This window comes from Bacillus sp. F9_6S_D1_P_5, from assembly GCF_054823925.1.
Genome location: NZ_JBTREW010000011.1, coordinates 57,672 through 115,342 on the forward strand (window position 1 = coordinate 57,672; position 57,671 = coordinate 115,342).

General features: G+C 35.6%; 49 protein-coding genes, 2 pseudogenes, 3 riboswitches and 1 other annotated feature (1 of these 55 only partly in view). Of the genes and pseudogenes, 12 read left to right on the forward strand and 39 right to left on the reverse strand.

All coding sequences use genetic code 11. From position 1 onward, the window contains the following. Positions 1-254, forward strand: partial view of an EamA family transporter gene (locus ACUXEY_RS15110; protein ID WP_461301007.1) — the 3' portion only. It extends 175 nt beyond the left edge of the window; only the last 254 of its 429 coding nucleotides appear in the window; its start codon lies off the left edge, out of view; its stop codon occupies positions 252-254. A gap of 11 nt (positions 255-265) precedes the next feature. On the opposite strand, the gene ACUXEY_RS15115 is transcribed toward ACUXEY_RS15110, so the two are convergent. Further along, entirely contained in the window at positions 266-859 is a 594-nt protein-coding gene (locus ACUXEY_RS15115; RefSeq protein ID WP_429602222.1) for a DedA family protein, read from the reverse strand. A gap of 464 nt (positions 860-1,323) precedes the next feature. On the opposite strand from ACUXEY_RS15115, the gene ACUXEY_RS15120 reads away from it, so the two are divergent. Further along, positions 1,324-4,086: a tetratricopeptide repeat protein gene (locus ACUXEY_RS15120; RefSeq protein WP_461301008.1), complete on the forward strand. Its 2,763-nt coding sequence runs from the start codon at positions 1,324-1,326 to the stop codon at positions 4,084-4,086. Between the two features lie 42 nt (positions 4,087-4,128). Here ACUXEY_RS15120 and lepB read toward each other — a convergent pair whose 3' ends face one another. The 3 genes from lepB to ACUXEY_RS15135 form a co-directional block, all read right to left on the reverse strand. Beyond that, positions 4,129-4,665: a signal peptidase I gene (gene lepB, locus ACUXEY_RS15125; protein ID WP_461301009.1), complete on the reverse strand. Its 537-nt coding sequence runs from the start codon at positions 4,663-4,665 to the stop codon at positions 4,129-4,131. Positions 4,666-5,073: 408 nt separating this feature from the next. Next, positions 5,074-5,754, reverse strand: coding sequence for a lysoplasmalogenase (locus ACUXEY_RS15130; RefSeq protein ID WP_461301010.1), 681 nt, complete (start codon positions 5,752-5,754; stop codon positions 5,074-5,076). Positions 5,755-5,876: 122 nt separating this feature from the next. Beyond that, entirely contained in the window at positions 5,877-6,827 is a 951-nt protein-coding gene (locus ACUXEY_RS15135; RefSeq protein WP_144615577.1) for a DMT family transporter, read from the reverse strand. A gap of 270 nt (positions 6,828-7,097) precedes the next feature. On the opposite strand from ACUXEY_RS15135, the gene ACUXEY_RS15140 reads away from it, so the two are divergent. Further along, positions 7,098-9,023, forward strand: coding sequence for a heavy metal translocating P-type ATPase (locus ACUXEY_RS15140; protein ID WP_166703535.1), 1,926 nt, complete (start codon positions 7,098-7,100; stop codon positions 9,021-9,023). A 186-nt stretch (positions 9,024-9,209) separates the two neighbouring features. Here the strand turns inward: ACUXEY_RS15140 and ACUXEY_RS15145 are convergent, their stop codons facing one another. Genes ACUXEY_RS15145 through ACUXEY_RS15155 form a run of 3 tightly spaced genes read right to left on the reverse strand, consistent with a single transcriptional unit; the run spans position 9,210 to position 11,119 of the window. After that, positions 9,210-10,079: a YihY/virulence factor BrkB family protein gene (locus ACUXEY_RS15145; protein WP_001226537.1), complete on the reverse strand. Its 870-nt coding sequence runs from the start codon at positions 10,077-10,079 to the stop codon at positions 9,210-9,212. Between the two features lie 6 nt (positions 10,080-10,085). Next, positions 10,086-10,601 (reverse strand): DUF4075 domain-containing protein, encoded by a 516-nt coding sequence (locus tag ACUXEY_RS15150; protein ID WP_001085398.1) that lies wholly within the window; start codon positions 10,599-10,601, stop codon positions 10,086-10,088. A 53-nt stretch (positions 10,602-10,654) separates the two neighbouring features. Further along, positions 10,655-11,119: a low molecular weight protein-tyrosine-phosphatase gene (locus tag ACUXEY_RS15155; protein ID WP_341518626.1), complete on the reverse strand. Its 465-nt coding sequence runs from the start codon at positions 11,117-11,119 to the stop codon at positions 10,655-10,657. Between the two features lie 173 nt (positions 11,120-11,292). Between ACUXEY_RS15155 and ACUXEY_RS15160 the strand changes: the two genes are divergently transcribed. Then, positions 11,293-11,517: a DUF1128 domain-containing protein gene (locus tag ACUXEY_RS15160; protein ID WP_000366196.1), complete on the forward strand. Its 225-nt coding sequence runs from the start codon at positions 11,293-11,295 to the stop codon at positions 11,515-11,517. Positions 11,518-11,706: 189 nt separating this feature from the next. After that, a complete protein-coding gene (locus tag ACUXEY_RS15165) occupies positions 11,707-14,373 on the forward strand; it encodes a cation-translocating P-type ATPase (protein WP_461301011.1) in 2,667 nt (888 codons plus the stop codon). Positions 14,374-14,408: 35 nt separating this feature from the next. On the opposite strand, the gene ACUXEY_RS15170 is transcribed toward ACUXEY_RS15165, so the two are convergent. The 7 genes from ACUXEY_RS15170 to ACUXEY_RS15200 form a co-directional block, all read right to left on the reverse strand. Continuing rightward, positions 14,409-15,491 (reverse strand): toxic anion resistance protein, encoded by a 1,083-nt coding sequence (locus ACUXEY_RS15170; RefSeq protein WP_001064413.1) that lies wholly within the window; start codon positions 15,489-15,491, stop codon positions 14,409-14,411. Positions 15,492-15,509: 18 nt separating this feature from the next. Further along, a complete protein-coding gene (locus ACUXEY_RS15175; RefSeq protein WP_166703537.1) occupies positions 15,510-17,141 on the reverse strand; it encodes a YceG family protein in 1,632 nt (543 codons plus the stop codon). 109 nt (positions 17,142-17,250) lie between these two features. Continuing rightward, the gene (locus tag ACUXEY_RS15180) at positions 17,251-18,042 is read right to left on the reverse strand and encodes a TerC family protein (protein WP_144615561.1); all 792 of its coding nucleotides are present in this window, start codon (positions 18,040-18,042) and stop codon (positions 17,251-17,253) included. Positions 18,043-18,114: 72 nt separating this feature from the next. Beyond that, entirely contained in the window at positions 18,115-18,693 is a 579-nt protein-coding gene (locus ACUXEY_RS15185) for a TerD family protein (RefSeq protein ID WP_000236649.1), read from the reverse strand. An 80-nt stretch (positions 18,694-18,773) separates the two neighbouring features. Continuing rightward, positions 18,774-19,358, reverse strand: coding sequence for a TerD family protein (locus ACUXEY_RS15190; RefSeq protein WP_000146729.1), 585 nt, complete (start codon positions 19,356-19,358; stop codon positions 18,774-18,776). A 23-nt stretch (positions 19,359-19,381) separates the two neighbouring features. After that, a complete protein-coding gene (locus ACUXEY_RS15195) occupies positions 19,382-19,978 on the reverse strand; it encodes a TerD family protein (RefSeq protein WP_001121592.1) in 597 nt (198 codons plus the stop codon). A 128-nt stretch (positions 19,979-20,106) separates the two neighbouring features. Continuing rightward, on the reverse strand, positions 20,107-20,985 hold the full coding sequence (locus ACUXEY_RS15200; protein WP_210625328.1) for an ROK family protein: 879 nt from the start codon (positions 20,983-20,985) through the stop codon (positions 20,107-20,109). A 203-nt stretch (positions 20,986-21,188) separates the two neighbouring features. Between ACUXEY_RS15200 and ACUXEY_RS15205 the strand changes: the two genes are divergently transcribed. After that, complete coding sequence (locus tag ACUXEY_RS15205) at positions 21,189-22,196, forward strand: LPXTG cell wall anchor domain-containing protein (RefSeq protein ID WP_461301012.1); 1,008 nt, start codon at positions 21,189-21,191, stop codon at positions 22,194-22,196. A gap of 114 nt (positions 22,197-22,310) precedes the next feature. Here the strand turns inward: ACUXEY_RS15205 and proS are convergent, their stop codons facing one another. Continuing rightward, complete coding sequence (proS, locus tag ACUXEY_RS15210; protein ID WP_461301013.1) at positions 22,311-23,741, reverse strand: proline--tRNA ligase; 1,431 nt, start codon at positions 23,739-23,741, stop codon at positions 22,311-22,313. A gap of 47 nt (positions 23,742-23,788) precedes the next feature. Next, positions 23,789-23,995, reverse strand: a binding site (T-box leader). Positions 23,996-24,088: 93 nt separating this feature from the next. Further along, the gene (locus ACUXEY_RS15215; protein WP_029437317.1) at positions 24,089-24,382 is read right to left on the reverse strand and encodes a YesK-like family protein; all 294 of its coding nucleotides are present in this window, start codon (positions 24,380-24,382) and stop codon (positions 24,089-24,091) included. 154 nt (positions 24,383-24,536) lie between these two features. On the opposite strand from ACUXEY_RS15215, the gene ACUXEY_RS15220 reads away from it, so the two are divergent. Next, on the forward strand, positions 24,537-25,850 hold the full coding sequence (locus ACUXEY_RS15220) for an alkaline phosphatase family protein (protein WP_166703541.1): 1,314 nt from the start codon (positions 24,537-24,539) through the stop codon (positions 25,848-25,850). 109 nt (positions 25,851-25,959) lie between these two features. Further along, the gene (locus tag ACUXEY_RS15225; protein WP_429601821.1) at positions 25,960-27,243 is read left to right on the forward strand and encodes an MFS transporter; all 1,284 of its coding nucleotides are present in this window, start codon (positions 25,960-25,962) and stop codon (positions 27,241-27,243) included. Between the two features lie 67 nt (positions 27,244-27,310). Here ACUXEY_RS15225 and ACUXEY_RS15230 read toward each other — a convergent pair whose 3' ends face one another. The 7 genes from ACUXEY_RS15230 to ACUXEY_RS15260 all read right to left on the reverse strand — a co-directional run bounded on the left by ACUXEY_RS15230 (position 27,311) and on the right by ACUXEY_RS15260 (position 30,810). Further along, entirely contained in the window at positions 27,311-27,562 is a 252-nt protein-coding gene (locus ACUXEY_RS15230; protein WP_002078892.1) for a helix-turn-helix transcriptional regulator, read from the reverse strand. Between the two features lie 56 nt (positions 27,563-27,618). After that, on the reverse strand, positions 27,619-28,851 hold the full coding sequence (locus ACUXEY_RS15235; protein WP_166703543.1) for an MFS transporter: 1,233 nt from the start codon (positions 28,849-28,851) through the stop codon (positions 27,619-27,621). Between the two features lie 66 nt (positions 28,852-28,917). Continuing rightward, complete coding sequence (locus ACUXEY_RS15240; protein ID WP_166703544.1) at positions 28,918-29,499, reverse strand: TetR/AcrR family transcriptional regulator; 582 nt, start codon at positions 29,497-29,499, stop codon at positions 28,918-28,920. An 80-nt stretch (positions 29,500-29,579) separates the two neighbouring features. After that, positions 29,580-29,723: a histidine kinase gene (locus tag ACUXEY_RS15245; RefSeq protein ID WP_461301014.1), complete on the reverse strand. Its 144-nt coding sequence runs from the start codon at positions 29,721-29,723 to the stop codon at positions 29,580-29,582. Positions 29,724-29,848: 125 nt separating this feature from the next. Continuing rightward, on the reverse strand, positions 29,849-30,100 hold the full coding sequence (locus ACUXEY_RS15250; RefSeq protein WP_166703545.1) for a hypothetical protein: 252 nt from the start codon (positions 30,098-30,100) through the stop codon (positions 29,849-29,851). 13 nt (positions 30,101-30,113) lie between these two features. Beyond that, the gene (locus tag ACUXEY_RS15255; protein ID WP_429601816.1) at positions 30,114-30,428 is read right to left on the reverse strand and encodes a thioredoxin family protein; all 315 of its coding nucleotides are present in this window, start codon (positions 30,426-30,428) and stop codon (positions 30,114-30,116) included. Positions 30,429-30,438: 10 nt separating this feature from the next. Continuing rightward, positions 30,439-30,810: a DnaJ family domain-containing protein gene (locus ACUXEY_RS15260; RefSeq protein ID WP_166703547.1), complete on the reverse strand. Its 372-nt coding sequence runs from the start codon at positions 30,808-30,810 to the stop codon at positions 30,439-30,441. Between the two features lie 445 nt (positions 30,811-31,255). On the opposite strand from ACUXEY_RS15260, the gene ACUXEY_RS15265 reads away from it, so the two are divergent. Then, positions 31,256-33,280: a glycosyl hydrolase family 18 protein gene (locus ACUXEY_RS15265; protein ID WP_461301015.1), complete on the forward strand. Its 2,025-nt coding sequence runs from the start codon at positions 31,256-31,258 to the stop codon at positions 33,278-33,280. A gap of 458 nt (positions 33,281-33,738) precedes the next feature. Here ACUXEY_RS15265 and ACUXEY_RS15270 read toward each other — a convergent pair whose 3' ends face one another. From ACUXEY_RS15270 to ACUXEY_RS15300, 7 genes are all read right to left on the reverse strand, one after another. Next, positions 33,739-35,283, reverse strand: a complete 1,545-nt coding sequence (locus ACUXEY_RS15270) for an ABC-F family ATP-binding cassette domain-containing protein (RefSeq protein ID WP_461301016.1) — start codon at positions 35,281-35,283, stop codon at positions 33,739-33,741. A gap of 304 nt (positions 35,284-35,587) precedes the next feature. Beyond that, the gene (locus ACUXEY_RS15275; protein ID WP_461301017.1) at positions 35,588-36,361 is read right to left on the reverse strand and encodes a hypothetical protein; all 774 of its coding nucleotides are present in this window, start codon (positions 36,359-36,361) and stop codon (positions 35,588-35,590) included. A 66-nt stretch (positions 36,362-36,427) separates the two neighbouring features. Further along, positions 36,428-37,177 carry an ABC transporter ATP-binding protein gene (locus ACUXEY_RS15280; protein ID WP_166703551.1) on the reverse strand — a complete coding sequence of 250 codons (750 nt, stop codon included), beginning with the start codon at positions 37,175-37,177 and terminating at the stop codon, positions 36,428-36,430. Next, on the reverse strand, positions 37,174-38,172 hold the full coding sequence (locus ACUXEY_RS15285; protein WP_461301018.1) for an ABC transporter substrate-binding protein: 999 nt from the start codon (positions 38,170-38,172) through the stop codon (positions 37,174-37,176). The genes ACUXEY_RS15280 and ACUXEY_RS15285 overlap by 4 nt, the downstream gene beginning before the upstream one ends. Then, entirely contained in the window at positions 38,169-38,942 is a 774-nt protein-coding gene (locus tag ACUXEY_RS15290) for an ABC transporter permease (protein WP_001057155.1), read from the reverse strand. The genes ACUXEY_RS15285 and ACUXEY_RS15290 overlap by 4 nt, the downstream gene beginning before the upstream one ends. Then, the gene (locus ACUXEY_RS15295) at positions 38,914-39,234 is read right to left on the reverse strand and encodes an MTH1187 family thiamine-binding protein (protein ID WP_000082898.1); all 321 of its coding nucleotides are present in this window, start codon (positions 39,232-39,234) and stop codon (positions 38,914-38,916) included. Before ACUXEY_RS15295 ends, ACUXEY_RS15290 begins: the two co-directional genes overlap by 29 nt. 100 nt (positions 39,235-39,334) lie before the next feature. Further along, positions 39,335-39,436, reverse strand: a riboswitch (TPP riboswitch). A gap of 61 nt (positions 39,437-39,497) precedes the next feature. Beyond that, complete coding sequence (locus ACUXEY_RS15300; protein WP_461301019.1) at positions 39,498-41,240, reverse strand: methyl-accepting chemotaxis protein; 1,743 nt, start codon at positions 41,238-41,240, stop codon at positions 39,498-39,500. Between the two features lie 143 nt (positions 41,241-41,383). Then, positions 41,384-41,468, reverse strand: a riboswitch (cyclic di-GMP riboswitch). A 283-nt stretch (positions 41,469-41,751) separates the two neighbouring features. On the opposite strand from ACUXEY_RS15300, the gene ACUXEY_RS15305 reads away from it, so the two are divergent. Further along, positions 41,752-43,065 carry an anaerobic C4-dicarboxylate transporter family protein gene (locus ACUXEY_RS15305; RefSeq protein WP_098347019.1) on the forward strand — a complete coding sequence of 438 codons (1,314 nt, stop codon included), beginning with the start codon at positions 41,752-41,754 and terminating at the stop codon, positions 43,063-43,065. Positions 43,066-43,123: 58 nt separating this feature from the next. On the opposite strand, the gene ACUXEY_RS15310 is transcribed toward ACUXEY_RS15305, so the two are convergent. From ACUXEY_RS15310 to thiM, 3 genes are all read right to left on the reverse strand, one after another. Continuing rightward, a complete protein-coding gene (locus tag ACUXEY_RS15310; protein ID WP_461301020.1) occupies positions 43,124-44,059 on the reverse strand; it encodes an alpha/beta hydrolase in 936 nt (311 codons plus the stop codon). Positions 44,060-44,130: 71 nt separating this feature from the next. After that, positions 44,131-44,790 carry a thiamine phosphate synthase gene (gene thiE, locus ACUXEY_RS15315; RefSeq protein WP_461301021.1) on the reverse strand — a complete coding sequence of 220 codons (660 nt, stop codon included), beginning with the start codon at positions 44,788-44,790 and terminating at the stop codon, positions 44,131-44,133. A gap of 16 nt (positions 44,791-44,806) precedes the next feature. Next, entirely contained in the window at positions 44,807-45,622 is an 816-nt protein-coding gene (gene thiM, locus ACUXEY_RS15320) for a hydroxyethylthiazole kinase (protein ID WP_461301022.1), read from the reverse strand. Between the two features lie 63 nt (positions 45,623-45,685). Then, positions 45,686-45,795, reverse strand: a riboswitch (TPP riboswitch). A 275-nt stretch (positions 45,796-46,070) separates the two neighbouring features. Between thiM and topB the strand changes: the two genes are divergently transcribed. Continuing rightward, positions 46,071-48,260, forward strand: coding sequence for a DNA topoisomerase III (topB, locus tag ACUXEY_RS15325; RefSeq protein ID WP_461301023.1), 2,190 nt, complete (start codon positions 46,071-46,073; stop codon positions 48,258-48,260). 40 nt (positions 48,261-48,300) lie between these two features. Here topB and ACUXEY_RS15330 read toward each other — a convergent pair whose 3' ends face one another. The 4 genes from ACUXEY_RS15330 to ACUXEY_RS15345 all read right to left on the reverse strand — a co-directional run bounded on the left by ACUXEY_RS15330 (position 48,301) and on the right by ACUXEY_RS15345 (position 55,775). Beyond that, complete coding sequence (locus tag ACUXEY_RS15330) at positions 48,301-51,162, reverse strand: YhgE/Pip family protein (RefSeq protein WP_461301024.1); 2,862 nt, start codon at positions 51,160-51,162, stop codon at positions 48,301-48,303. Between the two features lie 306 nt (positions 51,163-51,468). Beyond that, the gene (locus tag ACUXEY_RS15335; protein ID WP_461301025.1) at positions 51,469-52,260 is read right to left on the reverse strand and encodes an endonuclease/exonuclease/phosphatase family protein; all 792 of its coding nucleotides are present in this window, start codon (positions 52,258-52,260) and stop codon (positions 51,469-51,471) included. Positions 52,261-52,264: 4 nt separating this feature from the next. Further along, positions 52,265-53,902: a PTS transporter subunit IIBC gene (locus tag ACUXEY_RS15340; RefSeq protein WP_076869024.1), complete on the reverse strand. Its 1,638-nt coding sequence runs from the start codon at positions 53,900-53,902 to the stop codon at positions 52,265-52,267. A gap of 205 nt (positions 53,903-54,107) precedes the next feature. Beyond that, positions 54,108-55,775 (reverse strand): glycoside hydrolase family 13 protein, encoded by a 1,668-nt coding sequence (locus ACUXEY_RS15345; protein WP_461301026.1) that lies wholly within the window; start codon positions 55,773-55,775, stop codon positions 54,108-54,110. Positions 55,776-55,953: 178 nt separating this feature from the next. Here ACUXEY_RS15345 and ACUXEY_RS15350 point away from each other — a divergent pair. Continuing rightward, positions 55,954-56,155 (forward strand): annotated as a pseudogene (locus ACUXEY_RS15350) (BBE domain-containing protein); the annotation flags it as partial. Positions 56,156-56,187: 32 nt separating this feature from the next. Here the strand turns inward: ACUXEY_RS15350 and ACUXEY_RS15355 are convergent. Both ACUXEY_RS15355 and ACUXEY_RS15360 read right to left on the reverse strand, forming a co-directional pair. After that, complete coding sequence (locus ACUXEY_RS15355; RefSeq protein ID WP_432207165.1) at positions 56,188-57,138, reverse strand: methyl-accepting chemotaxis protein; 951 nt, start codon at positions 57,136-57,138, stop codon at positions 56,188-56,190. After that, positions 57,130-57,480 (reverse strand): annotated as a pseudogene (locus ACUXEY_RS15360) (HAMP domain-containing protein); the annotation flags it as partial. The gene ACUXEY_RS15355 and the pseudogene ACUXEY_RS15360, both read right to left, overlap by 9 nt. Positions 57,481-57,671 lie beyond the last annotated feature (191 nt).

A 57,671-nucleotide genomic window follows, 5' to 3' on the forward strand; every position in this document is an offset into this window, starting at 1 on the left:
TTGGCGACGTACTGCTTAATAAAAAAGCACTGCTCTTTATCACATTAAGCGGGGTTGCAGGTGCTTCGTCATGGCTATTTTATTTTCTTGCCCTCAAAACAGGGAAAGTTTCCCAAGTATCTCCTGTCGATAAACTAAGCGTCGTATTTTCTATCATTCTCGCTATGATTATACTCGGCGAAAAGTTAAACTTTATGACTGGTATTGGTGTTGTCTTTATTACAGCTGGTGTACTATTTATTGCTTTCAGCTAAAAAAACCGCGATTAGCGGTTTTTCTTTTTCTTTATGTAAAGCCATACGACACATGTAACAACTACTGAAATGGATATAATCCATATTCCATAATGATGTAAACTATACTCAACGAAACGCCACTTCTCTCCTAACTTCCAGCCGAGCCCAATAAAAACACTTATCCAAATAAGTGCACCACCGTAAGCGTACAAACAAAAACGCCAGAGCGTTAAATTCGACATCCCAGCAAAATATGCTGTTAAATGACGTACTCCTGGGATAAAGTAACCAATCATTAAAAGAAATGGACCATATTTTTCAAATAAAATATGTGTTTTTTCAATGTGATGTTCTTTAATTCTAATTTTCGGCCCATATTTTTTTAAAACAGGAAGTCCAAGTTTTAAACCTAGTATGTAACTTAATGTAATACCTAACATCGCACCAGCCATCCCACTTAAAAACGCAGCAGTTCCTGACATAACGCCTTTTGAAACGTTATAACCAACGAAGGTCAATAAAAACTCGTCTGGTATCGGTAATCCAACAATCCCACCAGCTAAAGCTATAATAATTCCAAAATACCCATAATGTGCGATTAACTCGCCAATATGTTGTTCCATTCGGAAGACACATCCTATGCACGATCGTTATTCCACATTGTGCCCTTTCTATCTTTCAGACAAACATGGTATACATATTCACTATACATTGTTTTTATAATGAACTCTACTTCTATCAATTCCTTTATCAAGAAGAAAAGGAACCATTAGTCAGTGGTGATTTGTTCATCCTCATTACACACCAATTAGGCGCCCGACTCCCGACTACTTCCCTTGTATTCACCGATTTTTGAAGCGCTAGTCCTACTACCCACAAATAGCGGGATTAAAAAATAAAAATTCATATGCTTATTTTTTTGTTACAATAAAGGAAAGTTACTTTTCGCAACGGTTTAACTCTCAGGAAAAATGATATACCTAGCAAAAATATAGTTTGGTCGATATAATGCAACTTCTACCTATTAAAAGAACATGCACCCTTTACATACAACATCATTTTTCTAAATTATACAGGGGGAACGAACATGACCATTGAAAATCAATTTATCCAAAAAGTTTACTATAAAACATTTTTAAAAGAAGAAACTTCTACTCCAATATCAGAAGTACTCGGTGAAGCATATATAAATGAATCTACCAATGAATTCTCCAACATTTCTAATATCCGCTTTGCTCAAGGTGAATTTTATTACCAACATAAAGACTTTGAAGCAGCAATATTTAAATGGGAGAAAGTAAATAACGAACTTGCACTTTGGGCAACCAAAAATATTGCAGATTCTTATTTTGAACTAGGATTCTTGCCAAAGGCAGAAGAAATGTATCAATCTATCCAAACAGAAGATACAACTCTTACAATGGAAGTTTCCTTACAACTTCTTTCTCTTTACATCGAACAAGATCGTTTAGGTCTAGCATTTAAGACGATTAGTGAGGCTGTTGCATTCCAACCTGACTATCCAAATATTACTGCAATTGCTCGCTCATTCTATGAAAAACAAGCAGATTGGAATAACGCCATCGAACTTGCCGTGCAAGAAGGAATTCGAACAAATTCATTGCACTGGTTCGACACTTTAATTACTTATGTGAACCAAGGGTTTACGAAACAAATCAAACCCGAATATTTCTATGAATCTTTAAAAGCTCTATATGCAATTGATCAAGTCCAATTTAAAGAACTTGTTATCGCTCTTTGGAACAGCTATCAAAATGAAAACTTGCATCTACCTTGGATTCAAACAATAAATCATTTATTCTTACATATTGAAACAGACAACAATGACGATTGGCATGAAATTATTGAACGCTATCAAGATACGTACTTTGAATTAATTACTGGTGAACATTTCATGCATGAAATGCAAGGCCTTGTACCTGACCTATTAACAAATTGGTTTAGTTTAACGAAAGCAAAAGATGCCCTATTTGTCTCTGCTGCAGTGTTAGCGTGGAATGAAGTTTCACCTACAACTTTAGAGTCATTACTCGTAAAAAGTGCAGGAGCCCTACTCTCTAATTCAACAGCTGAAACAAATGTAAATATGGAAACCGTTTCTCATTTATTCGAAACAATTGCTGTATGGGCTGAAAAAAATGATGTAGATTTAAGTCATCAATTTACGTTACTCGTTCATGAACTATGTGATTTAAATGTTACACAATTACTAATAGCGGGAACTAGTGATCTTGATAAATCTTCATTCGTCAATTCTATATTAGGAGAGAACATCTTAACTGAGACTGTGACAACTCCTATTCTATTTAAAGATAATAGCCAAACTGAAATAACAGAATTCACTGCGTTAGATGTGCACAATATACCAAACTTTGATGAATTCCATCAAATAATGGCTACACCTCCCGAATCAGAAATTGAGAAAAAATGTATAGAAATTAAATTACCGAGTAGATTTTTAAGAAAAAATAAGTTTGCATTTCTTGTTACGCCATCTGTTCAAGGACAAGTGGATCAAAACAGCTCATACTTTGAATACTTACAAGCAGCAGATAGCCTTATTTACGTATTAAATTCAGCTTCACCATTACACGGTGAAGAGCTTGATACATTACTTTATTTACGTGAACAAGTACCAAACTTACAAATCCATTTCGTATTACACACAAATAGTGCGGACAATAATGAAAAACTAATGAACAAGATTAAAGTCCATTTCCAAAATGCGCAGTTCTTCCCATACTCTCCTTCACAAGAGAGTAGTCAGCAACTTGGAGATGTTACAGAGTCTATTCTTTCTAATCTAGCAGGACGCGACATAGAACAAGAACGTATAGAAAAACTAATATGGTTTACTCAAAAGACAATCGCATACCTTGTAAATGAACGTGTGGAATTAGAAAACACATTAGTGAAATCAGTACGCTGGAATAAACATATCTCAGTAAAACTAAACGGATTTATTAACAATCTTACTGCTCTTGAAAAAGATAAAATTCGTTCTATTACAGAATCTTATCTTTTAACGAAAGAAGAAATCACACGAGACATCCATTCTCAAATTCCTGAATTATTGCAGAGCTGTTCTGACCTTGTTCAAGAAGATAGTGACTTCAAATTAGTTCATGAAGAATTAAATGCTGCGATGAACGAACGAATTCAAAAACATGTACAGCAAGTGCTTCTTCCTAAATTTACTGGGTTTATTCAAGAGTGGATTGAAACAGCCCATAATGAATTTATTCAAGCTCAATCTTATTTAGATGAAATGAGTGAAACGTTTAATAAATTATATAAAGAAGAACGTATGAAACTTCCTTGCGATTTCAAATTACTAGATGATTGGCATCGAGATGTTGTACGCATGACAAATAGAATTACAGTATCGAACATCAATATTTTATTACGCTTTACACCGACACAATTCTTCTTAAAGAGTGCTGGAAAACTATTTGGTAATATGCAAAAAAATCAATCTATGCTCGCAAACAAATACAAACAGTACATTGAAACGGAAGATTATACGGAAATTGCTCAAACAATCTCAAAACAATTCTTCCTTCAATTTGAAGTATTTGAAGGCGCATTAGAACGAGATATCATGATGTTCTTTAAAGATCCACTTAGCATATTGAAACAAAATGTAGAAGCCGCTCAACTTGAGATACAGGAAGACGAGCAAACATTAGCAACGTTAAGAAGCAACCCAGAAACTTATCACGATCCGTTAGCATTCTTTAAACTGCAACTATTGCAGCACAAATTTGTTTTAAGTACGAACAAAAATAATGAAGATGCCTATGAATTTAATGAGTCTCCTACGATTTAACATAAAAAACCAAGCAAACTAAAATTTGCTTGGTTTTTTACATTAATTCATTATTTTCATATGTTCAAATGGATAATAAATTGCCGCTAATTCGCCTAATACATCTGCTTTATCAATAAGTCCTAAACCATTTCTACTATCTCTGCTTATTAAGCGATTATCTCCCATAACAAAAATCTTATTTTTAGGAACTGTAATCGGTCCAAAGTCCTCTGTTAAATTCATAAGTTTTTTTTCAGCTTGTTTTCTATTACTATACAAATATGCTTCCTCTATCACTTCATGATTCACATATAATTGATCATTTCTCACCTCAATGACATCGCCAGGCAAACCAATAACCCTTTTCACATAAAAATTATCCGTCTTCACAACAATAATATCTTCTCTCCCATAACTTTCAAATTGCTTTGCCAACTTATTCACAATCACCTTATCCCCATCTTGTAACGTTGGCTTCATCGACGCTCCTTTTACAGTCGTAGGAAAAAACACGAAAATTTTCGCTAAAAATACCAACAAACATGCAATTGCAATTGTTCCAAAAAATTCACGCAAATGTTTTTTCTTTTGCATCATTCCACCATCTCATCATCTTTTTACTTTTATTATAAAGACTCCAACTGTATAATTTCCACAAAATTTTGAATTATAAAATCACAATATTACAAACTTAAAAATAACTCTCCTCATAAAGTGAAACTTTAATCAGTGGGGGTTTTCTTCATCCCCCACTGATTATTAGTTGAACCAATCGGACTTTTATGGGCAGCCCGACCCCCATCTAAATTCTTTGCCTTCGCTGAATTTTGAGGTGGGGGTCTTACTGCCCATTAAAGCGGGATAAATTTCTTATTTTAAATACTATAATCTATATTTATTTTACTATTTGTGGGCAGTAAACATACCTTCTCAAAATTCGGCTGAAGGAAAATAGTAAAAAAGATACTCTTCAAATAGTCTATCCACTATTCAAAGAGTATCTTTTTATATTCCCACATATACAATACACATTTGAGCCGCTACATATGTAAACCAAATCCAAAGTGGCTCATACTTTAATTTGTGCCCTCCAATATCTGTCACGCCTATAATAAAATCAGAAATGACAAATAGTAAGCCACCAAAAGCTGGTATCCACCATATTCCTGTATTCTCATAGTATAAGGCGAACGCAAAGCAAGCCATTCCTCCAACCCACAGTCCGTAAATTAAAGCTCCTATCGTAAACAATTTATCTTGTTTCTCATTTCGGATAAAGAAGAACCAACCTATAATGAGAAAGAGTCCGTACACGAGTAAACCAATCCAAAAACCATTCCATGAAATGCCTGTTTGCAAAAATGCTTTTACATAAAAACAATGCGCAAGCGCAAAAGTAATCATCCCTCCAATTAACCTGTGACCAATTGGAATCAAACCCGCCATAAATAAATCTCCTACAGTTGATAACGTCATACCTAGTGCAACCCACGTACTATACTCCACTGATGGATCTTGTAACCATATCCAAATTGCACTTGCTGTTAACGAAAAACTAAGAATAAGACGCACCGCTAACGGTAACGGCATATCCTTTCTTGTCTTTTTTGTCTGTCCTATTGCGTACATTGCACCAATTAAAAAAAGAATGATTTGTCCGATTAACACCATGTAAAGTAGATTCATAACATGTTCTCCTCAATAAATGCTTTTTGTATCCTTTTTCGTTACACCTAGTCTATTATCCTTTTTCTACATAAAAAAAGAAGAACAGTACTGTTCTTCCATTGTAATCGTTTTCTCGTTGTCTATGCTACTTGTTTTTCTTGCTCTATTTTTTGCTTAGCTGGTGTCCGATTCACCACGATAATTCCCGCAGCTACACATGCTAAACCGAATAGTACGAATGAATGAATTGCTTCTCCTAAAATCATGCTCGATAATAACACACCAAATACAGGTATAAAGAACATATACATTGATACTTTTCCAACTTTGTTGTACTTCATAATTGTATTCCAAATGCAAAATCCTGCTGCGGATAAGAAAGATAAGTACATAAGCATAAATATTGCATGTACACTAAATGTAAATGGCATAACTCCAACTTGCAAAGTCCCTATACATAATAACCCGATAGAACCAAAAATCATTTGGTATGCTGTCATATAGCCAACATCTAATGTTTTACTACCTTCTTTCGCCAATATGTTTCCATATGAATACAACATTGCTGCACTAAGAAGTAATAAACTACCGATCCCGAAATGGAATGACAAACTACCATCACTCGGTACATTTACTAAAATGACACCACAAAAACCGATAGAGACCCCAATCATTTTTCTCATGTTGAGAGCATCATCTTTATATAAAAAGTGTGCGAGTAAAATTTGAAAGAATGATGATGTTCCTGAAATGATAGCTCCTTCAATACCAGAACTATAACTCATTCCAATATAAAAACATATATATTGAAGAAATGTTTGAAATAAACCAATTTGTACTAACTGCTTCCCCGTTCCTTTTTTGAAGCTCATATCTTTTCCTAACACTTTAAAGAATAATAAGAGCATGACTCCAGATAAAAAGAAACGATAACCAGCAAATAATATTTGCTCTCCAACTTCTTGTGGCTGAATTCCAAGTTCAGCATAACTTAATTTAATAAATGGGAATGCACTCCCCCATAAAAAAGTCGCTACTATTGCAGCAATTAGTACGCCAATCGGATGGGTAAAAAATTTCTCTGTCTTCACTTGTTGTCTTCCTTTCCGATCTTTTTATGAACAATATTCATATATACCAAAGGAATTGTGAAAACACAAGTTTTCAGTTTATACGCAAACAAAAACATATCATCTAACGAAAACATATGCTATACTATAGAATAATTACAACATAATAACTGTTAAAAACAGATTCAACAGAAATGCTGCTATCCATTATGGATGGCAGCTTTCGTCGTTTTATAGGGGTTTCGATTTTGATTATTTTTCTCAATAAGAATTTGGAAGGAGCGAGTAGTAATGAACTCAGAAGTAAAAACATTACAAGTACAAAAGTCTATTTCTCATCCCTCTTTATGGGATACATTAAAGAAACATTATGAACTTATATTTGCAATCACATCTGGTATTTTCATTTTAGCTGGTTGGTTATTCACAAAGAACGATGCAATGAATGTAGGCATTACTTGCTATATCCTTGCTTATATAGTTGGTGGATATGCAAAAGCAAAAGAAGGTATTGAAGATACAATTGAAGAGAAAGAGCTAAATGTCGAAATGCTTATGCTCTTTGCTGCTATCGGTGCCGCACTCATTGGCTACTGGGCAGAAGGCGCGGTTTTAATCTTCATCTTCGCACTAAGCGGTGCGATGGAATCTTATACATTAAGTAAAAGTCAAAAAGAAATTTCAGCGCTTCTTGATCTACAACCTGAAGAAGCATTACGTATTTCAAATGGAACTGAAGAACGTGTTCCTGTTGGACGATTACAAATTAACGACATTATTTTAATTAAGCCAGGTGAGCGTGTTCCTGCTGACGGTACAATTCATAGCGGTGAAACAAATATCGATGAGGCAGCGATTACTGGTGAACCTATTCCAAATGAAAAAAAACATGGCGATGAAGTATTTGCTGGTACTGTAAATTTACGCGGTGCTATCGAAGTTAAAATTACGAAGCCGAGCGATCAAACATTATTCCAAAAGATTATCCGTCTCGTCCAAAGTGCACAAAGTGAAAAATCACCATCACAACTATTCATTGAAAAGTTTGAAGGAACATATGTAAAAGGTGTACTACTCGTTGTTGCACTTATGATGTTCCTCCCTCATTTCTTACTGGATTGGAGCTGGAATGAAACATTTTATCGCGCTATGATCTTACTTGTAGTTGCATCTCCTTGTGCACTCGTTGCTGCCATTACACCAGCAACATTATCTGCAATTTCTAACGGAGCAAGAAACGGTATTCTCTTTAAGGGTGGCATACATTTAGAACGCCTCGCTTCTGTAAAAGCGATCGCCTTTGATAAAACAGGAACATTAACAGAAGGAAAACCTACCGTAACAAATGTATATGTTCGAGAAAATATGACAGAAAAAGAAGTACTTTCTATTACAGCAGCAATTGAAAGTCACTCTACACATCCTTTAGCTGAATCTATCGTTAAATATGCACAACATGCGTATGACATTGCATTAAAAAAACCAGAAAAGGTTGAAGATGTAACTGGTTTTGGGCTAAAAGGAATATTCGAAAGCAAAGCTTATAAAATAGGTAAAGCTGATTTTATCGGTGAAGAAACAAAGACATTTCATAATGGTATTTCTGCCTCACTTGAAAAAGAAGGTAAAACTGTCGTTTATATTAGTGATGAAGAAGGCATTCTTGGACTTATCGCTTTAAAAGATACACTCCGCCAAGAAACAATAGCTGCTATTCGCGAATTACAAAGCATCGGTGTCGAGGCCATTATGATTACTGGAGATAATGAAGAAACAGCAAAAGCTATTGCCTCTGAAAGTAATATAAAGGAATATTACGCATCATGCTTACCAGAAACAAAGGTTGAAACGATTAAAAAGCTAAAAGAAAAATACGGGACAGTAGCAATGGTCGGAGATGGTATAAATGATGCCCCTGCACTCGCTACTGCTAGCATTGGTGTAGCAATGGGGGAAGGAACAGACGTAGCTTTAGAAACTGCAGACGTTGTACTTATGAAGAACGAATTATCTCGACTTTCCCAAGCAATCCGTTTATCAAAACGGATGAACCGTATTGTAAAGCAAAACGTAATCTTTTCACTAGCTGTAATTGCAATGCTGATTTGTTCAAACTTCTTGCAATTTTTAGCTCTTCCATTCGGTGTTATTGGACATGAAGGAAGTACGATTCTTGTCATTTTGAATGGCTTACGATTATTAAAAGGAAACAAATAAAAACGGGTCCCTCATAGAGGACCCGTTTTATTTTAGTGATAGCTATTATGTCCGTTCGCACTACTACTCGTTTTATGCTTTGGATGCGAACTGCTCTTTTGTTTATTGTTATTTTTATTGTTGTGATTCTTTTTATTATTACTCATGAAATATCCCCCCTGTTCCCTATTATTATGGAACAAGAGGTCATTTTTCATTACGGGAATTATTGTCACCCGTTCTATAATGATGGAGTAAACCATTAATTTCACCGCCAAGTAAAATTACCCATCCAGTTAAGTAGAACCATAACATTAAAATAATGATACCACCGAGACCACCATATGTATTGGCGTAATTCGCAAACTTATCTACATAATAAGCGAATGAGTACGATACCACAATCCATCCTACAGTAGCAAATAACGCCCCTGAAATGACTTCTCTTCTTTTTAACTTTCGGTCTGGTGCAAATGTATATAAGAAACTAAACAAGGCAAATAGTACGAAGAAACTCGCTACTAATCGTGTAATGCTCCATACGAAAGAGAAACTATCTGATAAACCGAGTGCTTTAAACACCGCTGCTCCAATAACTTGTCCGAATACCGGGACAATTAAAGCAAAGACAATCATAAAAATGATAGCTAATGTAAACACAATTGATAACGCTCTTGTTGTAATAAAAGAACGTGTTTCTTTCACGTCATAGGCGCGGTTAAAAGCATTCATAACCGCATTAACACCATTTGAGGCAAACCATAACATGGATAATAAACCAAATGATAATAAACCACCATTTTGCTGATTTACAACTTTATCTACATTTACCTCAATTAAGTTCATTGCATCATCTGGTACATAAACCTCTAATAAACTAAGCACATCCTCTGTTTGAATGGGAATAAATCCAAGAAGCGTAATTAAGAAAACGAGCCCAGGAAAAATTGCAAGCAAGAAGAAATAAGCGAGCTGTGCTGCCAAGCCCGCTACATCATCGCGCATCGTTCGGTCATATAAATCTTTACCAAACGAATAAGTACGATTTCTTCTCACCTTTTCTAAAATTTTTCTCATATATGTTTAAACGCTTTTCTTCTCTTCTTTATCTTGCTTTAACTCAATGTACGCTTCAGTTTTTTTTTCCTCTACATTAGAGTCTTTCATAAATAGTTCACGCGCTTCTTTCATACCGCCATCTTCAGCAACTACTGGCTCTTCTTCTGCTTTCAGTTCATCTACTTTTGGAGATACAGCTTGAATTTCAATCGTTTCTGGCTTCTCTGTTGGTTCAACTTTTTTCTTACTAAAAATTTCTTTCGTTTCTTTTAACGTCTCTACAACAGATGGCGTCAATTTTTTAATTTCTGCGACTTTCGCTTTCACTACATTTAAATCAGCAAGTTCGCGTCCTTTATCTGTAACAGTTTGCACTTTTTCTTTAATCTTTGCATTTTCACCAATTTCAATCATCTTTGTTTTTGCTTTTTCCGCCGTATTTTTTACTTTTTCACGGTTTTCTTTCTTCAACATAGATACAGCTACACCTGCAGCTACACCAATCGCAATGTTTCGAGCAATATTATTTTTCTTTGCCATATTCCTTCACCCTTTCATTTCTTATGTTAGAAAGTATTTCTTTCTAAGCTTCCTCATATTCCTTGTTCATTTCGAATGAAAGCTAATAGCTTTGTACAACCTTCTGTTACAAGGTCATATACTTCTTGGAAATTCCCTGTATAGTAAGGGTCGGGAACGTCTGTCCAGCCACCGTCTGGAACAAAATCGGACAGCCTACCAATATAGCCTCCAGTTTTACCTAAACTTTTTAAATCTGCTATATTCTTGTTGTCCATGGCAATAATATAATCAAACTTTGTTAAGTCTTCTTTTTCTACTTGCCTTGCTTTAATTCCTTCAAAAGTGACTGCATTTTCTTTTAAAATTTTTTGTGTTCCTTTATGTGGCGGATGGCCAACATGCCAATCTCCAGTTCCTGCAGAATCAATGACAATTTTCTCTTCGAGTCCCTCTTTTACGACAAGATCTCGAAAAATCGCTTCTGCCATCGGAGAACGGCAAATGTTCCCAAGACAAACAAACAATACTTGAACCATATTTTGTTTCTTCCCTTCTTGGTGCATTTCTTTATATATACTTATAGTATAAACAACCAATTAGTGAATATAAAGGAAATCCCTACTAATTTAATAGGATTGAAAAGATTCATTAACGAAAATGATAAAAAATGTTAAGATAGCCTTATGTTATTTTAAAGGGGGACACTTCGGTGGATTTATCCGTAAAGTCAGAAGAAAACGTTGAATATATGGTCGAAGCTATTAAAGAAAAATTACGTATGGTTAATGCTGGAGCGATGAGAGCCGCTAGCTTTAATGAAGAAATGTACGAAGACTTACGTGACATTTATGATCATGTTATGAAACGTGAAACATTTAGCATCAGTGAAATGCAAGCTATTACAGAAGAATTAGGTACATTAATTAAAAAGTAAAAAGCCTCGCTTACGAGGCTCTTTTTTATTTCCAACAAATTCATGACAACTCTTCTCTTTCCCTCAACCAACTGTAAAATATTGTACAATGGAAGTAGAACCTCATCTTAGATTTTTTCTCCATACATACTACTCACAAATAATAGCAACACTACCATTGCTAACTGTTTTTACTGGAGGTGCTTACTTATGAGCAATTGGTACAGTAAGACGAAAGATCAAACATTAATTGACTTAGAAACAAACGAACAACACGGTTTAACAGATGAAGTTGTAAATGAGCGTTTAAAGCTATACGGTTTTAATGAATTAGCTACAAAACAAAAACGCACGTTATGGCAGCGTATTTTCGCCCAAATTAATGACGTTCTCGTATATGTCCTTATTATTGCTGCCCTTATTTCAGCCTTTGTAGGTGAATGGGCTGATGCAAGTATTATCGCGCTCGTTGTAGTTTTAAACGCTGTTATTGGCGTCGTCCAAGAATCAAAAGCAGAACAAGCTTTAGAGGCATTGAAAAAGATGGCGACACCTAAAGCTATCGTCAAACGAAATGGCGAACTAAAAGAAATTCCATCTGAGCACGTCGTTCCCGGTGATATCGTTATGCTCGACGCTGGACGATATATCCCATGCGATTTACGTCTGATCGAAACCGCAAATTTAAAAGTTGAAGAATCTGCTCTAACTGGTGAATCTGTCCCTGTTGATAAAGAGGCAATTTACCACCCTTCCATGCAAAGTGATGAACAAGTACCACTCGGCGATCAAAAAAACATGGCCTTTATGTCTACTCTTGTAACATACGGGCGAGGCGTCGGTGTTGCTGTTGAAACTGGCATGAACTCACAAATTGGTAAGATTGCTACCCTTTTACATGAAGCAGACGATGATATGACACCACTTCAAAAAAGCTTAGCACAAGTCGGAAAGTATTTAGGCTTTGTCGCTGTAGCGATTTGTATCGTTATGTTTCTCATCGGCTTTTTCCAAGGCCGGGATACGTTAGAAATGTTTATGACTGCTATTAGTTTAGCCGTTGCAGCTATTCCAGAAGGCTTGCCAGCTATCGTTTCCATCGTTCTTGCAATTGGTGTGCAGCGCATGATTAAACAAAACGTCATCATTCGGAAACTACCAGCTGTTGAAGCTCTCGGTTCTGTCACAATTATTTGTTCAGATAAAACAGGTACGTTAACACAAAATAAAATGACCGTTACTCACTTTTATAGTGATAACACATACGATCACATAGAAAATTTAAATGTAGATAATGATGTGCATCGTGTATTGATAGAAAATATGGTGCTATGTAACGATGCATCTTACAATAACGAATCACAAACCGGAGACCCGACTGAAATTGCTCTTCTCGTTGCTGGAAGCACTTTTAACATGCAAAAAGATTATTTAGAAAAGATACATGAGCGCGTTAACGAGATGCCTTTCGATTCAGATCGTAAAATGATGTCAACCGTTCATACATACGATGAAAGCTACTATAGTATGACGAAAGGTGCTATCGATAAACTCTTACCTCGATGTACTCACATATTTAAAAATGGTAAAATCGAGGGCTTAACAGAGGCTGATAAAACTCAAATATTAGAAGCTGCCGGGGCAATGTCTCAAGAGGCTTTAAGAGTACTTTCATTCGCATTTAAACAATACAGTTCAAGCGATGTGAATATAGATCATCTTGAAGAAAATCTCATCTTTATCGGTCTTGTCGGTATGATTGATCCACCGCGAACTGAAGTAAAAGACTCCATTACAGAATGTAAAAAAGCTGGTATTCGCACAGTTATGATTACTGGAGACCATAAAGATACCGCCTTTGCCATTGCTAAAGAACTTGGTATTGCTGAAGAAATATCTGAAATTATGATTGGAACTGAATTAGATAACATTTCAGATACAGAACTAGCAAGCAAAATTAATCACTTAAATGTATTCGCCAGGGTCTCTCCAGAGCATAAAGTGAAAATTGTAAAGGCATTACGCGCGAAAGGAAATATCGTTTCTATGACTGGTGATGGCGTCAATGACGCTCCATCTTTAAAACAAGCAGATGTTGGTGTAGCGATGGGTATTACAGGAACAGACGTTGCAAAAGGTGCAGCGGATGTCGTTTTAACAGATGATAATTTCTCATCTATCGTGAAAGCTGTTGAGGAAGGTAGAAATATTTATCGTAACATAAAAAAATCAATCCTCTTTCTACTCTCTTGTAACTTCGGAGAAATTATCGCTTTATTTTTAGCCATTTTACTCGGCTGGGCAACACCACTACGACCTATTCACATTTTGTGGGTGAATTTAATTACAGATACACTGCCTGCATTATCACTTGGGGTTGATCCTGAAGATCCAGATGTGATGAAGGAAAAACCACGGGATGCGAAAGAAAGTTTATTTAGTGGTAGCGTTCCTTTTCTTATTTTCAATGGGGCTGTCATTGGACTGTTAACGCTAATAGCCTTTATCGCCGGAGCAAAATTCTATACCGGAGATACAAATTTATTCCCTCTTTTCCCAGAGCGAATTGATGAGGATGCTCTATTACACGCTCAAACGATGGCATTTGTCGTTCTTAGTTTTTCTCAGCTCGTTCATTCATTTAACTTGCGTTCAAGAACGAAATCTATTTTTTCAATTGGGTTATTTACAAATAAATATTTAGTCTTCTCTCTTCTTATCGGTATTCTTATGCAAGTTTGTATCATCTCTATCCCACCTCTTGCAAATATATTCGGTGTGCATGCATTAACGATGCGAGATTGGGGATTTGTTCTCTTATTAAGTATCATTCCACTTGTTGTGAATGAGATCATTAAATTAGTAAAGAGAAACTAAAAGGCAATGGGGACTCTTCCTCATTGCCTTTTCATTTACCCTTGTAATTCTTTTTTAATGTTCTCAGTTAATGTAGCCATACGTTTGCGGCTTTCTTCACGCTCACGTTTATTTTGTTCTTCAATTTGTTGCGTTTCTTGCATACCTCTTGAAATAATGTTCCAAGTTTCCTCAAGTGTTTCCATCTTAATACTAGAAGAACCTGATAATCTCGCCACTTCCACACTTTGCGTTGCAATATTTTGTGCATTTTTCTTAAGTAATTCATTTGTACGGCGATCCAGTTCAGCCATAGAATCTGCAACAAGTTTTTGACGCTTCGCATTTACCGCTTGAATGATACCATTTTTAAAGATAGGAATCGTCGTAATAAATGCTGTATTGATTTTACCAATTAATTTATTGTTACCACGTTGTATCATACGAATTTGTGGTGCTGTCAGTAACGCAACCATACGTGCTTTTTCTAAATCATCAATACGCTGTTCTAAAATTTCAACAGAGTTTTTAAGTGACTCTAATTCAATACCTGCTAATTGGTCATTGTTACGTACACGCTCTTCATACATCGGAACTAGCTCTGTATTTAAACGCTCTAATAACATTTCCCCTGCTACTACGTATTTTTCTAAGTCTAAGTAATATTTTAAGTTTTGCTCATATAAACCGTCTAACGTACCAATTGATTTTTTCATTTCATCTTGATACTTCGTAATTTCCACATATACTTTATCAATTTCACGGCCCATCGTTTGGTACTTGCTAAAGATTTGTTCAATCATTTTATCCGCTTTTTTGAACATACGTGAGAAGAAACCGCTTTTCTCTTCCGCAAAGTCTTTGCTATCAAATCGGTCCATAATTTTACCAAGTTGTTTTAATAATTCACCCGAATCTTCTATTTTTGATAATGACATTGTATGTAAAATTTGATCAGCAAAACGTGAAATTTCCATAGAAGGTTCTTTTCCAAGTTCAATTAATTCTAACTGATCTTTAATATCTACCGCATTATAAATACGTTGTACATCCGCATCTTGTCTCAGCTGCAAGCGAACATCTTGTGCTGTTTGCTCATTTAATTCTGTTTTCGAATCTAGTACGACTGGGTTATTCATATGGTATTCTCCCTTTCCTTATAAAAATGGACGAAATAGTCCTTTTATTGTTTGTGATAAATTTTTATAGGCTGATGAACCATGAAACTCAAGATCGAAATTAACTTCTTCAAGCCAATGTGAATCAAATGCCCCCGCTTCAATATACGGTTCAATATCGTTTCTTCCTGTTGGATTGAAGTGGAATACATCTACTCCTATTTGATTTAAAAATAGTAATAAAACAGCATCAGAACGAGTCAATTCTCCACTCTTCTCATTATTAAATATAACAATTTTTGGTACATCTTGTGAATAATCAAATTTCTCAAGCTGCTCTAAAATATTCGGTGGTATTTGAGAAAGTTGTGCGAAAACATATAGCGCTACATCTTGTTTCGTCTCTTTTGCAATTGGTTTACACATTTCACTTTCACACGTATGGATGATCGCCTCTGCAATACCATGCTGTAATCCTTCTGGCAATCGTTTATGCGGCCACCAATGACTATTCATAATTAAATCTGGATGTAATTTCCCCCCGCGGTCTAATGCATCTCGATAATGATATTGGAAATTCGCTTTTTGTTCTTTCGTAAATGGGAATGTATTAATTAATAAACTGTTATCAAACGATGTAACAGCCTTTAATCGTTGAAAATATTCTTTATCATTTTTTGAAACACCTGATATTTTCGCAAATAAAGAAGGAATATAAATGTGTTTATTTTCAACAAAGAATGTCGGGCGTACGAACGCCTTTTCCTTCGTAATTAAAAAGAGTTCATCATATGTTGTTTTTAATGTACGAGCTACAGGCGTATACGAACGGAATTGCCATGGTTTGTACAGCAGTGAATTATCGTGGTGAAGTACTTGTTCAATTTCTTTTGAAGCTTGATATGCTACTGTTGCCACACGCTCGCGACGGCGATCTGGAAATGGTTCAAGGGAAATGCGACCTGGATGAGACACAATAAAAGTTCTTCCTTCTTCATCAACATTCTCAAATCCATCTTTTCCTTCTGGATGATAATAAAGTACATCGCAGCCGAGCATAATAAGAAAGTATAAGAAATATATACGGCTTTCCTGTGCATCACCGTACCAAACGATACGCGGCATTTGTTTCTTATAGTTAATTGTAGAGAACCACTTCGCTACGTAATTTTCGCTTAATTTAATTATGTCGATTAAGAAACGACGGAAGCCTTCTGTCTTTAAAGATTGATTATGTTGTTTCTCATATAATTTCAATACAGAAATAAATGTCGTATGTATATAATGCTGTAAGTCAGGATTGTCCACTTTCGGCAAAAGTTGTTTCCCAGATAAGTGTGCCACTAGCCTATTTACTGTCAGACCATTTGGTGCTGCTTGATGTAATCCGAACACTTCTTGAATGTGACGAAGTTTTTCCGAATCAATCACTTTGTTTAAATTTTGTTCATGTAAAACTTCGATTCCTTTCGCTTCACTATAATCAAACAGCTCATTAAAATATTCATCTACATCATTCGGAACGCCAAGAATTCGACATGCTATATAACTAAATTTCATTTCATTCTCTGTCAGCTCATATTGTGGACGTTTTTCTAAAAGTGTTTCAAATTGCTTTAAATCTGATTCATCTTTTAATGCATATGGTTGAAGTGTAAAACGTGAAAACACAACAGTTCACCTCCAAAAACATTTACGTTTTTTCTAAGTCTTTCTTCTATTATAAACTATTTTTGGTTATAAAAAATGGGCGCTCGTAAAACGAGCAAACCCATTTCAATTATTTATTGTCTTCTTTAGTAGCTGCAACTTCTTCTTTAGCTTGTCCAGAATTCTTCATGTAGTGAATTATAAATGTTGCTCCAAATGCTACAACTAAAATAATGAAGAACAGTGTATGACTAATATGAATATCAATTACAGACAATAACATTTTTGCTGCGATAATTAAGATTAAAATATATGCTGTCGTTTCAAGTTCTGGAATACGCTCTAGCAACTTTAAGAATACACCAGCGATACCGCGCATCATTAAAATACCGAGCATTCCACCTAATAATAAAATCCAAACTTCATTTGATACACCAAATGCAGCAAGTACGCTATCTACAGAGAATGCGATATCCATTAATTCAACCATCGCAACTGTTCCCCAGAAGACACCAAACATTCTGAAGAGAATACTGTTTTGGTTCATACCATGAGCTTCCTCTTCTTCTGCATTACCTTTTCTTTTATCAATGAAGTATTTAACTGAAAGCCAAGCTAAGTAAAGTGCACCTAACACTTTTACCCATGCTAATTTAATTAAGAACATTCCAATTCCAATTGCAATAAATCGGAATACATAAGCTCCAATAAGTCCATAGAATAATGCTTTTTTACGTTTTTCTTCCGGAAGGTGTTTTACCATTACTGCTAATACAAGTGCGTTATCAGCAGATAACAACCCTTCAAGTACAACAAGTGTACCAATTAATCCCCAAGATACTGGATCCTGCAACACTTTAATCCACATGTCCAAGTCGAAAAACTGAGCATACGTATCAAGGATTCCTTGCAAAATACTCATCTTACCTATATCCCCTATTCTTTGCTAGATTTATAGAAAGGTCAAAAAAAGGAAACGAATGTCGTTTCCTTTCTATGCATCCAAGCCATACGCTCTTACAAGCGCACCTAAACCACCTTGGAATCCACTTCCTACTGCATTAAACTTCCACTGTCCATTATGACGGTATAATTCACAAAAGACAACTGCTGTTTCGATGGAGAAATCTTCCCCTAAATCAAAACGAAGAACTTCTTCATTCGTTTCTTCATTCGCTAAACGAACGAACGCATTTCCTACTTGTCCAAAGTTTTGACTACGGCCTTCTGCATCATAAATCGTAACTGTAATAGCAATTTTGTGCACATCTGCTGGAACTTTCTTCAGGTCCACAACAAGTTGTTCATCATCGCCTTCACCTTCACCTGTGCGGTTATCTCCTGTATGTAGAACAGATCCACAAGGAGACTGTAAATTATTATAGAAGATAAAATCAGTTTCCTTCGTACATTTTCCGTTCGCATCTAATAGGAATGCTGATGCATCTAAATCGAAATCTGATCCACCGTCGTAAGATTTAATATCCCACCCAAGACCAATTACTGCTTTTGTTAAGCCTGGGCTTGTCTTGCCTAAATCAATCTTCTGTCCTTTTTGCAATTGAATAACCATTTATATTCACCTCTATAATTTAATTTTTAAAAATAAATCCATCAGTAAACATACGTTTCACTGATGGATTTATTAATCTATTACTCTACATCTAAACCAAAGTTATTACATAGAGACGCTAATCCACCTTGGAATCCACTTCCGATTGCATTGAACTTCCAGTCACCTGCATGACGGTATAATTCACCTACTACAACAGCTGTTTCAATAGAGAAATCTTCTCCTAAGTCGTAACGAATTAACTCTGCATTCTTTTCTTCATCTAAAATACGTACGAAAGAGTTAGAAACTTGTCCGAAGTTTTGGCTACGACCTTCTCCATCGTAAATTGTGATAGTGAAACAAATACGTTCGATATGTGCAGGTACATTTTTTAAATCTACTTTAATCGATTCGTCATCGCCTTCACCTTCACCAGTTCGGTTATCTCCTAAATGCTCTACAGCACCATTCGCACCTTTTGGGTTATTATAGAAGACGAAATCCTCTGCACCTGAAACTTTACCGTTAGCACCTACTAAGAAAATACTAACATCTAAATCGAAATCGTTTTGTCCGTCATAACGATTCGTATCCCAACCAAGTCCTACAAGAACTTTTGAAAGACCTGGATTCGTTTTTGTTAAGTCTACCTTTTGTCCTTTTTTCAATGAAATTGATGCCATACACGATTCCTCCTCGGTTTATTTTATTGATAACGTGATACAATCTCACTTAAGTTTTTATCTTGTGTACCTTCTCCAACAGCTGAAAACTTCCATTCACTTCCGTGGCGATACATTTCACCTGCAATTAGAGTCGTTTTGCCAGCATAATTATCCGATAAATTATAGCGTGCTAATTCTTCACCAGTTTGCGGGTTTTGAATACGAATATATGCATTACGAATCATCCCGAAATCTTGACGACGATTTACACAGTCATAAATATTTACAACGAATACTAAACGATTAATACGGCTCGGAACTTTATGTAATTCTACGAAAATTGTTTCGTCATCACCAGCGCCTTCACCTGTTAAATTGTCTCCTGAATGAATCATACTACCACAAGTAGAAAGCTTGTTTCCGAAGTAAACTAAATCGTTTTTGTTTAAAAAACGATCCCCTTCTAACATAACAACAGATGCATCACAATCTACATTTGGTTTACTTCCAAATAATGAAGACAGAAACCCACCTGATTGCCCAATTGGATCCCAGCCTAAGCCAACCTGTAGTTTTGCTACTTTTGGTTGTCCTTTCGTTAAATCGATCTTTTGACCTTTTTCTAAAATAATAGGCATGAAGTTTCTTCCTTTCTACAAAGCATTTTCCAAGGCGGAAAATATTGTATTCTTCCCTTATATTGTAGCATTATTTACCTAGTGATAAAAAGGATAAATTCTCAGTTATATGAAAACATTCATATAATTTACTTATGATGATGTAAGAAGTGGTAAATGGCACCAATCATTCCTGCGCAATTACCGTTTTGTGCAAGCTCAATCTCACAATTACTATAAATCTCTTTATTTAAATATTTTTCTACCTCTTCTTTTACTTCTTTTAAGAAATGATTTCCTCTATCAGTAATTCCTCCACCTATAACAATCATTTCTGGATTAAAAATATAAGCAAGGCTACTAATTCCAATCGCTAAATGTTTAAAGAAAACCTCAACTGCTTGCGTAACTTCTCTATCCCCTTTATCATACAGTTCAAAAATCGTTTTTCCATTCCAATCACTTTCACCTTTATATTTTCGCACAAGACGAATTAACCCTGAAATGGAAGCAACCTCTTCAAATGGCTTTCCTTCTATTAACATATTTCCCCATTCACCAGCACTAAAAGAATGTCCTCTGTATAACTCTCCATCTATAAAAATCGCTCCTCCAATACCAGTTCCAAGAGTAAGCATAATAAAATTTCTTTTTCCATTTCCAATACCTTTCCACTTCTCACCCAAAGCTGCACAATTCACATCGTTTTCAACGGACACAGGAACTTGTAATACCCTTTGCAATCTATCCATAATAGGAATAGTCGCGTAGTTCGGAATATGCTCCGCCCCTCCCGTTACAACCCCTTTATGAATATTAACAATTCCCGCAGTACTAATGCCAATTCCCGAAATCGTATGTTCATCCATTAATTCTTTGGATAGAAGAATAAGTTTTTGAATGATTTGTTCCCCACCCAACTGAATTTCTGTTGAAACTGTTTTATGCTTTAGTACTGTTCCTGTTTCTGAAACAATTCCATATTTAATTTGTGTACCACCAATATCAAATGCAATATATTCTTTCATCTGCTGTCACTTCCTCTACTGTAATGAGTGTAAAATTCCCACCACTCTACTATTTATAAACAATTTACACTAACTCTTTTCTCTCTTCAGAAATACACCACCTTTTTCTATATATAGTTTTTTTTGCATAAAACTCTTTTTCCTAAGAAATATTACAAAGGGATGTATTTTAGATGGGATATTAATTTCTTAGGAGGAAAACAATGACGAAAATCTTCATTTTAGCATCAACACTCTCTTTATCTTTTTTTAGCGGTTTAAATATCGGTAATGCAGCAACAGAAAACTTCTCTCCAGCAACAAACGCAATTGTACAAAATAACGATCATTTAGCAGAAGGTAACTCAAAAGATAATAATAAACCACCAGGAAACGGTGGCTCTCAGGACGATAGTGGTTCTGGTGGCAATGGCTCGGGCGGCAACGGCTCTGATGGCAGTGGTTCTGGTGGCAACGGTTCTGGTGGTAACGGTTCTGGTGGTAACGGTTCTGGTGGCAATGGCTCGGGCAGTAACGGCTCTGATGGCAGTGGTTCTGGTGGCAATGGCTCGGGCGGCAACGGTTCTGGTGGTAACGGTTCTGGTGGCAATGGCTCGGGCGGCAACGGTTCTGGTGGTAACGGTTCTGGTGGCAATGGCTCGGGCGGCAACGGTTCTGATGGCAGTGGTTCTGGTGGCAATGGCTCGGGCGGTAACGGTTCTGATGGCAGTGGTTCTGATGGCAGTGGTTCTGGTGGCAATGGCTCGGGCGGTAACGGCTCTGATGGCAGTGGTTCTGGTGGCAATGGCTCGGGCGGTAACGGTTCTGGTGGCAACGGTTCTGGTGGCAACGGTTCCGGTGGCAACGGTTCCGGTGGTAACGGTTCCGGTGGTAACGGTTCCAGTGGTAACGGTTCTGGTGGCAATGGTTCTGGTGGTAACGGTTCTGGTGGCAGTGGCTCTGGTGGCAATGGTTCTCAAGGTGGTAACCGTGTTAAAGGCGATAGCAGTGGAAACGGCTCTCAAGGTGGTAATGGCTCTCAGGGCGGTAACCGTGTTAAAGGCGATAGCAGTGGAAACGGCTCTCAAGGTGGCAATGTAAAAGATAATGCGAAAAAACAAGGCGATAAGTTACCGAATACGGCAACACATTATCCTGCATCTATTTTAATGGGACTTTCAACATTCCTAATTGGTATGTTACTATTTATTCGCCGTAAAAACGCAAAATAAAACACATCCTTCCATCTAAAAAATACATGAAATAAATTGTAAAAACTAAAAGGACTTTAGGTTGCATTTTATTATGCAGCCTAAAGTCCTTTTTATCACCTATCAGAAGGATTATTAATACGCTTTTCCCCAATACACCATTTGTTTAGCTTCTTTACCACAACAAATACATTCGTCAGCTAAATGCTCTTGCTCAAAAGGCATACAGCGAGAAGATACTCCAACTTCTTCTTTTAGTTTCTCTTCACAAGCTAATTCTCCGCACCACATTGCCTTAATAAATCCTTGCTTTTCATCAGCTACTTGTTTCATCTCTTCAAAATTCGTCGCACTATACGTATTCTCATCGCGAAATACTTTTGCCTTATTAAATAAAGAGTCATGAATTTCCTCAAGTAATGCTGGAATACGTTCTTCTAATTGATCCATTGATATAAATTCTTTTTCTTTCGTATCTCTTCTTACAAGTACAACTTGATTCTTTTCAATATCTTTAGGCCCAACTTCTAATCGAATTGGAATGCCCTTCATTTCATACTCATTAAATTTCCAGCCCGGTGTTTTATTACTAGCATCTATTTTCACGCGTGCAACTTTTTGAATATGTCCTTGTAACTCTGTTGCTTTCGCTAAAACTCCTTCTTTATGCTGAGCAATTGGTACGATAACAACTTGTACTGGTGCGACTTTAGGAGGCATTACAAGCCCATTATTATCACTATGAACCATAATAAGTCCACCTATCATTCTTGTTGATACTCCCCAAGATGTTTGGTGTACATATTGCCACTTACCGCTACGATCTAAAAACTTAATATCAAATGCTTCTGAGAAGTTTGTTCCAAAGTTATGGGATGTTCCTGTTTGAAGTGCTTTCCCATCATGCATTAAGCTTTCAATTGTATAAGTTGCCTTTGCACCCGCAAATTTTTCTTTTTCTGTTTTTTGTCCTTTAATTACTGGTATCGCTAAGTAATCTTCACAGAAAGAAGCATATAGATTTAAAATATTTAATGTTTCAGCTTGCGATTCTTCTGCCGTTTCATGAATTGTATGACCCTCTTGCCATAAGAATTCCGTTGTACGAAGGAATGGTCTCGTTGTCTTTTCCCAACGAACTACTGAACACCACTGATTATATAGCTTTGGCAAATCATTATAGGATTGCACAATTTTTGAAAAATGCTCACAGAATAAAGTTTCAGATGTAGGTCGTACACAAAGCCTTTCTGCTAACTTTTCATCCCCGCCATGTGTCACCCATGCTACTTCAGGAGCAAACCCTTCTACATGATCCTTCTCTTTTTGCAATAAACTCTCTGGAATAAACATTGGCATATACACATTTTCATGACCAGTTGCTTTTAACTTCTCATCCATAACTTTCTGCATATTTTCCCATAAGGCATAACCGTACGGGCGTAGAATCATACACCCTTTTACACTTGAATAATCAACAAGTTCTGCTTTTTTCACAATATCTGTGTACCACTGTGCAAAGTCCTCTTCCATCTTCGTAATCGCTTGTACTTGTTCTTTTGCCATAGTCAGTCTTCCTCCTTCTAGAAAATACAAAAAAGCCCGTGTCCCTAAATAGGGACCGAGCTTTGCCGGCGTTACCACCCTGATTCATGCACAAAAATTGCGCATGCTCTCTTTTTGATAACGGGAAATTCCCGCTGCATATGCAGAACTCAAAGGTAGGTTCCATATTGCCTTTTTAAGAATCTTTCAGCCTGCTGGATTCTCTCTCTGCTAAAAAGGTTGAACATGTACTAATCCTTTTTCATCGTTATAACGAAATAAATTTGTTGATTATCATAATACAAATTCTTTTTTAAAACAATAGCTAATTTTCTCATTTTTATATATTCTTTTCATTTTCTGCAGTTTTATACGTAGCTTTTTCTCGTGATTTTTACAAGTTGATGTGCAATCATACCGATAAGTGTACCAAGTAGAACGAAAAAACCAATAAATCCATATCCCATTCCTTCCCATCCACCAATCACCATCATTGTAACCGGGAAGGATGCTAAACAAAGAAGTATTAAACTAAGTGCAAATATAATATCAAACTGCTTGTCTGGAAACCGTTTCTTTAGTAAATACGAAATAGCAAATACAAGGATAATCGTAATTCCGCCAATGATGTAAAAGATACTAAATCCATCTAGCCAATCCATAGTGTTTCCTCCTTCCATTCATTCCCTTATACTTAATTATATGTTTAACTTTTCTGAAAATAAACAATAAATTTTCACCTCAAAATATATTTTTATTACTAGGTATTAATAGTAATATATGAGAATAGGTTTTATATAATCAGGAGGGAACTTTATGGATAAAGCATTAACAAACCGCGTCATTATTTTATCTTTCGATTGCTTATCAGCTTTAGATTTTCCTATATTACAAAAACTACCTAATTTCCAAACATTAATAAACAAGGGCGCGATGGCGAAAAAAGTGGAACCTATTTATCCTTCTGTAACATACCCAAGTCACTCAACAATCGTTACTGGAAACTATCCTAATAAACATGGCGTAGTTAGCAATACATTACTTCAACCGGGACGTGAGTCACCAGATTGGCATTGGTACCGAAAATCTATTAAAGGAACAACGTTATACGATGAAGCACGTAAAGCAAATTTAACGACAGCAGCTCTTCTATGGCCTGTTACTGGCAGAGCAAATATTGATTACAATTTACCAGAAATCTTTCCAAATAGACCGTGGCAAAATCAAGTTTTAGTTTCATTATTTAGCGGTAGCCCGCTATATCAATTAGATTTAAATCAGCGCTTCGGACATATACGAAATGGACTGTCACAACCTGAACTCGATGATTTCGTACTTGCTTCTGCTGTGCATACAATCCAGAAGAAGAAGCCTAATGTCATGTTCGTACATTTCACCGATTTAGACACTCAAAGACACTATCACGGCTTTGAATCAAAAGAAACAATAGCTGCAATTCATAGACACGATGAACGGCTAGGGAAAATTATTCAAGCTTTAAAAGACAGTGACCTATACGAAGAGAGTACAATTATCGCTCTTGGTGATCATAGCGCTTTAAGTGAAAACAAAGCCATTCAATTAAATGTACTATTTCATCAAAACGGGCTACTATCTATAAATTCAAAAGGAAAATTAATAGACTGGAAGGCCTATTGTCAAAGTTGTGACGGATCTGCTTATGTATATGTGAAAAATAAGAACGATACCGATACAATTCGAGACGTACAACTACTCCTCGAAGAACTACTTCAAAATAAACAAAATGGAATTGAATTTATACTTCATGATGAAGCTGCAAAAGACTGCGGTGCCGATGGTAATTGTTTATTTATGTTAGAAGCTCGCGAAGGGTATTATTTCACTGAAAACTATACAGGAGATTTTATAAAAGAGATTACTGAAAAAGACGTTACGCCTAGTAAAAAATATACATTTGGTACGCATGGATACTCTCCAACAAAACCTAACTATGAAACAATTTTTATCGCTGCTGGGAAAGGGATAAAAAACGGCGTTACCATTCCGTATATGAGACTTATTGATGAAGGTCCAACTATCGCTAGACTACTCGGTTTACACTTAGGTGAAACAGACGGATCAATTGTAGAGGATTTACTCCAATTGTAAAGAACTGTGTATATATGTAAAAGTTATGTAAAAAATCATCACTGTTTCTCTTTTTATAATTTTTATTTTTGTACACTGTTAGTAGAACAAATTTAAGGGGGAACACTATATGAAAAAAATGTCCAGACAAGAAAAAAGCTGGATATTATACGATTGGGCGAACTCCGTATATTCGCTCATCATTACAACTGCATTATTCCCAATTTACTTTAAGGCAGCTGCAAAAGAAGCTGGACTATCTGGTGCAACTTCAACAGCATATTGGGGATATGCAAACTCGTTCGCTACACTTTTAATTTCTATACTTGCCCCTATTCTCGGCACAGTTGCTGATTATAAAGGATTTAAAAAACGATTTTTCACATTCTTCTTTGGACTCGGTATCGTATTTACAAGTATGCTAGCAGTCGTCCCAACATCTCAGTGGTACTTATTACTAGGATGCTATATGCTCGCATTAGTCGGTTTTGCTGGAGCAAACATTTTTTATGATGCATTTTTAGTAGATGTCACTTCTGAAGATAGAATGGATCAAATTTCTACGCGAGGTTTCGCATTAGGCTATATTGGGAGTACTATTCCTTTCATCGGTTGTATCGCTCTTATCATTCTTGCTCAAAAAGGAACTATCCCTTTATCTGTTGGCATTGCTAGTCAAATTTCCTTTGCGATAACAGCCCTTTGGTGGGGGTTATTTACGATTCCAATGCTAAAAAACGTAGAGCAGACGCACTATATTGAACGTCACCCTAGACCAATTACAATGAGCTTTAAACGTCTTGCTAATACTTTTAAAAATATTAAAGAATATAAAACTGTATTCATGTTCCTAATCGCTTACTTTTTCTATATTGATGGGGTCGATACAATTATTACTATGTCCACCGCTTATGGAACAGATCTTGGTATTAGTGCAACGAATCTATTAATCATCTTATTCGTCACACAAATTGTAGCTTGTCCATTTGCTTTATTATACGGAAAATTATCAGAAACATTTACAGGTAAAAAGATGCTATATGTCGGTATTATCATTTATATCATTATCTGCACATATGCTTATTTTTTAAAAACGACACTCGACTTCTGGATTTTAGCAATGTTAGTTGCCACTTCTCAGGGCGGGATTCAAGCACTTAGTCGTTCCTATTTTGCTAAACTAGTACCTAAAGAATCGGCAAATGAATTCTTCGGATTTTATAATATATTTGGCAAGTTTGCCGCGATTATGGGTCCCGTATTAGTCGGTGTTACAACGCAATTAACGGGAAAAACAAACGCTGGTGTCCTTAGTATTATTGTACTGTTCGTTATCGGGGGATTCTTACTAACTAGAGTTCCGGAAAATCCTACATCCGTTACACCACCTAGCCCAAAAACTAAAACGCTATAAGAAAAGAGCCTCTTCACATAAGAAGAGGCTCTTTTCTTATAGCGATAACGCCTCACAACGAAAGACGCTACATCTTATACAAAAATAGTTTATCAACAGTTGTTCCTAATACTTCCGCTAAACGAAAGGCTAATGCTAAGCTTGGATCATATTTATTATTCTCAATTGCATTTATCGTCTGTCTTGAAACTTTACACTTATCAGCTAATGCACCTTGTGAAATATTATTTTCAGTGCGTAATTCATAAATTTGATTTTTCACATCTTTTCTCCTAACATGTAAAATCGTTTTTACAACATTAGTATATAGTCGGTACATTTCATTGTCAAAAGATCGTCATGAAAAAAGGGAGCTATTCAGCCCCCTTACAATAGCTATTTCGAAACCAATGAATTCGTCATTTCCTCTCCATTAACAATATCTTCTTTCTTTATTTGCATACGTAAAACCGGACCTATCGCAAATAAAATAAGCGCCATCGCTATACAAAATACAGTAACTAGTGAGGTCATTTCCTTTAATCCGCCAGCTAGTGAAGTCCCAATTAACATTGCCCCCATAAACAGTGGTAAAATTGTTCCATTTACTCTTCCAACCATATTTTCTGGTACAAGTTGAATCATAAGCGTACCGACAACGATATTAACACAAGCTAAACAAATACCCGTTCCAAATCTCATAAAACTAGTAACCCAAAATGATGTAGATAGCCCTTCTACTAAAAATGACATAGCTAATATGCTCATACCGAATACAAACATCTTTTTCGGATTCACTTTTGAAGCGAAAACTGCAGCAATAATACCACCAATTAACATACCTATCCCATCTGCTGCTGCTAAATATTGAACTGCTTCCTTTTCCATTCCAAGACGCTCTATTACAAGAAACACCTCTAACGGATTCGTTAGTCCAACAGCTAAGCCCATAATGGTGAAAGTGATCGTAATCATACGTAAATTTTTCGTATGAAGAACGTATTTCCAACCTTCTTTTATATCATTTTTTAATGAATCCCTCGCCACTTGCTCTTGTTCCACCCATTTTGGTAAAAACGAAAGAGCGATAGCAGATAACAAAAATAAAATGATTAAGCTATATAGTGACGTAAATAAACCAAGTTGTGTATACACAAGCGATCCTACCACTGGTCCGAAAATCATAAATAATGACTGTAATGTTTGGTTAAATGCAATCGCATTTGCTACCTGTTCTTCTTTTACGTAGCGCTTAAATATACGCGAAGATGACGGCTGAGAAAACTGGCCTACAATCGCGGAAATGAGTGTTGCAAAAAATATAGCCTGCCAATAATCCAGCTTTAACAACAAGACAATTCCTATAATAGACAGTACGCTTAATACATCTCCAGCAACCATTGTTCTTTTCGGATTCCAGCGATCAGCTAGCGCACCACCAATAAACGAGAAAATAAAAATAGGTGCATATTCCATAACCGATAACAATGAAACGGAAACTGGATCATTATTCGTTCGCTCCATTATGAAATACAAAAGAGCCATATTTCTAATCCAAATTGCAAATTGTTGTAAAATATCAGACGCCATAACGAGCATAAATGCTCGATTTTTAAATAAAGCGTTCATTTTCATTCTCCCTTCATAAACCGACCGTTCAGTCTAATTTGTTTTGTAAGAAAAGCAACTGATCTATCATTCAGCTGCCATTCCTTTTAACAATACATCTATTGCCTTTTTATAAATACGTTTCAGCTCTTTATAATCTAACTCGTAATAAAGTACTCCAAGCCCTGATAATAATCCATTCACAATATACATAAGATCGCGCGTATTATCTACACGAAACTCTCCAGACTGTATGCCAGCTTCAATTAGTTTCTCAAACATAACATATGATTCTCTAGTTAAAGCTAATAGTTCATCCAAAATCTCTTTACTTACAACTTGGCTCATAGAGAATTCCTCTATTGCATTTGAAATGGGTTGCTGTATGTCCTCTACATGATATTCCGCGAGACCATATAGTTTTTCAGTATTCGTACTATACAACTTCTCTTTTTCATTCCATTTTTCAAGCCAATCATACGTATGCTGTTTTACTACAAATAAAAATAATTCTTCTTTACTTTTAAAGTGGTAATAAATGCTTCCTTTACTTCGCTCTGTAATTTCACAAATCTCTTCCATAGATGTAGCTGCATAGCCCTTCTGTGAAAACAGACTTTCTGCTTTATATGCAATTTCTTTTTTTATCTCTTCTGCGCTTCTTCTCATATTCACACCTCTTTAAACCGACCGTTCAGTCTAATAATAACAAATTAAAAACCTCTATTACAAGAGGCTATATTCCTTATTTAAGAAAACGTACTTTCAAACCACGTTCGAATCATATGTATTATTCCAATTTTAAATCCTAATTTAACAAGAAATACGCCTCCTGCAGCTAATAAAAATAATACTACTTTCCCCTTATTTTTCACTTTAGGTTTCCTTTTCATTTCTATTCCCCTTAGTACGTTAAAAATATTAAACAAACGTTTGTTTAACTGTTGTTATGCATATGTAAGCCAACTAATCAAACGTTTGTTTAAAAAGAAATACGCCTATATAAGGCGCATTTTCATCAATCACCGCCACCTCCGCCACCATCGCAGCTGCCTCCGCTATCTCCACCGAAAGATCCTCCACAATCATGTGAACCTCCATGCGAGCTATCATTATCAGATCCAGCAAAGAAAAATAATGGTGATGAGTTGTTAGATGAATTATGAATGTTATTTTGTTTCGTAAGATTTACCTTCTTTTTGTTCGATCGAACTGCTGTTACAATTATTCCAACTACAACAAATAATAGTATAAAAATAATAAATTCCATATAAAAACCTCCCTTAATCTTCGAATAATTGAATGGTTCTTTCTAGATTTTCAAGTGAAATAAAGCGAGATTCACGAAGGATCTCTTTTCCATTATAAAATAATAAAACTGTTGGCCCTGTAAATACTGCATATCGCCCCGCAATTTCTTGCATGTCTTGTAGTAATATTTCTACTTTCTCTACGTAATCATAATTCTCTAATACACCATTTACTTTTCTTAACATAACATCACAAACACCACAATTTTCTGTTTTAATAAACAGAAGTACTATTTGTCGTTCTTCAATATATGTCGCTAATTCTTCTATCGTTTCAAATGTATTCATCTTATCCCTCTTAGCGTAATTTACGAAATAATTTACCTTGGTACATACGAAAAGCTGAACTATCTTTAATTTTCCTCTTTTCCATTACCTGCTGAAAACGCAGCGTTTTTGCTGTTAACTCTTCTTGTAATTTTTTTCTCTCTGCTTCATCATAACAGCACGCAATTAAGTCTTCTATTTTTAATATATCTTTTTGTAGTTCCATTTCTGGTGGAATCATACTCGCATTTTTTAAGATTTTATAACTCATTCTAAGTTCTGGAGGTACCATTGAAAGATCTTCTAATTGTAGTGGTTTTCCTTTTCCCGGAATATGATCAAGGTCTCCATTCCGTATTGCTTGTCGAATTTTTTCTTCAGCAATGTTCAAAAAGACATCCACACCATTCGCTCCTTTACATATTTTTACTATTATTTTACATGATATTTTCTCATCTTGCTACGCTATTCCAAATTGACCTCATACAATTTTTTCTCAAATTTAATTCCAAGAAGCCCTTTCCTCCCTAATCAATATTTTATTTTCATGTGTAATCTGTATTAGAGCCATTTCATATTGAGAAAGTCTTTTCGAATCAAATAAAGCGTTTACACCAAATCTTACATTTGCTACGATTTAATCACCCCCAGCTCCCTTGTATAGACTTCGTGATGTCTGATCATTTTTATCCCGCTTTAATGGGCAGTAAGACCCCCACCTCAAAATTTAGCGAAAGCAAAGAAGTTAGGTGGGGGGCGGGCTGCCCATTAAAGTCCGATTGGTGAGGGCTAATAATCAGTGGGGGATGCCTTTAAATATATCTTTTATTTTGAAAGGAGAAATGACTATGAGATCAAAAAAATTCACGCTGCTATTACTATCCCTACTACTCTTCTTACCTCTTTTTCTCACAAACTTTATTACTCCAAATTTCGCATTAGCAGATTCACCAAAGCAAGGTCAAAAAATTGTTGGGTATTTTCCTTCGTGGGGCATTTACGGACGTAATTATCAAGTTGCAGACATTGATGCATCAAAGCTAACTCATTTAAACTATGCTTTCGCTGATATTTGCTGGAATGGAAAACATGGAAATCCTTCTACTCACCCCGATAATCCAAATAAACAAACGTGGAACTGTAAAGAGTCTGGTGTACCACTGCAAAATAAAGAGGTTCCTAATGGTACTCTCGTACTCGGTGAACCATGGGCTGATGTCACAAAATCTTATCCGGGATCAGGTACAACTTGGGAAGATTGTGATAAATACGCCCGCTGCGGAAATTTCGGAGAACTGAAACGATTAAAAGCTAAGTATCCTCACTTAAAAACAATTATTTCTGTTGGTGGCTGGACTTGGTCTAACCGCTTTTCTGACATGGCCGCTGATGAAAAAACAAGAAAAATATTCGCTGAATCTACAGTAGCTTTTCTTCGCGAATATGGATTTGACGGTGTTGATTTAGATTGGGAATACCCGGGCGTTGAAACGATTCCTGGCGGTAGTTATCGTCCTGAAGATAAGCAAAACTTCACCCTACTCCTTCAAGATGTTCGAGATGCATTAACGAAGGCTGGTGCAGAGGATGGGAAACAATATTTACTAACAATCGCGTCTGGTGCAAGCCAACGTTATGCTGATCATACAGAGCTAAAGAAAATCTCTCAAATACTGGATTGGATTAATATTATGACATATGATTTCCACGGCGGATGGGAAGCTACTTCTAACCATAATGCAGCTCTATACAAAGACCCAAATGACCCAGCAGCAGATACGAAATTTTACGTAGATGGTGCGATAGACATTTATACAAATGAAGGGGTTCCAGCTGATAAACTCGTATTAGGTGTACCTTTTTACGGACGTGGATGGAAAAGTTGCGGAAAAGAAAATAACGGCCAATACCAATCTTGTAAGCCAGGTAGTGATGGAAAACTCGCTTCTAAAGGAACTTGGGATGATTATTCTACCGGTGACACAGGTGTGTACGATTATGGTGATTTAGCAGCTAATTATGTTAATAAAAATGGTTTTGTTCGCTATTGGAACGATGTAGCGAAAGTACCTTATTTATATAATGCGACTACGGGCACGTTTATTAGCTATGATGACAGCGAATCTATGAAGTATAAAACAGACTATATAAAAACAAAAGGTTTAAGTGGCGCAATGTTTTGGGAACTAAGCGGGGATTGCCGTACAAGTCCGAAATATAGTTGTAGTGGACCTAAATTAATTGATACGCTAGTAAAAGAGTTACTTGGTGGACCTATTACTCAAAAAGATACTGAATCACCAACAAACGTAAAAAACATTGCTGTTACAAATAAAGCCTCAAACTCCGTTCAATTAAACTGGACTGCATCCACTGATAACGTAGGAGTTACGGAATATGAAATTACTGCCGGAGAAGAGAAATGGAGTACAACTACAAATAGCATTACAATTAAAAACTTAAAATCTAATACAGAATACACATTTTCAATAATAGCAAAAGATGCTGCTGGGAATAAATCACAGCCTACTTCTATTATTGTAAAAACAGACGATGCTAACACAACACCTCCTGGTGGAAATGGGAATGCTACTTTTTCAGTCACTTCAAATTGGGGAAGTGGTTACAACTTCTCGATTGTAATTAAAAATAGTGGAACGACCCCTATTAAAAACTGGAAATTAGAATTTGATTACAACGGCAATTTAACACAAGTTTGGGATTCTAAAATTAGTAGTAAAATAAATAATCATTACGTAATTACGAATGCAGGATGGAATGGTGAAATTCCTCCTGGAGGATCGGTTACAATCGGAGGTGCAGGAACAGGCAACCCTGCTGAACTTGTAAATACATCCATTAGCGAAAACTAAACGTAATCTCCATTAATTATTTCACTAAAGTTTGAATTTAGGTTTGAGTGCTCTATCCTAAATTCAAACTTTTAATTTTATGAAAAATCACAAACAAACATTACGATAACCTATTATAATAATATTTAGTTACTAATATGAAGTTCATGTGAAGTTCATGTGAATTTTACATGAATTTCCTTTGAGTTCTATTGTCTTCCTATACCAATCACATTATCCTTTACATATAGGAATTAGTTTTCATTCCATTTCAAACTATCTATATATACAAAGAAAGATAGTCGCCTATTAGGGAAAGGCATCTAGTATGATTATAAATATAAACATAACAAAAGAAAAAGCACGCTTATAAGCGCACCATAAGAGTGCTTCTTCATACAATTCTCATGTAAGAGTTCTCGAAAATCATGTTAATCACAAAGAAAAGGCATTAGCTTGTATAAGCTAATGCCTTTTCTTTATTCATATTGTTCAGCGTTCCATTCTTCTATATTCCATACTTTTGTTATCCATGCTTCATAGAAAGAAGGCTCATGTGAGACAAGTAAAACTGTTCCTTTATATTGTTGTAACGCTTCCTGCAACGCCTTCTTTGTTTCTATATCCAAATGATTAGTTGGTTCATCTAAAATTAAAACATTGCTTTTCGTTACGATAAGTTCGCATAAACGTACTTTCGTTTGCTCTCCACCACTTAATAAACGAATAGGTTTTAATACGTGTTCTTCTTTCAATCCACACTTTGCTAATGCTTGACGTACTTCTTTCTTTGTCATATCTGGTCGTTCTGTCCAAATTTTCTCTAATGGTGTTGTTTCTGATGCAAACTCTTCTTGTGCAAAATAAGCAGGATTTACTCGTTCTCCAACAGAAATTGAACCGCTTAGCGGCTTTATTTGACCTAATAACGTTTTTAACATCGTCGTTTTTCCAATTCCATTATGACCAATAACCGCTATCTTCTCGCCTTTTTTCACTTGTAAATTCAACTCTGGACATAACGGATCACTATAACCTATCCTTAGTTTCTCAGCTTGCAATATACGACTCACTGGCTCCTCATAAACATTGAAATCAAAACGGGATCGAGTTACATGAGTAACCTTTTCAACCCTTTGCATTTTCTCCAATACTTTCTCTCGACTTTTAGCCTGTTTCGCTTTTCGAATTTTATTTTTTTGAATAAACGTTTCTAACTGAGAAATTTCTTTTTGTTGTTTCGCATACGCCGATTTTAATTGTTTCTTTTGCACTTGAAAACTTTGTACAAACTTTTCATAATTTCCTACGTATCGCTTTACTTTCCCTCCTTCTAGATGATAAATAACATTTGTAATACTGTTCAAAAATATTTCATCATGCGAAATGATCACATAAGCTTTTTCATACAATCTCAAATACGATTGCAACCATTCTATATGAGCTGTATCTAAATAGTTTGTTGGCTCATCTAGCAATAAAACATCAGCTTTTTCTAAAAGGAGCTTCCCAAGTAATAACTTTGTTCGCTGTCCTCCACTTAACTTTGAAACATCCTTTTTAAGCCCTATTTCAAATAAACCTAAACCGATTGCTATTTCTTCAATTTCTGTATGAATGTGATAGAAATTAGAGCTTTCCAATATAGTTTGTAATTCTCCATATCTTACTAACAGTTTTTCTATTTCTTCTGCTCCATCCATTTCTTCTGCAATTTTTAACATTTCGCGTTCAATCGCATACAAATCCGAAAATGCACTTTGTAAATATCCTTCAATTGTGATCCCCTCTTGTAAATCCATATGCTGCTGTAAAAAACCTATCTTCACATGTGGAAACCATTCAATGTTCCCATCATCATGTATAAGTTCTCCTGTTAAAATCTTTAACAATGTTGATTTTCCAATTCCATTTTCCCCTACTAATCCAACATGCTCGCCCTTTAGTAGTCGAAAACACGCATTATATAAAATGGTTTTCTCACCATACGAATGACTTAAATTTTCTACTGTTAATATACTCATTTTTTCTCTCCTTTACTTATAGTTCATAAGCTAAATAGAGAGCGCAACAGTATAAAGCCTTATTTAATTGTGCATATAGAAAATGGGTAAGGTGAATACACCTTACCCATTACATATTATCGTAAAAAAGGATTAAGGTTCTTTACCTGCTGTCTTCAATTTAGCTTAATCGTTAAAAATGGGCAGACTTCTCCCGCATCAAGCTAAAACCATTTGAAGAACAGTTGATAAAGTCATTTTATCCTTTCACTCCTTTAACATTTGTTATATTAAGAGTATAAACTACTCTGTTATATTCTATTCTCTATTTTTCTTTTTGTTCCTTCTCCACTTTTTCATTTTCTGCATAAATTTCCTTATACATCTTTTCTAATGCATATGGACTTGTAAAGATGAGCGTTAACGATTTCCACATATAAATTCTTCTTTGTAATTCTATCCCATACTCTTTACTCACCATATTTTTCACTTCTGGGATATGGTCTTCGTTTTGAAATTGTTGTACAGATTTCAATTCATTCGTTTTAAAATCTGTTAAAAGGCCTATTACAGATCGTCCATGTTCCTGTGAACTTTCTTCTAAATCAAATTGGATCGAATGAACGAAACCTAAAACGTGAAAGATTTGAGCATGCAACCCGATAGCAGCACGCTGTTCCATTAAGTTGTAGCACTCTCGTTTTAACTCTTCTACCATCTCTAAAGAATTTCTATTAACTTTTCTTTTACCAACAAACATAATTTTTACAATATGAGCGACTGCTCCCATACTTTTTAATACACTCTCTAAAATTTCTACCGCATCTTCTACATAACCATTTGAAATTATTGAATGAATAAATTCATCTAATAGCACTTGAAACTTTTTAACTAAATGTAAATCACGTAATTCTGGAACATCTTTTCTCAATTGATCCCGGCCTTGAACCCACTTTAAAACTTCTGTCATTTCTTCTTCTTTTAATTCATGATGTTCCATACCATACTTCATTAATAAAATATGATTTTTTAATAAGGACTTTCCTTCTTCAAGATTATTAGCTGTTAACGAATCAACTATTTGCTCTATAGATTTCATCTTTCTCCCCCTATATAAAAAAGCCTCTTAACAGTAATTATACTAAAAACTGTTAAAAGGCTTTTTCTATTTTTTCATATAAGGAGCTAATACTCTCAAAATTTCTTCCTTATCCTGCTTTAACTCAAGTGATGTTAACATATCCATCGTTCTCGGCCTAGGTAATTTCACTTGTACCTCGCCAACTATTGATGCTGGCCTTTGAGATAAAATAAATACACGATCCGAAAGCAAGATTGCCTCATCTAAGTCATGTGTAACCATAACGATTGTTTGCTTCTCTTGGTGCCAAGAGTTTAAAAGCCAGCTATGTACTTCCATTTTTGTAAAAGCATCTAATTTTCCAAAAGGCTCATCAAGTAGCATAATTGGCTTTTCACATAAATATGTGCGCAGAAAACTAATCCTTTGACGCATACCACCGGACAATTCATCTGGATAATGGTCCGCATATTCATCTAGCTGAAATTGCTTTAATGCTTCCATTCCTTCTGTGAGCCTTTGTTTTTTCGGTTTACCTTCGATTTCCAATGGCAGGACTATATTTTGCAAAGCTGATCGCCACGGTAGTAATAAATCTTGTTGTGGCATATAACTTACGACATCTTGCTCTCGTACGTGCGTATCCTTATACGTTACATTCCCACTTGTTGGATTTTCAACATTTGCAATCATATTTAATAATGTGCTTTTCCCGCAACCACTCGGTCCTACAAAGGAAACAAACTCTCCCTCTTGTATAGAAGCACTAATATTTGCTAATACATTCTTTCCATCGAAAGATTTTACAACATCTTTTATTTGTAATCCACTCATTTTTCACTTGGAAGGAACTCATTTGTAAAGGCATCTTTTACATCAATTTTCTTCTTAATAACTTTGTTATCATATAAGAAATTCATGTAATTCGTCCAAACTTCTTCCTTCTGTACTCCCCATGCTTTTGCATCATCTTGATACTTCGTACTTAACCACTTTTGACTTTCTTGTACTAAGTCTTTATTCACATCTGGAACAGCTTTAATTAAAATATCAGCAGCTTCTTTCGGTTCTTTAATTGCAAAATTATAACCGTCTGTCGTTGCACTCATAAACTTTTTCACAAAGTCTTTATCTTGTTTCGTATGTTTTTCACTCGTAATAATAACTGGACTATAGAAATCAAGCGCTGGGTCTAAGTCTTTCACCATAATCGTATTTAACTCTTTTCCTTGGCGCTTCGCTTCAATTCCATCCCATCCGTAATAAATCCATTCAAAGTCTGCATCACGGCCGATTGATTTAAAGAAATCGGTTTGTCCTAAGATGATTTTTTCAACTTTATTAAAATCAGCTTGATGTTTCTCCATAATTGTCTTTAATGTAGCTTCTTCTGCTGGTCCTCCCCAGCCTCCATAACGTTTACCTTCAAAATCTTTCGGTGAAGTCATGTTATCTTTCTTAAGCGATGCAAAAGCTGAAGTGTTATGCTGAATAATCACTCCGACAGATACAACAGGAATCCCCTCCACACGAGCCAACGTTACATTTTCTTGTGCGCTTATTGCGAAGTCAGCTTTTCCTGAAGCTATCATTTGCTCCGCTGTCACATTATCACCAGGCTGAATAATTTCTACATCTAAGCCTTGCTTTTTATAATAATCTTTCGCTTGCGCTACATATAAGCCAGTATGATTCGTATTCGGAAACCAATCTAATACTACTTTTACTTTTTGATCTTTACTTGCACTTTCTTCTTTCTTCGCTGGGTTACACCCAACCACACCTACTGCTAATAAGGCAGCCAACATAACTTTTAAACCTTTTTTCATTTTCTGCCGTCCTTTCTATATATCCATGGTGCTGTTATTCTTGCCATAAACTCTACGATAAAATACAAGCATAATGTCACCATAACAATAATTGCTGCAACACCAAATACTCGGGCTGTTAAAAAGGATTTCGTAGCCCTCGTAAGCATAACTCCTAATCCTTCACTGGCACCGAGCCATTCTCCAATAATCGCTCCCATTACGCTATATGTAACTGCAATTTTTAACCCTGAGAAAAAGTATGGAAGTACTGCTGGAAACTTTACTTTCTGGTAAACTTGCCATTTCGTTGCCTTCATCGTTTGCAACAACTTCAACATATTTTTATCTACTGTTTGAAAACCTTCTAAAATGCTAAGCGCGATCGGGAAGAAACAAACGAGTATGACTACCATTACTTTCGGTAGCATTCCATATCCAAACCAAATAATAAATAACGGTGCAAGTACAACGATTGGAATCGTTTGCGAAATAACAAGCAACGGATTTATTAAAATACGAAATAAAGGAATAACGTCCATAATAATTGCAATACTTGTCCCAATTAAAATCGCAAAGAACAGTCCAATTATAACCTCTTGCAGCGTTTGCATCGTATTCGGTAATAGTAAATCTTTCATTCCAATTAATTCTTGAACAATGGCAGAAGGCTTGGGTAAAATCCACGGTTCAATTTTAAATAATGAAACAGATCCTTCCCATATCGCAATGAGAAGGATAAGCCAAATTGTTGTAATTATTTTAGATTGCTTCTGGTTTTGCATATTCATCACGGTACTTCCAAACTTTTTCATCTATCGTTACACCAGTGCTTGGACGATAATGGATTTTAATAGAAGTAATTACTTCTTCTGCTCCAGCATCCACACACGCTTGTTGTGCACGTTTAATGACATCAAGAAGTACATCTAATTCTCCTTCCAGCGTTGTTTCCATTGCCCCTACTTCATAACGAACTCCCGATTGTTGTACAACCTCAATTGCTTTATCAACAACAGAATACACATCTTTGTTCTTCGCTTGTGGTACTACTGAAAATGAAATTGTAACTTGTTGTGACATAGTAAAATCCCCCTTATAATATGAAATGTTAAAACAAGAAAAGGCTTTCCTACTGCGTAGGAAAGCCTTGTATGCAAGTTATTATAGAATAACATATGCTACATCACTTTAAGTAACTCCCTACGCTGGCATTATCCAGATCAGGTTGAGGGTCGATGTTTATTTACATCCTCTCAGCCAATTGGCTCCCCGGTCCTTAATTCGTTTTCATTGTAGCATGATTTATTTTATTGAACAAACAAAAGTACGTATAATCATTTCATTTAACTTTTAAATTCTCCTATTAACTCTTGTAACTCCTGTGAAAGCCAGCTTAAAGAACTTGCTAATTCAGCAATATCTTGTACAGACATTTCCTGCTCTTTCATACTTTCTTCAATATTATTACTACTATTTGCATACGTATTTGCGATAAGTGATAGTTCATTTACAACACGAACAATATTTTGGCTATTTTGCAATATATTACTTGAATTGCTAGAAACAACTCTAACTTGATTTGTAACAGATTGTGCTGATTTTGAAATTTCACCAAAGAAAGCACCACTACTTTCAACAAGTTTCATTCCAGATTCTACTTCTTTTAAAGTATTTTGAATTGAAACAACAGCTTCTTCCGTACCAGCTCGTGTTTCCCCTATTAATTTTGCTATATCTTTTGCTGATGCTTCCGTCTGCTCTGCTAATTTACGCACTTCATCCGCAACAACGACAAATCCCTCACCAGTTTCCTCAGCACATGAAGCTTCAATAGTAGTAGCATTTAGAGCTAGCAAATTCGTTTGATTTGAAATACCAGTAATTACTGTTACAATGTCACTAATTTCTTTTGATCTTTTTTCCAAAGAATAAATAATAGAAGATAAATCTTGTACTGCATTTTGTATTATGTTCATTTGATTAATCGTCTGCTCAATAATACCATTTCCTTTTACTGAATGATGGTTTGTACCTTCAGACTCTTTCGCCATTTGTTTTGCAGTATTCGTTATTTCTTCCATCCTATCTTCCATTTCATATATAATATCTAAATACTTTGGTACTGCAGTTTCTTGTAATTGAACGCCAGCCCTTAACTCAACTATAGAACTTACGATTCCTTGGACTGCCATGCTATTCTCTTTCGTACTCACTGACAATTCTTGTGAAGATGAGGAAACCTGTTCTGCTGTCTGCTTTACTTTATCTATAATTCCTTTAAACTTCTCGATAGTATTATTAAAATACGCATTAATAATACCAATATCATCTGGTCTTTCCTCTAATTTAATACTTAAGTCACCTTCACCGACTTTGCGCAATCCTTCACGTAAATCCCGCAATGGAGCAAGTGCGTTACGTACGATTAGGAATTGAATAACCGTTGCAATTAAAACAGAAATACAAATAAACATTAAACCTTGTATAATGAACTTTTCCTTTGTACTAGGAACAATAGAGGCATCTACATCAGCTGCAACAAGTGCCACAATGTTACCTTCTCCATCTTTAATTGGCTCTAATATCGTCACCCATGTTCCTAATGCGTCTTCATATACTACTGTCATGTTTGCTTTTTTTGTGCTCATTACTTTATCATATGCTTCCATCCAAAGATCTGGTTGTTTATAATATTCTCCCGGCCTTACTTCAACAACATTTGCTAAACCTGTAGACAAATCAATGATTTGTAGCTCACCTTTTTCATTTTTTTTCGCTCCAACAATATACGTTTGTCCAACACTGCTCAATTCTTCCGTTGATTCATCTAATTTCTCTGTTAACTTCTCTCTCTTTTCTCTTTCTGCCGTTGGGTCTTTTGCAACATCTCTCAATATTTCCACGTCTAATTTATGTAATACCGTATCTCCTGTTTCAAAAGAATGCCTTTCAAATATAGACATCATGCTATTTTGAAACATGTTAAAACTTAACGCTCCCATAGTACCAACAAGCGTCAAAATAACTAGCACAGTTAACAATACATTTTTTTGAAGAAATGATAGCTTGTGCCAATATTTTCCCATTAACATCACCTTTCTTAATTAACATAATATAAATTAAGACTATTAAAATATAAACCTCATTAACAATTGATAAAGGTTCTCATTTTTTTACAAATAAAAAAAAGACCAATGAAAAGAGCATTGGTCAAGACCAACCCTATCCGTCCGGTAACTGGCTAGCATAGCCTTTCGGCCTTAGCTCCTGTAGTTTTGCGTCCTAATGTTTCCATCAGTTTGCCTTTCTCGCTGAACGAGTTGAACGATATGGGAGTTCTATGAGAATTAAATTATTCTCTATCAAAGATTACAACATAAAAATTAAAATGTCTACCTATTTATAAATGTAAATGTAAAGTTTCAATGTATTATTTTTTCGAAATAATTTAACAAAGTACGTGAATGTTACATTTCTTGTGTTATATAATAAAAAATGTATGAAACACAAGGATTGTTTTGAGTATTTATTTTAATTTTCGTTCAAATTAAATTATTCAAATATATCTTAACTAATGAATTTCGGAGGTAGTTTATCATGTTTTGGCTACAATTTCTTACGTTACTACTCTGCATCTTTATTGGCGCACGCCTAGGCGGAGTTGGTTTAGGAGTAATGGGTGGCGTCGGTATGGCAATACTTGTTTTCGTCTTCCATTTACAACCTACAGCTCCTCCTATTGATGTAATGCTTATGATTTTAGCAGTAATTACAGCTGCCGGTGCACTTCAAGCCGCTGGAGGAATGGACTACCTTGTTCATCTGGCTGAGAAAGCATTACGAAAAAATCCAAAGCGTATTACATTCTTTGCTCCAATTGTTACTTATTTATTTACACTCTGCGCAGGAACTGGTCACGTTGCTTATTCTGTACTTCCTGTTATCGCAGAAGTCTCTCGCGAATCTGGGATTAGACCGGAACGACCGATGTCAATTGCCGTAATCGCTTCCCAACAAGCAATTACAGCTAGTCCTATATCAGCTGCAACAGTTGCACTTTTAGCAATGCTAGCTGACTATAAAATCACTTTATTAGACATTCTAAAAGTAAGTATCCCTTCTACTTTCATCGCTTGTATGGTAGCTGCATTTGTTGCTAGTAAAATGGGGAAAGACTTAAATGAAGACCCTGAATACTTAAAACGATTAAAAGAAGGTATGATTCCTAAGATTGAAGAGAAAAAGGAATTTGTTGGTGTAAAAGGCGCTAAACTATCCGTTATCCTTTTCTTAGTAGCAACTTTTCTTGTTGTACTTCTCGGTTCGTTTGAGGCACTTCGTCCAGGATGGATGGTTGACGGGAAGTTAGTTCGTCTTTCCATGCCAAACACAATTGAAATGGTTATGTTAACGATCGCAGCTCTTATTATTATTTTCTGTAAACCAAATGTAGAAAGCATCGTGTCTGGTAACGTCTTTAAAGCAGGGGCAACAGCAGTTGTTGCTATTTTCGGTATCGCTTGGATGGGAGATACTTTCTTTAATGGAAACTTAAATATGATTCAAGGATCAATTCAGCACCTAGTAACAAGTGCACCATGGCTATTTGCCATCGCATTATTCATTCTATCTATTTTACTATATAGCCAAGCCGCAACAGTACGTGCTTTAATGCCTCTTGGATTATCACTCGGTATTCCACCAGCACTACTAATCGCGATGTTCCCTGCAGTAAATGGATATTTCTTCATTCCAAACTATGGAACAATCGTTGCTGCCATCAACTTTGATCGCACTGGTACAACTGGCATTGGTAAATATGTTTTAAATCATAGCTTTATGATTCCAGGCCTCATTGCAACATTCACTTCTATCGGAATTGGAATGCTCTTAATATCAATTATGTTTTAAAGAAAAAGCACAAACCTACATTCTTAAAGGGTTTGTGCTTTTTTAATCAAACGTTTGTTTAAAGATTTTTAACTGTCCATTCTTCTATTATGTTCTTTAATATTTGCGTGAAGTCCTTTGGGAAAAGATGACCTAAGCCTTCTCTCACAATTAAATTACAGTCCACATTATATTTCTCAAACATAGACATTAATTGAAGTGTGTTTTCATAAAATGGATCTTTATCTCCCGTAATAATATATCCTTTCATATTTGCTACCTGGCTTGATACAACCATCCTTTCAATCGCCTCTACATCTCGAATAGCAGGTATAACTGAAATAAATTTTTGAGTCCCTAACATATTCTTTAACGCTAACTCTATTGCTATACTCCCACCTTGAGAAGCTCCTGTAATAATGATATCTCCCAATTTATACTTATCTGTGAACTCATTAAAAGTTGTCATAACATCTTTTATAGCTATTTCATGATTATCCCAACTATAAGAGTTCATCCCATATATTTGTGAGGATTGAGAAAAACCTAACATATACTCACTTAGTATTTCTTCTTCACACCAATATGGTGCAAAATCATTTATATTTGATCCTCTCCAATGTAAAGAAAATAAGCCAGTTTTTGCTTTTTCATTCCCATAACTGTATAGCTCCGGATTAGCTGTTAACTGCTGTTTCTTAAATATTTCTTCACACCTTTTTACTATTGCTTTCAAACCTGGTTTATCTTGCAATCCCTTTAAGTCTTCATCATACATAAGTGTATGGGGATTCCACCATATCCCTTTTTGCATAGCTCCATTTAAAATAGCAATCGCCTCTTCATCCTTGCCTTCTACTGAATATGCACAAGCTTTCCAAAAACTCGTTTTATCTATTCTTTCAGGAAATTCTCTTTCCGCTTCACCTATACATCTATAAATGGCATCAAATTTCCCTTTTTCAAATAAACGAAACAACTCATTCTGCAACTCTACAAACCTATTTCGTTTCAAATAATCCCCCCTATTTCTAATGATTAATACGAAAAAAGCTATGTAGCATTTTAATACTACATAGCTTTTTTCTACAAACTCTTACTTACTTCCTCTACTAGCTTCTTCGTACTTTCATAAGCAGATTCCGCTAAACTAATCGCAGAAATAACAGAAACACCGTCCGCACCCGCTTCTATAACTGAATTTGTATTTTCAATTGTAATGCCACCAATCCCGACGATCGGTATTGTAATTCCTTGCTCTCTAAAATGAGCTAAACCTTTCGTTCCTTGCACAGCTTTCGTATCTTTTTTCGTACTCGTTGGGAAAATAGGACCAACACCTAAATAATCAGCTCCGTTTTCAATTGCCCAGCGTGCTTCTTCAATTGTATGTGTAGATACACCAACAATTTTATCTCCCATTTTCTCACGAACAGAAGTAATTCCTTCATCATCTTGTCCAACATGCACGCCATCTGCATCTAACTCGAGAGCTAGTTCCACATCATCATTTACGATAAATGGTACACCGTACTCCTTACAAATTGCTTGTAGCTCTTTCGCGAAACAAATACGTTCCTCTCCCGTTAAAGCGCCTTCCCCCTTTTCACGAAATTGAAAAATTGTTATACCGCCTTCCAGTGCATCTCTCAATACTTGTAGTGGATCATTCGTACAATTATTACTTCCCATAATAAAATATACTGATAATAATCCAGACATTTTAGCCTTTGTAATACGCGGCATCTAGTTCCCCTCCTTACTATATAATCTCAATCTTCCCGTACTTCTCAATATCACCTGAAGTAGTATTCGCTAACTGATTTAAAAATTCAACTTGGAAACTACCAGGTCCCTTTTCCACAGTCTTGGCAGCTGCCAGTTCCGCAGCTACACCATAAAACGTTAATGCCGCTACCGCTGCCTTTACATAATCCGTTTCTACTGCTACAAATGCTCCTATTACAGAAGTTAGTAAACAACCAGTTCCCGTAACCTTCGTTAAAATAGAGTGACCATTTCGAATAAGAATCGTTCGCTCTCCATCCGTAACAACATCTTCTTTTCCAGTAATCACCGCTACTGTATTTAATTCATCCGCTGCCTGCCTTGCAATACTTACGACATTGCCATTTCCAGCACCAGCATCTACCCCTTTAATTTCCCATCTCTCATTAATAACGTTCGCTATTTCAGCTGCATTTCCGCGAATAATTGCTAATTCGATTTCGGCTGGAATATGTCTCGCAACTTCTGTTCGATACGATGTTGCTCCTGCACCAACTGGATCAAACAGTACTGGTACATTGTTCACATTTGCTGATTTACCCGCAAGTAACATCGCTTCTACTTCTTCAGGACGAAGTGTCCCCATATTTAATACTAACGCTCCAGCAATGCTAGCCATTTCTGCTACTTCTTCTTTCGCATACGCCATTACAGGTGATGCTCCTAACGCTAACAAGCCGTTAGCTGTAAAATTTGTTACAACAACATTTGTAATATTATGAACGAGCGGATTAGATTCTCTCACCAAATCCACTACTTTACTAATTTCTTTCATATTCATCCTTCTCATCCCCTAACTATAGTGATGGGAGATACACAAAAAGGCACTTTGCGCGTACGCAAAGTGCCTGAACATGTGCTTTTACACTCTCCCTACGCTGGCATTATCCAACAGGTTCAAATGGTCAATGACGGATTAGTCATACTCTCAGTTTGCATCCACAAACTCCCATGTGCTTATTATTCTTCTACTTCAAAGTCTACTCTTATTCTAATAAAATAACAAGTTCTTTACTTTTCTATTTAATATAGAGGAAACTAATAAAACAATAAGCATAATAAATAAGTATCTTTTTTCATAGTCTCATCATGGTGCATACTATGTTCTGTCGATAGCATTTGATTTCAAACAGATTTTGTTCACTCCACTAAAAAGCGTTCAAATCTAGAGCGAAACTGAATCTCAAGAAGATGTATGCTATAGTTAACGTATGGAAATTTGAAAGGATGTTTTTAATATGTCAAAAAGCGTTATAATCGCTGAAAAGCCTTCCGTTGCACGTGATATTGCTCGCGTACTGAAGTGCGATAAAAAAGGAAACGGCTACCTTGAAGGTAGTAAATATATTGTAACTTGGGCTTTAGGCCATCTCGTTACATTAGCAGATCCAGAAAGCTATGATGTGAAATATAAAAAGTGGAATTTAGAAGATTTACCGATGCTACCCGAGCGTTTGAAATTAACGGTTATTAAACAAACTGGTAAACAATTTAATGCTGTGAAGAGTCAGCTTCTTAGAAAAGATGTAAATGACATTATTGTAGCGACAGATGCTGGGCGCGAAGGAGAATTAGTCGCTCGTTGGATTATCGATAAAGTTCGAGTTAACAAACCGATCAAACGTCTATGGATTTCATCTGTTACTGATAAAGCAATTAAAGATGGCTTCGCAAATTTAAAACCAGGTAAAGCATATGACAATTTATACGCTTCAGCTGTCGCACGTTCAGAAGCTGACTGGTACATTGGTCTTAACGCGACTCGAGCTCTAACAACTCGCTTTAATGCCCAGCTGAATTGCGGCCGTGTGCAAACACCTACTGTCGCTATGATTGCTAATCGTGAAGATGAAATAAAGAACTTCAAAGCTCAAACTTACTACGGCATCGAAGCACAAACGACGAATCAGTTAAAGCTAACTTGGCAAGATACTAACGGCAATAGCCGCAGTTTTAATAAAGAAAAAATTGATGATATTGTAAAAGTTTTAGATAAACATAATGCTACTGTTGTGGAAATTGATAAAAAACAGAAGAAGTCATTCTCTCCTGGTCTTTACGATTTAACTGAATTGCAACGTGATGCAAATAAAAAGTTCGGTTACTCTGCAAAAGAAACATTAAACATTATGCAGAAATTGTATGAGCAACATAAAGTGTTAACGTACCCTCGTACAGATTCACGCTATATCTCATCTGATATCGTTGGAACACTTCCAGAACGTCTAAAGGCGTGTGGAGTTGGAGAGTACCGTCCTTTAGCACATAAAGTATTACAAAAGCCTATTAAGGCTAATAAATCATTTGTTGATGATAGTAAGGTAAGCGATCATCACGCAATTATTCCGACTGAAGGATACGTTAACTTCTCCGCCTTCACAGATAAAGAACGTAAAATTTATGATTTAGTTGTAAAACGTTTCTTAGCTGTTTTATTCCCAGCATTCGAATACGAGCAACTAACGTTACGTACAAAAGTTGGCAATGAAACGTTCATTGCACGCGGAAAAACAATTTTACATGCCGGCTGGAAAGAAGTATATGAAAACCGCTTTGAAGATGATGATGTAATGGATGACGTAAAAGAGCAACTTTTACCTCGCATCGAAAAAGGCGATACATTAACTGTAAAGTTAATTATGCAAACATCAGGTCAAACGAAAGCACCTGCACGTTTTAACGAGGCGACTTTACTTTCAGCAATGGAGAATCCTACAAAATATATGGATACGCAAAATAAACAACTTGCTGATACATTAAAATCAACTGGTGGATTAGGTACTGTAGCAACGCGTGCTGATATTATCGACAAGCTATTCAATTCATTCTTAATTGAAAAACGTGGTAAAGATATTCACATTACTTCAAAAGGCCGTCAGTTACTTGATTTAGTACCAGAAGAATTAAAATCACCTACACTAACTGGTGAATGGGAACAAAAGCTAGAGGCTATCGCAAAAGGTAAACTGAAAAAAGAAGTGTTCATTTCAGAAATGAAGAACTATACGAAAGAAATTGTATCTGAAATTAAATCGAGTGATAAAAAATATAAGCATGACAACATTTCAACGAAGTCTTGTCCAGACTGCGGTAAACCAATGCTAGAGGTAAACGGCAAAAAAGGAAAGATGCTCGTTTGCCAAGATCGTGAATGTGGTCACCGTAAAAATGTATCTCGTACAACAAACGCTCGCTGTCCGCAATGTAAGAAGAAGTTAGAATTACGTGGTGAAGGTGCAGGACAAATCTTTGCATGTAAATGTGGCTATCGCGAAAAACTTTCCACATTCCAAGAGAGACGTAAAAAAGAATCTGGAAATAAAGCTGATAAGCGCGACGTTCAAAAATACATGAAACAACAGAACAAAGAAGAAGAACCATTAAACAACCCGTTCGCAGAAGCGTTAAAAAAATTAAAATTTGATTAAACAAAAAGGTTCCTACCTCTATCGGTAGGAACCTTTTATTTTAGTGAATGATTTTACTTCCTTTTGCGTTCTCAACGAATTTTTCACTTGATTTGTTAATTGGTGTTTTCAGTAATAACGCAGCAACAATCATAACTACTACGAAAGCACTTAACACAAGTAAATCTCGAGTTACAATATCCCACAGCATTCCACCTACTGTTTCACGAATTGCACTAATTGCATATGTGAACGGTAAGAACGGATAAATCGCTTGGAAAAACGCTGGTGTCATTTGAATTGGGAATGTTCCGCCCGATCCTGCTACTTGCAGTACAAGTAAAATAATCGCCATCGATTTCCCAACGTTTCCGAAAATAGAAACGAGTGAGTATACGATACAAACGAAGACCCCACCAATAAATAAACTAAATAATACAAACCAGAACTTATCGACTACGTACGTACCGAGTAAGAATATATCTCCCATTGATACGATAAACGCTTGTGAAAGACCTATCGTTAAGAATGTTAATAAACGTCCGAAGTAAATTTCATGGCTCTTATAATTCGCGCCCTCTTCATGTACTTCTACTGTTAATAATGAAACCATTAATAATGCGCCTACCCATAATGCAAGCACTGTATAGAATGGTGACATTGCTGAACCGTAGTTCGGCATCGCAAATAATTTATTCTCTTTTAAATTTACTGGATTCGCAAAGTAGTCACTTTGCTTTTCAACATCATTTTTCAATAAACGTATGATGTCTTTTAAATCCTCTTCAGATTCAAAATCACGAATTTTATTTGCTAATTCTTTAATCTTTTTCTCAGTTTCCGGCATTTCAGCTTTAATGTCTGCTAATTTCTTTTTACCATCTACTAAGCCTTTTGATGAATCTTCTAGTAGTTTTTTTACATCTGGAAGCTTTTTGTCTGCATCATTTAAAATTTGAGTTGTATTTTTCGACATCTCTTTTGTACGAGCAATTGCTGTATTGAAATTAGGTACAATTTCTGAATCATACGTCGATAATACATCCGTTAATTGAGCTGATCCGCCCTTCGCAGCGTTGTTAATACTTTCAATTACATCTTTTGTAGGTTTCTGGCCATTGTTAAGAAGTGTAATTCCCTTATTCGTTGCCTCTACACCTTTTTGCAGACTACTTTTCGCTTTATTTAATTTCGCAATTCCATTATTAAGGTTTTTATCACTATTTACATCTGCTAAAACCTTATTTGTACTTTCTAGAACAGGAATCATATCATCAATTAAACCAATTCCAGCTTGGAATTGACCATTTAAACTTTTTAAGGCTTCCTTCGAACCTTCTAAACCATTAACACCTCTATTTTGTACATCCTCTAATGCTTTTTGAACACTAGATTTAGTACTTTCAAGGCTATTCTTTGCTTTCTCATAATCCGCTTTTGCATTATCATATATTTCATTCGCATTTGCTTTAGCTTGATCTACAGTGCTAACTGCTTTTTTATAATCTGCTACAAATGTTTCATTATAATCTTTTTCCGCTTGATCAATTAATGCATTTGCTGCATCTAACTTTTGATTTGCTACATCTGTTACATCTTTCTTTACTTCTTGTCCTGTACCGATAACACTTACAATATCTTTAATGCCATTATTTGCATTTTCCATACTACCTTTAAGCTTAGTTAAGCGATCCACTCGCCCCTGGAAGAAGCTTTTTCCAAAATCAGTCGTGGCTGAGTTTTGAAGTTCAGTAAATATATTAATAAGATATGAAATATTTTCTGTACGAGCTTGCAGTTGATCTGATACTGCATTTAAATCTTTCTTTGCTTGCTCTGGATCAAACTGACCATTTTGCAATCCATTTACAACACTTTTCCCATAAGCTGTTCCTGCACGTGATGAGCTTAAAACATTATTTACTGTTTGATTAATATTTTGTGCTATTCCCTTATAACCATCACTATTCAGCTTAGAAAGGTCTGGTCTTGCAGGGAATTCAGGTAGTCCATTCATTCCAGAGAAATCAGGAATGTTTAAATCAACACCTGGATTCATTAAAAAGTCAGTAAATGCAGCTGCACTATCCATAACACCTTGTGCTACTACTAAATCATTTCTTATCTTCCCTGGAGCATTTTTTAATGTTTGATCTTGTCTTGCAAAGAACTTATCTAAATTCGCCAATGCTTCCTGTCCATCATTTATGACACTCTCTACAACAGGTAAATCTTTTTGTGCTACTTTCACAATATCCTCTGCTCGAGTCGCATCATCTAACGCCTTATCCATCAGTGTATTCATTTCTGGGAACTGCGCTTCTAACTTAAATACAAGATCTTTTACTTTCTCGATACTTGGTAAGTTTGTTTCTAAATCGATTCCAAGATCGTTAAAAACTTTAAAAATCTCACCGTTTGCTGTTTTAACAAAGTTTTTACTAATTTCTTCTGTAATACCTGATGCACCTTTTGCTGTAATTTTCGGTGCAATCGCATTTACCTTTTCATTTACATAGTAATCCAGTTCTGGTTTCTGCGGATTTTCATCCAGAACAGTTGCAATCTTTTCAGAGAAATCTTTTGGAATTGTAATACTTGCATAGTAATCCCCGCGCTCAACTCCGTGAATTGCTTGTTTTTCATCTACAAATTTCCACCCAAGATTTTTGTTTTTCTTAAGAGAATCTACAATTTCTTCCCCGATATTAATATCTTTCCCTCTTAAATTAGAGCCTGCATCTTGGTTAGACACTGCAATGGGAACCTCTTTTGTATTTCCGTACGGATCCCAGGAAGCTTTAATGTTAAACCATGCATATAACGATGGTAAAATCATTAATCCTAAAACAATAACAATTGCAGCCCAATGTTTAGCTACATTCCGTAAATCTGTCTTATAAATACGCCAAATTTGTTTCATAGAAGTTATCACCTAATTATATATTTTTCCTTCTTTAGAAAATGATACATACATTTTGCAATTATATCACTTTCTACATCGTGGATTAACCAAAAACGAACTATTTTTTCCCAATAACTTTGACTTACTACATTATATAACGAAGTCAGTCAAAGTATGAATACAAAATGACCAAATCGGTTTTACATTCAATAATAACAAATATATAGGAAATGTCATAAAAAATACAAGTATTTTCTCTTGGAAATACTTGTATTCCTTAAAAAAATCCTCACAGCTTTTCATCATCTGTGAGGATTTCTTCTATTATATATCTACTTGTACTTCTACACCGAAATGATCTGAAATCACCTTTCGGTTTGTACCATTAAAAATAACTTTTGAAGAACGAACTTTTTCACTTTGGTTACACAATATTAAATCGATGCGTAAATTATGTTTATTTTCATCCCAACCAGCAATCTCACCTTGGACAGTTGTTCCTTCATCCTTCTCTATTGCTAGTTCATATGTGTCATACAAACCTTTTTGCATCATATATTCATAACCCTCACCTTGCAAACGGGCGTTATTATTAAAATCACCCATTAAGAAGGAAAGTTCGTTACGACTTACACGCTCCATTAAACGATCAACTTGACCTGTGAATGACTCTTCTTCATCATTCCACCAACCGAGGTGGCAAGAGTAAAACGTGATGTTCTTACCATTATAAGCAATTGTTGCACTTACAATTTTGCGCGTTTTCCAATACGTTGTATCCTTATTTTCTGAAATAAAGAACGTATCTTCTTTTACAACATTATGTTTCGTTACAATCGCTAATCCTTCTTCATACACATCATAACCAATATGAGAGAAATCCCAAGTAATATTGTAATCTTTTACATGTAACGCTTTTAACTCTTCTAATAGTAAAAGTCCAAAATTATCTTTTTTCTTGTTACCGCATACATTTTCAGCCCCTATCGACTGACTTACTTCTTGCAATGCGATCACATCATACTGTTCTTCTTGAATGACTTTAGCAAGATATTTTATCTTTTCTATTTGATTTTCTTCTTGCCAAGAGTGACAGTTTAAAGTTAGCAATTTCATATTATTACGCACCTAACATATCTTGAATGTCTGACTTTAATACGTCAGCTTTCGGACCATATACTGCTTGTACACCTTTATCTTTTACGATCAGTCCTAAAGCACCATTTTGTTTCCACTGTGCTTCTGGTGCAACAACATCTAAATCTTTTACTGTTACACGTAAACGAGTCATACAAGCATCTACGTCAGCAATATTTTCTTTTCCACCTAATAAATCAATAACTTTTGTTGCTAATGAACCATCTTGTACATTTCCTGTTCCTTCTGATGACTCATCTTCATTATCAATATAGTTACCTGCACGTCCTGGTGTTGGTAAGTTGAACTTTTTAATTAAGAAATTGAATAATGTAAAGTTCAGACCGAAGAATACTAATGAAACGATAACAAAATTGATTAAATCTCTTGTTAGTCCTGCATTAACCATCATCGGTGTACGAGTAATTAACTCAATAAATCCAAATGCGTGAACACGTAAGTTAATTAAATCCGCTAATGCGAATGCAAGTCCTGTTGTAATTGCATATACAACATATAATACTGGAGCAATAAACATGAACATGAATTCAATTGGTTCTGTTACACCTGTTAAGAATACTGCTAATGCTGCTGATAAGAACATTGGTTTATATTTTGCACGTTTTTCTTTATCAACATTACGGAACATTGCGAATGCAATACCCATTAACGCTGCTGTTGAACCGATAACTTGTCCAGCTTTGAATCGGGCTGGTACAACATTATTTAATAGATCGTTATATGCTTTTGTATCTCCATTTGCTAATAAGTTATTTAAATCTGTAATCCATGCAAGCCATAAAGGATCTTGTCCTGCTACAACTTGTCCAATTTTTGAGCCAGTTAACATCGTATATGTTCCGCCTAGCTCTGTGTAGTTCATCGGAATCGTTAACATATGATGTAAACCGAATGGTAATAGTAAACGCTCTAACGTTCCATATACAAATGGTGCAACAACTGGTGCACTATCCTTTGAAGCTGCAATCCAGCGACCAAATTCATTTAATCCACTTTGGATGAATGGCCATAAAAGTGATAATACAATTGCAGTAACTGTAGACCAAACAATTACAACGAATGGTACGAATCGTTTTCCGTTAAAGAATGCTAATGCCTGTGGCAGTTTGTTATAGTTATAATATTTGTTATATAAAGTAGCTCCTAAGAAACCTGTGATAATCCCTACGAAAACTCCCATGTTTAATGCTGGTGCACCAAGTACAGAAGTAAAGTAATCTTTTACAATTAAATCTCCTGCTAATACTGAAGAAACTTTCGCTTTTGAATCCGCTAACATTTCAGCGTTTACGCCAAATATAGCTCCTGTAATTCTATTCGTTAAGACGAATGCTAATAGCGCTGCGAATGCACCGCCTGCGCGATCTTTCGCCCAAGATCCCCCAATTGCTACCGCGAATAAGATGTGCAAATTTGTAATAATTGCCCAACCGATGTCTTCCATTACGCGAGCGATTGTATGAACTGCGTTAACATCCCCAGCAGACATCCCAATTAACTTACCGATAGAAATCATTAAACCAGCTGCTGGCATTACAGCTACAACAACTAATAATGCTTTCCCGAACTTTTGCCAAAAATCAAAAGACGTAATTTTCATCTGTTCTTCCTCCCCTTTATTTATAACAACGTAATGATTTAAATTATAATTTCTGTTTCTATTATGAAAACGATTCCTTATGTTACTTCATTTTTATCTTTACGCAACCGTTTTCATAAATCTATTTTAATAAAAGCGTTTTCACTTTGCAATAGAAATTTATTTTTTTTCATAAAAAAAGATGCTCTAAGAGCATCCTTTTTTATTATGAAATACGATAAACCCTTGTTTCATAAGGCTTTAACGTGATTGTAGTTACTTGTTCATGTTCCGCAACTTCATAGTTATTTAAAAGCAAACGTTTGCGTTCTAGTGCGAATGAACCCTCATTATATACAGCTTCCTCTTTTGAGATATTACTAATTACAACGATTTTTTCATCATTTAATGTACGAGTGTATGCATAAATTTGCGGATCATCTTCTAAAAGTAAATCGTACGTACCGTAATTCAGTACATCGTGCTCTTTTTTCAAGGCAATCATTTGTTTATAGAAATTGAAAATAGAGTTCTCTTCATTCTTTTGCTTTTCAACATTAATTTCTTTATAGCTTGGATTCATACCAAACCAAGGTGCACCTGCTGTTGTGAAGCCAGCATTCATCTCATCGTTCCACTGCATAGGTGTACGTGAATTATCGCGGCAAGAAGCCCATATAATCTCCATCATATCTTGATGTGATACGCCCTCTGCAATTTTCTCACGATATAAATTTTTAATTGCTACATCATCGTAATCTTCAATATTTGGGAATTGAACATTTGTCATCCCAATTTCTTGTCCTTGATAAATAAACGGTGTACCGTGCATAAAGAAATACATCGCTCCAAGAGCTGTTGCACTTTCACGCCAATATTGTTTATCATCTCCCCAAGTTGAAACGATACGTGGCTTATCGTGGTTCTCAATATATAAAGCATTCCAGCCTTTATTTTCTAACCCTTTTTGCCATTTCGTTAATACCTTTTTCAACCCTACAACATCAAGATCTTTCTTCTTCTCTGCATCCCATAAGCTTAAATGTTCGAATTGGAATACCATATTGAACTTACCTTGCTCTTCTCCAACCCAAAGCTCAGCATCTTCAATCTTAACGCCATTCGCTTCACCAACAGTCATAATATCGTACTTAGAAAATGTATTTTCTTTTAACTCCTCTAATAAAGGTTGAATACCATCCACATTCATATGTTTATCAAAAGATGGTACATACTTTAGTTCTTTTGGATTTGGCATATCTTTGAAGCCATCTTCTTTTTTAATATGGCTGATTGCATCCACGCGGAAACCATCAATTCCTTTATCAAGCCACCAATTAACTGTATCGTATAACACTTCGCGAACTTCTTTATTCTCCCAGTTTAAATCTGGTTGTTTACGCGAGAATAGGTGTAAATAATATTGTCCTGTTACTTCATCATATTCCCATGCCGAACCATTAAAAATACTTTCCCAGTTGTTTGGTTCCGTACCATCTTTGCCATCATGCCAAATATACCAATCACGCTTCGGATTGTCTTTAGATGAACGGGATTCAATAAACCATGGATGTTCATCACTTGTATGATTAATAACTAAATCAATAATAAGCTTCATATCACGCTTATGAACTTCATCTAGTAAAGCATCAAAGTCTTCCATCGTACCAAACTCATCCATGATATCTTGATAATCACTAATGTCATAACCATTATCATCATTAGGTGACTTATACATTGGACAAATCCAAATTACATCTATACCTAAATCTTTTAAATAATCCAGTTTCGTAATAATACCTTGTAAATCTCCAATACCATCACCATTTGAATCCATAAAGCTACGTGGGTAAATTTGATAAGCAACCGCTTCTTTCCACCATGTCTTATTCATAGTCATTCTCTCCTTTTGCATCCCATCGGAATTTTTATGCAAACGTTTTCGTAACACTATCATAACAAAATATGAATAGTTTGCAACTGTTTTCATTGAACTCTATGTAGATTCCTTATTCTTATGCTTTATTTCTCACAAAATTAAATCTCATTCCTTATCTTCTCTTGTCCACGCACGTTACATACGCTGGGTTAAAGATTTACGAGAAAGCTTAGACCCTTATACACTAGGTGACTATGTCAATTGGCCCGATATCGACATTAGAAATTGGCAAATATTATGGATCTAACTTTCAAAGATTGCGTAAAGTGAAAACCATATATGATCCGTGCAATGTTTTTCGTTTTCAACAAAGTATCCCTCCTTTTCATACGTAAAAAAAGGAAGAACAGAATGCTGTTCTTCCTTTTTACATTGAAAATCGTTCAATTGTTTGTTTCAAGTCCGCCGCTTGCTGCTCTAAATCCTTTAGTAATTCATCGATTACTACCATATTTTTAGATTGTTGCAACGTCACACGCGCCACTTCTTGTGAACCAGCTGATGTTTCCTCAGCAATTGCTGCTACAGCCTTTGTTTGTGCTCCAGTTTGATGAATGTGCCTCACTTGTTCGTTCATATAGCCACTAATTTTCTTCGTTGCATCGGCTACTTCCATAACACTTGATGACATTTCTTTTAAAATTAATTCCGTAGCTTCCCCACGTTTCGCCTCTTCTTTAGCTGTTTTTACTTGCTCTGTCATTTTAAATGCGACTTGTTGCACTTCCTCTTGCATATTCCGTAATAATTGCGATATATTTCTCGCAGAATGATCGCTTTCATCAGCAAGTTTACGTACTTCTTCAGCTACAACTGCAAAGCCCCTTCCATGCTCTCCAGCACGAGCTGCCTCAATAGAAGCGTTTAGTGCTAATAAATTCGTTTGACTCGCAATCTCACTCACAACAGAAACAATATGTTCTACTTGTTTCATTCGGTCTTCTAACTTTTGTACATTTTGCATCGAATTTTCATTTTCTTTTGCCAACGTTTGAATACCTTGAATTAAAGAAGTAAAGACACGTGTACTTTGTCCTAAAGCTTGAACCATTTCTAAAGACAACTCATCAGACTGTTTTGCTTTTTCTTCTACTTCACTTGCAATAGAAGTTGTTGTATCAACAGCAGAAACAATCGCTTGAATTGATGCCGCTGATTGCTCAGCTCCAGAAGAAATCTCTGCAAGAGTTTCCGAAACACCTCGCGCTTGCTTTGTCGCTTCCCCTGTTTGTCTTCTAATTTGCTGAACTTGATTATTTGTATACGAAAATGTAGTATCAATATTTTGTACCATGCCTCTTAAGTTTCCTAGCATCATATTAAATGCAACACTTAAAGATTTAATCTCATCGTCTGTTTTTGGTAACGGGACATCTTCACGAATATCGCCATCGGCTGCTTTCCTCGCAGCCTCCTCCAACTTTCGAAGTGGTTTAATTAAAAAGATTGCTGCTCCATACGCTAAAATTCCAGACCATACTACACCTAATAGCATAACAATGATATTATAAACGGTTTGACTTACATAACCTTGAAAATAATCATATATAACGTAAATAAAAATTAAACTTGTCGAATATGTAATAAAAGCTAAAATTGTAGTAAATAGCATAAGCTGCATACGTAAGCCAAAGGAAAATTTCTTCCTTTCTTTTTCCATTTTTTCTTTCCCCCTTTTTATAAGCAATATAAATACTACCTATATATTATTATCCATATTTTCATTATAGAAGGATATAGGGATTTGAAAAATTATTATTTCCTTGAATATCAAATCCACTAAAAAAAATAAAGGATTCTGACAATTTGTGACTAATAACAGAAATAAGGGGCAACATTTGTAAAATTTAT

Excerpts from the sequence above, each read along its gene's own strand:
- ACUXEY_RS15230 (WP_002078892.1), bottom strand. The coding sequence starts at position 27,562 with ATGTACCGACTATATACTAATGTTGTAAAAACGATTTTACATGTTAGG.
- ACUXEY_RS15240 (WP_166703544.1), bottom strand. The coding sequence starts at position 29,499 with ATGAGAAGAAGCGCAGAAGAGATAAAAAAAGAAATTGCATATAAAGCA.
- ACUXEY_RS15300 (WP_461301019.1), bottom strand. The coding sequence starts at position 41,240 with ATGGGAAAATATTGGCACAAGCTATCATTTCTTCAAAAAAATGTATTG.
- ACUXEY_RS15265 (WP_461301015.1), top strand. The coding sequence starts at position 31,256 with ATGAGATCAAAAAAATTCACGCTGCTATTACTATCCCTACTACTCTTC.
- ACUXEY_RS15200 (WP_210625328.1), bottom strand. The coding sequence starts at position 20,985 with ATGAAAGAATATATTGCATTTGATATTGGTGGTACACAAATTAAATAT.
- ACUXEY_RS15330 (WP_461301024.1), bottom strand. The coding sequence starts at position 51,162 with ATGAAACAAATTTGGCGTATTTATAAGACAGATTTACGGAATGTAGCT.
- ACUXEY_RS15245 (WP_461301014.1), bottom strand. The coding sequence starts at position 29,723 with ATGAAAAGGAAACCTAAAGTGAAAAATAAGGGGAAAGTAGTATTATTT.
- ACUXEY_RS15180 (WP_144615561.1), bottom strand. The coding sequence starts at position 18,042 with ATGAGTATTTTGCAAGGAATCCTTGATACGTATGCTCAGTTTTTCGAC.
- ACUXEY_RS15165 (WP_461301011.1), top strand. The coding sequence starts at position 11,707 with ATGAGCAATTGGTACAGTAAGACGAAAGATCAAACATTAATTGACTTA.
- ACUXEY_RS15140 (WP_166703535.1), top strand. The coding sequence starts at position 7,098 with ATGAACTCAGAAGTAAAAACATTACAAGTACAAAAGTCTATTTCTCAT.
- ACUXEY_RS15115 (WP_429602222.1), bottom strand. The coding sequence starts at position 859 with ATGGAACAACATATTGGCGAGTTAATCGCACATTATGGGTATTTTGGA.
- ACUXEY_RS15170 (WP_001064413.1), bottom strand. The coding sequence starts at position 15,491 with ATGAATAACCCAGTCGTACTAGATTCGAAAACAGAATTAAATGAGCAA.
- ACUXEY_RS15255 (WP_429601816.1), bottom strand. The coding sequence starts at position 30,428 with ATGAATACATTTGAAACGATAGAAGAATTAGCGACATATATTGAAGAA.
- ACUXEY_RS15305 (WP_098347019.1), top strand. The coding sequence starts at position 41,752 with ATGTTTTGGCTACAATTTCTTACGTTACTACTCTGCATCTTTATTGGC.
- ACUXEY_RS15185 (WP_000236649.1), bottom strand. The coding sequence starts at position 18,693 with ATGGTTATTCAATTGCAAAAAGGACAGAAGATTGATTTAGGCAAGACA.
- ACUXEY_RS15250 (WP_166703545.1), bottom strand. The coding sequence starts at position 30,100 with ATGGAATTTATTATTTTTATACTATTATTTGTTGTAGTTGGAATAATT.
- ACUXEY_RS15270 (WP_461301016.1), bottom strand. The coding sequence starts at position 35,283 with ATGAGTATATTAACAGTAGAAAATTTAAGTCATTCGTATGGTGAGAAA.
- ACUXEY_RS15205 (WP_461301012.1), top strand. The coding sequence starts at position 21,189 with ATGACGAAAATCTTCATTTTAGCATCAACACTCTCTTTATCTTTTTTT.
- ACUXEY_RS15150 (WP_001085398.1), bottom strand. The coding sequence starts at position 10,601 with ATGGCAAAGAAAAATAATATTGCTCGAAACATTGCGATTGGTGTAGCT.
- ACUXEY_RS15345 (WP_461301026.1), bottom strand. The coding sequence starts at position 55,775 with ATGAATAAGACATGGTGGAAAGAAGCGGTTGCTTATCAAATTTACCCA.
- ACUXEY_RS15235 (WP_166703543.1), bottom strand. The coding sequence starts at position 28,851 with ATGAACGCTTTATTTAAAAATCGAGCATTTATGCTCGTTATGGCGTCT.
- ACUXEY_RS15190 (WP_000146729.1), bottom strand. The coding sequence starts at position 19,358 with ATGGCATCAATTTCATTGAAAAAAGGACAAAAGGTAGACTTAACAAAA.
- ACUXEY_RS15335 (WP_461301025.1), bottom strand. The coding sequence starts at position 52,260 with ATGAAATTGCTAACTTTAAACTGTCACTCTTGGCAAGAAGAAAATCAA.
- ACUXEY_RS15155 (WP_341518626.1), bottom strand. The coding sequence starts at position 11,119 with ATGGTTCAAGTATTGTTTGTTTGTCTTGGGAACATTTGCCGTTCTCCG.
- ACUXEY_RS15220 (WP_166703541.1), top strand. The coding sequence starts at position 24,537 with ATGGATAAAGCATTAACAAACCGCGTCATTATTTTATCTTTCGATTGC.
- ACUXEY_RS15130 (WP_461301010.1), bottom strand. The coding sequence starts at position 5,754 with ATGAATCTACTTTACATGGTGTTAATCGGACAAATCATTCTTTTTTTA.
- ACUXEY_RS15295 (WP_000082898.1), bottom strand. The coding sequence starts at position 39,234 with ATGTCACAACAAGTTACAATTTCATTTTCAGTAGTACCACAAGCGAAG.
- ACUXEY_RS15285 (WP_461301018.1), bottom strand. The coding sequence starts at position 38,172 with ATGAAAAAAGGTTTAAAAGTTATGTTGGCTGCCTTATTAGCAGTAGGT.
- ACUXEY_RS15195 (WP_001121592.1), bottom strand. The coding sequence starts at position 19,978 with ATGCCTATTATTTTAGAAAAAGGTCAAAAGATCGATTTAACGAAAGGA.
- ACUXEY_RS15280 (WP_166703551.1), bottom strand. The coding sequence starts at position 37,177 with ATGAGTGGATTACAAATAAAAGATGTTGTAAAATCTTTCGATGGAAAG.
- thiE (WP_461301021.1), bottom strand. The coding sequence starts at position 44,790 with ATGCCGCGTATTACAAAGGCTAAAATGTCTGGATTATTATCAGTATAT.
- ACUXEY_RS15215 (WP_029437317.1), bottom strand. The coding sequence starts at position 24,382 with ATGGATTGGCTAGATGGATTTAGTATCTTTTACATCATTGGCGGAATT.
- thiM (WP_461301022.1), bottom strand. The coding sequence starts at position 45,622 with ATGAGAAGGATGAATATGAAAGAAATTAGTAAAGTAGTGGATTTGGTG.
- ACUXEY_RS15355 (WP_432207165.1), bottom strand. The coding sequence starts at position 57,138 with ATGATGCTAGGAAACTTAAGAGGCATGGTACAAAATATTGATACTACA.
- ACUXEY_RS15225 (WP_429601821.1), top strand. The coding sequence starts at position 25,960 with ATGAAAAAAATGTCCAGACAAGAAAAAAGCTGGATATTATACGATTGG.
- proS (WP_461301013.1), bottom strand. The coding sequence starts at position 23,741 with ATGGCAAAAGAACAAGTACAAGCGATTACGAAGATGGAAGAGGACTTT.
- ACUXEY_RS15145 (WP_001226537.1), bottom strand. The coding sequence starts at position 10,079 with ATGAGAAAAATTTTAGAAAAGGTGAGAAGAAATCGTACTTATTCGTTT.
- lepB (WP_461301009.1), bottom strand. The coding sequence starts at position 4,665 with ATGATGCAAAAGAAAAAACATTTGCGTGAATTTTTTGGAACAATTGCA.
- topB (WP_461301023.1), top strand. The coding sequence starts at position 46,071 with ATGTCAAAAAGCGTTATAATCGCTGAAAAGCCTTCCGTTGCACGTGAT.
- ACUXEY_RS15290 (WP_001057155.1), bottom strand. The coding sequence starts at position 38,942 with ATGAATATGCAAAACCAGAAGCAATCTAAAATAATTACAACAATTTGG.
- ACUXEY_RS15340 (WP_076869024.1), bottom strand. The coding sequence starts at position 53,902 with ATGAAAATTACGTCTTTTGATTTTTGGCAAAAGTTCGGGAAAGCATTA.
- ACUXEY_RS15120 (WP_461301008.1), top strand. The coding sequence starts at position 1,324 with ATGACCATTGAAAATCAATTTATCCAAAAAGTTTACTATAAAACATTT.
- ACUXEY_RS15275 (WP_461301017.1), bottom strand. The coding sequence starts at position 36,361 with ATGAAATCTATAGAGCAAATAGTTGATTCGTTAACAGCTAATAATCTT.